Origin of the sequence: Streptomyces sp. NPDC087420, assembly GCF_044744165.1 — a bacterium.
Classification (GTDB): domain Bacteria; phylum Actinomycetota; class Actinomycetes; order Streptomycetales; family Streptomycetaceae; genus Streptomyces.
Window position 1 is genome coordinate 1 of the sequence record NZ_JBIUXU010000002.1, and the last position, 56057, is coordinate 56057.

Below are 56057 nucleotides of genomic sequence, written 5' to 3' on the forward strand. Positions count from 1 at the left end.
TATCTGGCGTTGACTTTTGGCACGCTGTTGAGTTCTCAAGGAACGGACGCTTCCTTCGGTCCCGTCTCCGGGGCCCTCCGGGCGCTTCCCTTCGGTACTTCATTTTGTGTTGCTGTTGTTCTGTTCTTGCGTTTCCGACTCTATCAGATGCTTTCGTATCCGATTTCCCCGGCCGGCGGGGCCGCCTTCCAGGTTTCCGCTTTCGCGTTTCCCTTTCCAGCGATTCCGACTCTACCAGAACCTTTCGGGCCTGATTCCCAGTCAGAGGGGGTGTGCCGTCCCGGCCCTTCGGCCGTTCCGACGTCCCGAACACTAGCGGATTCCCCAGGCGACTCATAATCGAGAGATCGGGAGTTCGAAATGTATTTCGGCATGCGAAAATACATCCCGGCTGGGAGATCGTGCTGAGTTTGGGTGCCGCATCCGCGGCGGGAGTGGCTGCCGCCGGGCCGTACCGGCCCCGTGACAACTCGAAGAACCTTACGGATCCGGCAGGGGGCTGTCAAGCCCCCGTTCAGTCGAGATCCGTCAGCCGTCCGCCCGCGTCCGGCTGGGCGTGTTCCACCCTGCGCAGCAGGCGGATCAGCATCTCGCCCAGCACTCCGCGCTCGTCGCCCGAGAGGTCCTGGAGCAGCTCCTCCTCGAAGTCCGACGCCATGCGCATGGCCGCGAGCCACTTCGTACGGCCCACGTCGGTCAGCTCCACGATCACCCGTACGCGGTTGTTCTCGTCGCGGTCGCGGGTGACCAGGCCGTCGCCCGCCATGCGGTCGATGCGGTGGGTCATGGCGGCCGGGGTGAGGCCGAGGCGCTTGGCGAGTTCGCCGGGGCCCAGGCGGTAGGGGGCTCCGGAGACCACGAGGGTCTTGAGGACCTCCCACTCGGCATTGCTGATGCCGAGGTCGGCGACCTGCCGGCCGTACGCGACGTTCATGCGGCGGTTCAGGCGGCCCAGCGCCGAGACGATCTTCTCGACCTGGGGGTCGAGGTCGCGGAATTCGCGCTGGTAGGCGGCGATCTGCTCGTCGAGGCTCGGCTCCTGGAGGCCCTGCGGGGCGGGCTTGGCCGGGGTGTCGGACATCGGGGAAGTATCGCACGCATATGCGTAGGCTTCTAAGTCCTTCGATGTGTATTGTTAAGGTCTTAACTTTAGCTTCTAAGTCTTCGGACGTCAGTTCTTAGGTGGGTGAGTGTGACCAGGGAGTTGGGCGCGGCCATGCGCAGGATCCAGGCGGGCAACGCGCTGGGCGCGTTCGGGCTGGGGTTCACGGTCCCGTACCTCTATGTGTACGTGGCTCAGGTGCGGGATCTGGGCGCCAGTACCGCCGGTGTGGTGCTGGCGGTCTTCGCCATGGCCGCTCTTGTTGTCCTCCCCTTCACCGGCCGGATCATCGACCGGCGCGGTCCGCTGCCCGTCCTGGTGAGCGGGGCGGTGCTGGCCTCGGCGGGGGCCCTCGCCATGGGGTTCTCGGGGAGCGTGCCGACGGCGGTGATGTCGGCGGCGCTGCTCGGTGCCGGTACGGCCGTCATGCAGCCGGCGCTGGCCACGATGATCGTGTGGTGCTCGACGGCGGCGACGCGGACGCGGGCCTTCGCGACCCAGTTCTTCCTGGCGAACCTCGGGCTCGGGGTCGGCGGGCTGGTCGGCGGGCAGATCGTCGACCAGGACCGGCCGGGCAGCTTCACGCTGCTCTTCGCCATTGAGGCCGTGATGTTCCTCGTCCTGGCGGGCATGGCCGCCTCGGTCAGACTGCCCCGTCCGGCCGCCTTCGCCGTGAGCGCGCTGTCCAAAGACTCCAAGGACACCGACGCCGCCGGGCGCGCCGGGGGCGGGGTGCGGGCGCTGCTCCGCCACCGGGCGATGGTGCAGTTGCTCGGACTGGGCTTCGTGGTGTTCTTCGCCTGTTACGGGCAGTTCGAGTCGGGGCTCGCCGCGTACGGCACCGAGGCCGCGGGGATCGATCCCTCGACGCTCGGGGTCGCGCTGGCCGCCAACACGGCGGTGATCGTGATCGCGCAGTTCGTGGTGTTGCGGCTGGTCGAGCGGCGGAGCCGTACGCGCGTGATCGCGGCTGTCGGGCTGATCTGGACCGTGGCCTGGATCGTCGCGGGGTACGCGGGGCTCGGGCACGGGAGTACGACGATGGCGACGGCCGCGTTCATCTCCACGTACGCGCTCTTCGGGCTCGGTGAGGCGATGCTCGCGCCGACCGTCGCGCCGCTGGTGGCCGATCTGGCGCCGACGTCGATGGTCGGGCAGTACAACTCCGCCTTCGCGCTGGTCAAGCAGCTGGCGCTGGCGGTCGGTCCGGCGGTGGGCGGTCCGATGGGGGCGTCGCTGCACGGGCCGTACATCGTGACGTTCGTGCTGTTCTCGCTGGGGATCACCGTGCTGGCGCTGCGGCTCGGCCGGCGGCTCACGCCCGCGCAGGACCGGCCTTCGCCGGTGTCTGCCTCGCGGGTGGTCGCGCGGCGGCTGCCGGAGGGCGCGGAGAAGGCGGAGCCCGTAAGGACGCGGCCCGTACCGGAGCGGGTGGGCTGACCGCTCACGGCGGTCGCGCGTCAGCGCGGCAGGGCGAACTCGCACCAGACGGCCTTGCCGCCGCCCGGGGTGCGGCGGGATCCCCAGGACGAGGCGATCGTCGCGACGATGGAGATGCCGCGGCCCGCCTCGTCCGCCGGTTCGGCGCGGCGGCGGCGTGGCAGGTGGTCGTCGCCGTCCGTCACCTCGATGATCAGCCGGCGGTCGGTGCGGCGGAGTCTGAGGCGCATGGGCGGGGTGCCGTGCTGGAGGGAGTTCGCGACCAGTTCGCTGGTGGCGAGCACGCCCAGGTCGCACAGTTCGACCGGGAACCGCCAGGAGGAGAGCACCCCGGAGGCGAAGGCGCGGGCGCGCGGGGCGGCCTCGACGCCGCCGAGCAGGTCGAGTGCCGCGTTGTGGAACAGCTCCGCGTCGGGGCCCGTACGCGCCGGGTACTGGAGGACGAGCACGGCCACGTCGTCGTCGTGGTCGGCCGTCACGCCCAGGGAGCGGATCAGGCGGTCGCAGACGACCTGGGGCGAGCCGTTGGCGCCGGCGAGGGCGCGTTCCAGGGACTCGATGCCTTCGTCGATGTCCTCGCCCCGGCGCTCGACCAGGCCGTCCGTGTAGAGGACGGCCGTGGAGCCGGGCGGGAGCGCGATGCTGCCCGAGGTGTGCTGCCAGCCGCCGGTGCCGAGCGGGGGGCCCGTGGGGTCCGCCGCCCGTTCGACCGCGCCGTCCTCGTCGCGTACCAGGATCGGCAGGTGGCCGGCGGAGGCGTAGACGAGGCGGCCCTCGTCGGGGTCGTGGACCGCGTAGACGCAGGTGGCGATCTGGCTGGCGTCGATCTCGGCGGCGAGTCCGTCGAGGAGTTGCAGCACTTCGTGCGGGGGCAGGTCGAGGCGGGCGTAGGCCCGTACGGCGGTGCGGAGTTGGCCCATGACGGCGGCGGCGCGGACGCCCCGGCCCATCACGTCGCCGATGACCAGGGCCGTACGGCCGGCACCGAGGGTGATGACGTCGTACCAGTCGCCGCCGACCGCCGCGTCCTTGCCGCCCGGCTGGTACGTGGCGGCGACGCGCAGGTCGTCGGGCTGCTCCAACTCCTGCGGGAGGAGGGAGCGCTGGAGGGTGACGGCGGTCTGCCGGTGCCTGCGCTCGCTGGTGCGGAGCCGTTCGGCGGCCTCGGCGTGGTCGGTGACGTCCGCGGCGAAGATGAGGACACCGCCGGAGTCCGCGCAGCCGACGGGGGTGCAGGTGACCGTGTAGGAGCCTTCGCCGCTGTCGGGCCTGTCCTGGCGGTCGTGGCCGTCCTGGGCGTCCTGGCCGTCCTGGTGCCGGTCGGACCGGGCGCGGACGTGGACCTTGCGGGACTTGACCGTACGGGGCTTGCCGCTGCGCAGCACCTGGTCGAGGAGCGGCAGCAGGCCCAGCTCGGCGAGTTCGGGGCAGCTGTCCGCCACGAGCGTGCCGACGGTACGGGGGCCGAAGGCGGCCGCGTAGGCGCCGTTGACGTACGCGAGGCGATGCTCGGGGCCGTACACCAGGGCCACCAGGGCGGGTAGTTCGCCCAGGACCTCCCGTACGGAGAGGTCCTCCAAGGAGGGGACGCCGTCCGGCGCGGGGTCGGGCTGCCGCTCGTACTCACCACGGGCCGCGGGCACGGAGCCGCGGTCGGTCCGCGCGGCGGCGCGGCGCTGCGTACCGGGGAGCCGGGCGCTCCAACGCGTGAAATTCACGTCTGTTCAGGCCTCATGGGGTCGTGTTGCTGTTCGTCTTGGCCGAGCGGAGCCGAACGTGCCGGATCAGTCGGTGCACCGGATCACTCTGTGCAGAGGTGAGCCCACCTATGGTCACACGCGGGTCACGGCTCCAGTGTCGCCGACCGGACGGGCGGCGGGCACCGGCGGAGCGCCGGTCGTCGGGATCACCGGTGATGCCGCCGGTGACGCGTCCCGTCCACCGGCGTGGGCGTCAGCGGTCCTTGGACGGGTCGTCCGGCGTGTCCTTGGGCGTGTCCTCGGTGTTCCAGCCTTCCGCTGCGCCGGTCTTCCAACCGCCCGCGGCGTCGGTCTTCCGGCCTCCCGCGGCGAGTTCGAATTCGGCGCGCGGGTGTTCCAGTGAGCCGAGGGAGACGATCTCCCGCTTGAAGAGTCCCGAGAGGGTCCATTCCGCGAGCACCCGGGCCTTGCGGTTGAACGTGGGGACGCGGCTGAGGTGGTACGCGCGGTGCATCACCCAGGCCGGATAGCCCTTGAGCTTGCGGCCGTAGACGTGCGCCACGCCCTTGTGGAGCCCGAGGGACGCCACGGAGCCCGCGTACTTGTGACGGTAGTCCTGGAGGGGTTCGCCACGTAGGGAGGCGAGGATGTTCCCGGCGAGGAGCTTGGCCTGGCGGACGGCGTGCTGGGCGTTGGGCGCGCACTCCGTGCCCGGTTCGGCGGCGGTCAGGTCGGGTACGGCGGCGGCGTCGCCGGCGGCCCAGGCGTGGTCGGCGCCCTCGACGCCGAGCTGGGGGGTGCAGGTGAGGCGGCCGCGTTTGTTGAGGGGGAGGTCGGTGGCGGCGAGGACCGGGTGGGGTTTGACGCCGGCCGTCCAGACGAGGGTGCGGGTGGGGAAGCGGGTGCCGTCGCTGAGGACGGCGACGCGGTCCTCGCAGGAGTCGAGGCGGGTGTCGAGCCGTACGTCGATGTTGCGGGCGCGCAGCTCACGGACGGCGTAGCGGCCCATTTCCTCGCCGACCTCGGGGAGGATCCGGCCGGTCGCCTCGACGAGGATCCATTTCAGGTCCTCGGCCTTGAGGTTGTGGTAGTACCGCGTGGCGTAGCGGGCCATGTCCTCCAGCTCGGCGAGGGCCTCGACGCCCGCGTAGCCGCCGCCGACGAAGACGAAGGTGAGGGCGGCGTCGCGGAGGGCGGGGTCGCGGGTGGAGGAGGCGATGTCCATCTGCTCGATGACGTGGTTGCGCAGGCCGATGGCCTCCTCGACGGTCTTGAAGCCGATGCCGTGTTCGGCGAGGCCGGGGACGGGGAGGGTGCGCGAGACGGAGCCGGGGGCGAGGACGAGTTCGTCGTAGGTGACGTCGACGGTGCCGTCGCCCTCGTCCTCGGCACCGAGGGTCCTGAGGGTGGCGGTGCGCCGGGCGTGGTCGATGGAGACGGCCTCGCCGAGGACGATTTTGCACCCGGACAGCACGCGCCGGAGCGGGACGACGACGTGGCGGGGCGAGATGTTCCCGGCCGCCGCTTCCGGGAGGAATGGCTGATACGTCATATACGGCTCCGGGGTGACGACGGTGACCTCGGCCTCGCCGCTCCTGAGATGGTGCTGGAGGCGCAGCGCGGTGTACATGCCGACGTAGCCGCCACCGACGACAAGAATGCGCGCGGGAGGCGCGGCGGGCGGGGGTGCGGGGGTCGTCCCCCGGGAGATCTCAGCCATCACTCCCCCATGACGCAACGCCCTCAAGGCTTTGTCCACAGCCCCGACAAATTGTGTGACCGGAGGCGGTCGGCGAACCGGGGTACGCAAATGCGCCGGTAATGCTGGAGGAAGCCAGGTCAGAAGGGGTGGAGAGGGGTGAGGGAGATGGTTGAATCACCCATCTTCCGGTCCTTGCTCCGATCGGGGCATGCTCCGTGCGGAACTACCCCCTTCTGAATTGACCCGGGCTCAACTATGTTCGTACCTCGTCGGGGTGTACGGCCTGTGACGGGACAGGCTCACATCGTCGACTGTCAAGCGGGGAGTCTCCGGGGGGAGACATCATTACCGGGGGAACGCTTATGCACATTCAGGATTCGCATTGGCAGGCTGCCGTCGTCTCGGACGGGGAAGGCCGGTTGGGTGCGGGCGGGCGATCAGCTCCGCTCCGCGTGGACGCACAGCGCAATCTGGAGCATGTACTGCGAGCGGCTCGCGAGGTGTTCGGCGAGTTGGGGTACGGGGCGCCGATGGAGGACGTGGCGCGCCGGGCCCGGGTGGGTGTCGGCACGGTCTACCGGCGGTTCCCGAGCAAGGACGTGCTGGTGCGCCGGATAGCCGAGGAGGAGACCTCCCGGCTGACGGACCAGGCGCGTACGGCGCTGGGGCAGGAGGAGGAGCCGTGGTCGGCCCTCTCCCGCTTCCTCCGTACGTCGGTGGCGTCCGGCGCCGGGCGGCTGCTGCCTCCCCAGGTGTTACGGGTGGGCGTGGACGGCGACGACCCCGCGGGGGCGCGCGGTCAGGCGCCCGAGGCGGGGATGCGCGGTCAGGCGCCCGAGGCGCGGGTGCCTCAGCAGCGGCAGGCGGGCCAGCCGGACCTGCGGGTGGTCGAACCGCGCCTGTCGGTGGACGACCTGGACGATCCGGGGGCCGTGGAGCTGCTGGAGGTCGTGGGGCAGCTGGTGGAACGGGCCCGTGAGGCGGGTGAGCTGCGCGTCGACGTGACGGTGGCGGATGTCCTGCTGGTGATCGCCACGGCGGCGCCGTCGCTGCCGGACGCGGCGCACCAGGCGGCGGCTTCGGCACGGCTGCTGGACATCCTGCTGGAGGGGCTGCGGTCACGCCCGGCATGAGGAGCGGCGGGGCCGGGCGGGGGGCGTGCGCCCGGGCTCGTGCACGGGTCGGTGCGGGGTGCCTTTGGCGGTCGGCGGGGTGCCCTTTGGCGTTCGGCGCGAAGTGCGCGCGGCGGGCGGCGGGGGTGCCTGCGGCGCGGGGTGCCTGAGGCGGTTGGCGCGGAGTGCGCGCGGCGGGCGGCGCGAGGCGCCTGCGGCTGTCGGCGCGGGGTGGACTTACCGGTCCGCACCGGGTGCCCCCACCAGCCCGCGCCGGGCGGCCTTCGTCGCGCGACTTTCCTCGAACTGGCGTACTTTCAGGCGCTGTTGAGGCTTCCCCGAACGGGTGAAGTGTGGGGCTCGGGCCCGGGAAACGACCCCGGACGAGTGGTTGCGGAGCTTGAGAGGGCTTGGGCGCGGCGCGCTGTGGCACGCTGACCGGGTGTGTGGGTCGGACAGTGCGTGCGGGGGCTTCCGCGATGAGCGGTGATGGACGGGACGAGCCACTTGGTGGCGGTGCGGAGCCGCCTGGTGGCGGCGCCGAGGGGGGTACGGAGGGTACGGAGTCTGACGGCCCGGCGTCCTGGCAGGTGCCCAACCAGGGCGGCCCCAGGGAGCCGTCCGCGCCGGGAGGCGCGGGTGGGGCCGGTGGGCCGGGGGGCCGCTTGGGTGGTCTGGGTGTTCCGGGAGGCCCCGGTCGGCATTGGGGTCCCGATGGGTCCGGCCGTTCCAGTGGGCCGGAAGGCCCCGGTCGGCTCGATGGCCCGGGAGGTCCGGAAGGTCCTGATCGGCAAGGGGGTCCCAGTGGGCCGGGAGGCCTTGGTGGGCCTGGTCGGTCCGATGGTTCCGGTGGCCCTGGGGTCCCTGGCCGTCTCGGTGAGCCGGGGGCCTCTGGTGCGCCGGGAGGCGCGGGTGAGCCTGGTGGGCCGGGCGATCCGGAAGGTCCCGGCCGGCATTGGGGTCCCGGTGGGGCCAGCCGTTCCAGTGGGCCGGAAGGCCCCGGTCGGCTCGATGGCCCGGGAGGTCCGGAAGGTCCTGGTCGGCAGGGGGGTCCCAGTGGGCCGGGAGGCCTTGGTGGGCCCGGTTGGCCGGGGGGTCCCCATGGCTCTGCTGGCCCCTACGGTCCTGGTGGCCCTGGCGTGTCGGGCGTGTCGGGTGCCCCGAGCGCGCCGGGTAGTCCGCGTATGCCGGGCGTACCGGAGCAGGGAGGTCCGAGCGAGGCGGCTGTGCCGCAGCGCGGTGGGCCAAGCGACGCGGCCGTGCCGGAGCAAGGCGGACTCAGCGAGGCCGGTGTGCCGGGGCAGGGAGGGCCCAGTGAAGCCGGTGTGCCCGAGCAGGGCGGACCCAGTCAGGCCGGTGTGCCCGAGCAGGGTGGGCCCAGCGAAGGCGGTGGGGGTGCGGGGGTGCCCGGGCCTGTGGTGGTGCCTGGGCCCGCTACCGGGCCCGGTAGTGCCGGTCTTGGGGGCGGCGGTCTTCTGCCCCTGCCCGGCGGGGACGGCAGCGTGCCGACGCAGCGGGAGCGTGGGAGCGAGGACGATCCCCGGTTCGGCGAGGACGTCGACGTGCCGACGCTGGAGCTGCCGGCCGCCGGCCTGCCCAGGTCGGACGCGGACCTGGTCCAGCGGATGCGGGACGGCGACGACAGCGCGTACGAGGAGCTGTTCCGCCGGCACTCGGACGCGGTGCGCCGCTATGCCCGTACCTGCTGCCGTGACGCACACACCGCCGACGACCTGACGGCCGAGGTGTTCGCCCGTACGCTCCAGGCGGTGCGCGGCGGGGCCGGGCCCGAGCAGGCGGTCCGTGCCTACCTGCTGACGACCGTACGGCGCGTCGCCGCGTCCTGGACGAAGTCCGCGAAGCGCGAGCAGTTGGTCGACGACTTCGCGGCGTTCGCGACGCAGGCCGCGCGCGTCGCGGAGGTCTCGGACGTGGACACGCTCGACCTGGGCGCGGACGTACGGGCCATGCACGACGCCGAGCAGTCCCTCGCCATGCAGGCGTTCCGCAGCCTCCCCGAGCGCTGGCAGGCGGTGCTCTGGCACACCACGGTCGAGGAGGAGTCGCCCAGCGAGGTCGCGCCGCTCTTCGGACTGAGCGCCAACGCGACGGCCGTGCTGGCCGGGCGGGCGCGCGAGGGTCTCAAGCAGGCGTACCTCCAGGCCCATGTGAGCACCGCGCTCACCTCGGGCGGCGACTGCGCGCGTTATGCCGACCGGCTCGGCGCGTACGCGCGCGGCGGGCTGCGGATGCGGGCCGAGCGGGGGCTGCGCAAGCACCTGGAGTCGTGCGCGAAGTGCCGCGTGGCGGCGGGGGAGTTGGCGTACGTCAACTCCGGGATCCCGGCGCTGGTGCCGATCGCGGTCATCGGCTGGTTCGCGGCGGGCTATTCGCTCAAGGCGGCGGGGATCATCGCGGGCGGCGGGGCCGCGGGGGCCGCCGCTGCGGCCGGGGGTGCTGCGGGTGGCGCGTCCGGTGGCGCGGCTGCCGGTTCCGCTTCCGGGGCCGCGGCCGCCGAGGGGCTCGGGGCACCGGTCAAGGTCGGTATCGCGGGGCTGGTCGTCGTCGCGACGGCCGGTCTGGTGTGGGCCCTGTCGGGCAGCCCGGAGGACGCGGGCCGGCCGGACGCGAAGCCGCCGGCGGCGCAGCCGGTGCTTCCTGGGGTTCCGGTGCCTTCTCCGGCGAAGCCGGCTGCGCCTGGGCCTGCGCCCCGGTTGTCGACGCCCTCGCCTCCGTCCACTCCTTCGCGTACGTCTGCGCCTACGCCTGCGCGTCGTGCCACGCCGTCCCGGACGCCCTCTCCGGCGCCTGCGACGCGGCGGTCTTCGGCGAAGCCGGTGAAGCCGGTCGTGAAGCCCACGCCCAAGCCGGCGAAGCCGGCGCCTCTGCCCGTGCCCGCGCCCGCCGTGTACCAGGTGAACCAGTTGGAGTACGGCGTCCTCGGGGACGGCACCGCGCCCGAGGTGCGGCTCGGCGGGAGCGGCTGGCTCTGGCAGCGGTCGAGCGTCTCGATCGGCGGCACCCGGTACGCGTACGGCGTGACGATGCACGCGCCGTCCTCGGTGACGATCGACCTCAACCGGAGCTGTACCTCGTACGAGGCGATGGTGGGGGTGGACGACATGACCCTCGGGCTCGGTTCCGTCCGGTTCTCCGTCTACGGGGACGGGGGGCGGTTGTGGCGGTCCCCGGTGCTGCGCGGGGGTGGGGCGGCGGTGCGGGTGTCTGTGGGGATCGCGGGGCAGCGGTCGATCCGGCTGGTGGTGGACCCCGAGACCCCGTTCGACACGGTGGCGCTGGCGGACTGGGCGAGGTCTCGTATCGCGTGTCGGTGATCGGCCGCGCCTTTGCCCGGTGGGCGGCGCGGGTTACTGATTGTCCTCAATCGCCGGACGGGCTTGGTTGTGCCCGCTGCGGCCCGGTGGCCTGGTGCGGGTTGTTGCCGGGGGCCGGTCAGGGGCCGTGTCCTGCACTGCATGTTTTACGTCGCGTTCAGCCAGTCGTATTGGGTAACGATCGCCATGCGACACAAAACACGCTCTACGTTCCGGACACGACCCCTGCCCGTCCCCCTCCCAGGCCCGCGCCAAAACAACCCGGCCCACCCCGGGGCGGGCGGGGTCGTTCAGTCTCCCGTCCGGCGTGAGGGGGGCGGGGTCGGAGGAGGCAGGGGTGTCCGGACGTAAAGCGTCGCAACTCGCGCGAAGCGCGGTGAGGATAGCAGTCCGGACACCCCTGCCTCCGGAGGCCCCGCCCCCCGCCACCACGACAAACCAAGCCCGTCCGGCGATTGAGGACATCAGTAAGCGCAACGGACAACGGGCAGACGCACGGTCAAGAGCGCAACGTCGGCCGCGCCACCACCCCCACCGCACGACGACGTGGCGCCGCCGTCCCCGTCCAGCACGTGCCTCGCCGCGAAAGCAACCGCCGTAGCCACAGCTCCGTGGAGACCAGGTCCGCCAGCCCGTCCAGCGGCACCGGCACCCCCTCCGCCGCCGCCCGCAGCGCCTTGCGGACCACGCGGGCCTCGATCAGGCCCGCGTCGGCCAGGAGCGGCGCGTCGAAGAGGGCCAGCAGGTCGCCGATGGCCAGGCGCAGGCCCGCCCGGGTGGCCGCCGCCGTGCCGGCCCGGGACGTCGCGCCCCAGCCCGGCGGCAGGTCGTGGATGCCGGCGCCCGCGAGGACCGTACGCAGGACGTCCGCGCGGGCGCCCGGCTGGACGCGCAGCGCCTCCGGCAGCAGGCGGCAGGCCCGGACGACCTGGTTGTCGAGGAACGGGGCGTGCAGGCGCTGGCTGCGGATCTCCGCGGCCTGTTCCAGTACGCGGTGGTCCGCGGCGTACCGCGCGAGCGCCGCGCGCGCCCGCGCCTCGCCGGGGCGGGGGACGGACGTGGGCCGGGTCGCCGCGGTCGACAGGCGAACCGATACTTCGGCCAGCGCCTCGCCCGTGAGCCAGCGGGCGGCCGGACCGGGCCGGGACCAGGTGAGCGCCGCGAGCGAGGCGCCCAGCGGACCGTCCGCGGCGGGCGCGAGCGGCGAGCGGTTGGCCTCGGGCAGGCGGGCGGCGGCGGCTTCGAGGCCGGTGCGGTACGGCGTACGGGCCAGGCGGCGGGCGGCCCGGTAGACGGTGAGCGGGACGAACAGCGAGGCGGGCGAGGCGCCTTCGGCCTTGGCGACGGCCGCGACGGGGGACAGGAGGTGGCGTCGGCGCCGGTCGAGCAGCAGGTCGGCGAGGCGGGCGGGGTGCGCGTCCAGGACCTCGCGCGCGCCGGCCCCGGTGAAGTGGTCCGCGCTGCCCGCCGCGAGTCTGCGCCGGTTGCGTTCGGCCAGGACGAGGGAGGGGCCCGGCTCGTCGGTGAGCGGGCCCTCCAGCTCGGCGTACGGCAGGGCCTCCTCGCCCGCCGCGACGACGACGTGGTGCAGCCGGGGGTTCGCGGCGATGGACCGCGCCCGCTCCAGCTCCGCCTCGTCGCGCCCGCCGGTGGCCAGGTCGTTGAAGGTGACGGCGAGCAGCCGCTCCCCCGCGCCGGTGCCGTGCCCGAGGATCGTGCCGGGCGCGCCGGGCAGCCCGGCGGCGAGCAGCGCGAGCGTCCCGGACGCGCTGCCGCCCGACAGGTCGGCGCCGATGCCGGGCACCGGCGCCCCGCGGGCGGCGCGCCGTTCGGCGGGCCCCATGCCGGGGACGGGCCCGGGGTCCGGCGGCAGGGTCTCGGGGGCGTGGCGCGGGGCCGTCAGCCGGGCCCGTACGGCTTCCACCAGGGCGTCCCGGACGCCTTCGACGGCCCGGTCGGGGTCGAGTTGCGGCGCGGCGACGGCGAGCGAGGCGACCTGTTCGTACCCGGTGATCTCGCGGGACCCCTCGCGCAGGATCAGGGCGTGCCCCGGCGGGATGCGTTTGACCCCGTCGTACGGGGTGGCGTCGCGCAGCGCCTCCGGGCTCTCCGGGCAGGCGAGGAGCGCCGCCAGGTAGCCGATGTCGAGCTGCGCCTCGATGAGGTCGGCGAGCGGCAGGGCGGCGGTGGCGTACGCGGTGCCGGCCGCCCAGGGCGTGTAGAAGACGGGCCTGGCGCCGGCCAGGTCGCCGACGACGGTGATCCGGCGGCCGATCTGCGCGACGGCGGTGTAACTCCCGGGCCAGGCCGTGAGATGGCGCAGCGCCCCGCCGCGCGCCGCGAAGAGCCCGACGCGGAGTTGTTCGTCGGTGGCGCCGCAACAGCCCAGGATGGCGAGGCGGTTGACGGCGTCGATGGTGACGACCCGTACCTCGTCGGGACGCCAGTCGCCCACGGCCCAGAGCGGATCGGGGTCGCCCCATAGGAGTTGGGAGCCGACCGGGTGGACCGTACCGCCGCCCGATCCCTCACCGTCGGCGAACCCGACGGATCCCGCCGTGCCGTTGCCGCCCGCGTGCCCGCCCACCGCGCCGGCCACGGACCCGCCGACGCTCCCTGCCGTGCCCGCCGTTCCGAAACGCGCGGCGATACTGCTCCACCCCACCAACCAGCGCATCGCCGCCTCCACAGCCTGTGGACAAGTCACATCGAGGCCCGTCCCGGGAGCTCGGTCCGAAGCGTGGACAGTAGCTCGATCCGAGCCGTTCGGGGACATGCTGCCACGACAACAGCACACAGGAGTGGCCGCCGGTAGCCCCCGGGCGGCGGACGCGCGACAGGCGCGAACATGCGAATGCGCCATTGGCATGGGCCGGATGGCCAGGAAACAGCCCTCGGCAGACAGGCAGCATTCAGCCAATCTCCGGGCTCGACACGGCTCCGAAACGCCGTCATACGTTCAGTCCGGGAGGCGGAAAACGCCTCCCGGACTGATCCACCGCCCGCGGGGATTGGGGCGGCGGTGTCCCCCAGCCCACTGGTTCCAGTACGCAGTGGGCCGACCCACGCAGGACTCATGGAAGCGCTCCCGCTCCTCCGGGGCCAAGAGCGCACGGCCGGGCGCACGGCCACACACCCGGAGCACGAACATCACGACAGGGGCTTACGCGCGGACTCCCGCACGGACAACAATCCCGCCATAGGGAAGTCCGCCCCTTAACGGTCGGGATGTGGCGAACTACGCTGGGTTTACGAATGCCGCGCGCCTATGCCGCGACGTGGCGGCCGTCTGTGTGTCGAGGGGTGGCGCATGTCCAGGGAGCTACGCGGGCCGAACGAAAAGCTCGGAACCGTTCTCGCCCTCGCGGGAATCAGCAACGCCGGCCTCGCCCGGCGGGTCAACGACCTGGGGGCGCAGCGCGGGCTGACCCTTCGCTACGACAAGACCTCCGTGGCGCGGTGGGTGTCGAAGGGGATGGTGCCGCAGGGTGCCGCGCCCCATCTCATCGCCGCCGCCATCGGGGCGAAACTGGGACGGCCTGTCCCACTCCACGAGATCGGCCTGGCCGACGCGGATCCGGCCCCCGAGGTCGGTCTCGCCTTCCCGCGCGACGTGGGCGAGGCGGTGCGCTCCGCCACGGAGTTGTACCGGCTGGACCTGGCGGGCCGCAGGGCGGGCAGCGGGGGCATCTGGCAGTCGCTGGCCGGATCTTTCGCAGTGAGCGCTTACGCGACCCCCGCCTCACGGTGGCTGATAACACCCGCGGACTCGTCCGTGGCGCGGGATCCGACGGTCGCACGGGCCGCGCAAGGAGCGCACAACGGCCCTGGCGCGCACGGCGTGTCGGGCGGTCAGGGCGGGCCCGGCGGCGACTCCGCGGGGGAGATCTCACCCTTGCGGGTGGGCCACAGCGACGTGGCCAAGCTCCGGGAGGCGGCGTCCGACGCCCGGCGCTGGGACTCCAAGTACGGCGGCGGGGACTGGCGTTCCTCCATGGTGCCCGAGTGCCTGCGGGTGGACGCGGCGCCACTGCTCCTCGGCGCGTACAGCGACGAGGTGGGCCGCGGGCTCTTCGGGGCGACGGCCGAACTGACCAGGCTGGCCGGCTGGATGGCCTTCGACACCGGGCAGCAGGAGGCGGCGCAGCGCTACTACATCCAGGCGCTGCGGCTGGCGCGCGCGGCGGCCGATGTGCCGCTCGGGGGGTACGTACTGGTGTCGATGTCGCTCCAGGCGACCTACCGGGGCTTCGCCGACGAGGGCGTGGACCTGGCGCAGGCGGCGCTGGAGCGCAACCGGGGGCTCGCGACGGCGCGCACGATGAGCTTCTTCCGGCTGGTGGAGGCGCGGGCGCACGCGAAGGCGGGCGACGCCGTGGCGGCCGGGGCGGCGCTCAAGGCGGCGGAGGGGTGGCTGGAGCGTTCGCGCGACGGCGACGCGGATCCGGCGTGGCTGGGCTTCTACTCGTACGACCGGTTCGCGGCCGACGCCGCCGAGTGCTACCGCGATCTCAAGGCGCCGCGCCAGGTGCGGCGGTTCACGGAGCAGGCGCTGTCCCGGCCGACCGAGGAGTTCGTACGCTCGCACGGTTTACGCCTCGTGGTGAGCGCGGTGGCGGAGCTGGAGTCGGGGAATCTCGACGCGGCGTGCGCGGCGGGCACCCGGGCGGTGGAGGTGGCGGGCCGTATCTCGTCGGCGAGGACGACGGAGTACGTACGCGATCTCCTGCACCGCCTGGAGCCGTACGGCGACGAGCCGCGCGTGGTCGAGCTGCGGGAGCGCGCCAGGCCGCTGCTGGTCGCCCCGGCGTAGCGCCGGTGCCCGCCTTGGCGCTGGTGTACGCCTTGGCGCCGGCGCACGCCCGCTGTGTCCGCCCGCCGCCGTCCCGGACCCGCCCGCCGCCGTCCCGGACCCGCCCGCCGCCGTCCCGGACCCGTCCGGGCCGGTCCGGAGGCGGGCACGACCGTACGCCCCCGGATCACCTCCGGTGCACCTGGCCGCCCGCTCGTGGTTTGGCGGCGTTGTCAGCGGGCCAGTGCACTATCGGGGTGGGAGGTGGCACACGATGGACGGACGCGCGGACTTCGACTGCGACGTGCTGGTGATCGGCGGCGGGATCGTCGGCCTGTCGACGGCGTACGCGATCACGCGCGCCGCTCCGGGCACCCGCGTGGTCGTGCTGGAGAAGGAAGCGGGGCCCGCGCGGCACCAGACGGGCCACAACAGCGGGGTGATCCACAGCGGGGTCTACTACCGCCCGGGGTCCCTCAAGGCGCGGTACGCGGTGCGCGGCGCGGCCGAGATGGTCAAGTTCTGCGCGGAGTACGGCATCGCGCACAAGGTCACCGGCAAGCTGATCGTCGCGACGCGGCGCGACGAGCTGCCGCGGCTGCACGCCCTGGTCCAGCGGGGCAGGGAGAACGGGATTCCGGTGCGGGAGCTGGGCCCGGCGCAGATCATGGAGTACGAACCGCAGGTACGGGGCCTGGCGGCGATCCACGTCGGGACGACGGGGGTGTGCGACTTCACAGCGGTCGCGGAGCAGCTCGCGGAGTCGGTGCGGGCGGCGGGCGCGGAGGTGCGGTACGGCGCGGAGGTGACGGTCGTCGACCGCCGCGCGTGGGGGGTCGCGGTCCGTACGGGCGCCGGGGACGCGGGGGACGTCGTGCGGGCGCGCGCCCTGGTGAACTGCGCGGGGCTCCAGTGCGACCGGGTGGCGCGGCTCACGGGCGACGACCCGGGGATGCGGATCGTGCCGTTCCGGGGCGAGTACTTCGAGCTGGCACGGCCCGGCCTCGTCCGGGGGCTGGTCTATCCGGTGCCGGACCCGGCGTTCCCGTTCCTCGGCGTGCACCTGACGCGGTCCGTCGACGGCGGGGTGCACGTGGGGCCGAACGCGGTGCCCGCGCTGGCCCGGGAGGGCTACCGGTGGTCGGACGTACGCCCCGGGGAGCTGGCGGGCACGCTCGGCTGGCCCGGCTCCTGGCGGACCGCCCGCAAACACTGGCGGTACGGAGCGGCCGAGCTGCACCGCTCGCTGTCGAAGCGGGCGTTCGCCACGGCGGTACGGCGGCTGCTCCCCGCGGTGACGGACGCGGACCTGCGGCCCGCGGCGGCCGGGGTCCGGGCGCAGGCGGTGCTGCGGGACGGCACCCTGGCGGACGACTTCCTGATCCGGCGAGGGGCCCGCACGGTCCATGTGCTGAACGCCCCGTCCCCGGCGGCGACGGCGGCGCTGCCGATCGGGCGCGAGGTGGCGGCGAGGGTGCTGGAGGTGCTGGCGGAGGGGTGAGCCGGGGGCCGCGGTGCCCGGTGGGGCTCGGCAGGTCGGGGCCGCCCGGGGACTCCGTAGAATCGGAGGCATTGTGGCCGAGCCCGAGAAGACCGAGATGACCCAGATCGCCGAGACACCCGAGACGTCCGAGACGTCCGAGACACCCGAGGCCTCCGAGACGTCCGAGGGCGGCGCCCCCGACCGCGTCGCTTCCAAGGACAACACCGCCAAGCGGCTCGCCGCCCACCACGGCACGGTCATGAGCCGGATGTTCCCCAACGGCACCGGACCCGCCGCCGACCCGGCCGGGTCGCACTTCGAGCGCCGTATCCGCAGCTTCCAGCCGCGCCGCAGCCGGGTGACCGCCGGGCAGGCCGACGCGCTGCGCCGCAAGTGGCCCACCTGGGGGCTGGACGTCGACGGGCAGCGCGCCGTCGACCCGGCCACGCTGTTCGGCGGGCTGCCCGTCGTCCTGGAGATCGGATTCGGGATGGGCGAGGCCACCGCGCAGATGGCGGCCGCCGACCCGGCCACCGGGATTCTCGCCGTGGACGTGCACACCCCGGGGCAGGGCAACCTGATCCGTCTCGCGGAGCGGAACGGGCTGTCCAACATCCGGGTGGCCAACGGGGACGCGATCATCCTCCTCAGGGAGATGCTGCCGGCCGCCTCCCTCGACGGGCTGCGCGTCTACTTCCCCGACCCCTGGCCCAAGACCCGGCACCACAAACGGCGGCTGATCCAGCCGGAGTTCCTCGACCTCGCCGCGGACCGGCTGCGGCCCGGGGCCGTACTGCACTGCGCGACCGACTGGGAGCCGTACGCGGAACAGATGCTGGAGCTCCTCACGGCGCATCCGGGCTTCGAGAACACCCAGGAGGACGGCGGTTACGCGCCGCGCCCCGCGTACCGGCCACTGACCCGGTTCGAGGGCCAGGGGCTCGACAAGGGCCACGCGGTGCACGACGTGCTGTTCCGCCGGGCGGCCGACCTCGCTCCGGCACCCCAACTCCCCTCGGGTGACGCGGAGTAGTCGATCAGGCACCGTCGCCAGGTGCCGGTGCCGCTGGTTAGGGTCGACGGGTGTCAGCACCGCCCCCGCAGTTCCCCGCGCCCGGCCTCGGGCCCGCCCTGCCGCGCCGCGTGTTCTGGCGCCGCCGTACGTTCTGGGCCCACCGGGCGGTCAGGGCGACGGCGGTCATCACCACGCTCGCCCTGTGCGGTCTGGTGATCCTCGCGCTCGTCCGGGACCAGACCGGCACCGAGGGCTTCCTCGTCGGCCTCGGCCTCGCCGTCCTGCCCGTACCGCTGCTCATGACGGTGTTCCGCTGGCTGGACCGGGTCGAGCCGGGCCCGTGGCGCAACCTGCTGTTCTCGTTCGCCTGGGGCGCCTGCGCCGCCGCCCTGGTGGCAATCCTCGCGAACTCCCTGGCCACCCGCTGGATCGCCACCGCGACCGCCGACCCGCGGGGCGCGGAGTCCCTCGGCGCCACCGTGATAGCGCCGGTCGTCGAGGAGAGCGCGAAGGCCGGCGCGATCCTGCTGATCTTCCTGTTCCGCAGAAGGGAGTTCACCGGGCTGGTGGACGGCGTGGTGGTCGCGGGCTTCTCGGCCACCGGTTTCGCGTTCACCGAGAACATCCTCTATCTCGGGAACGCCTTCGGCGAGGACCAGTACACCGGCGGCTCCGGGCTCACCTCCATGACCGTCGCCACCTTCGTCGTACGGATCGTGCTGTCGCCGTTCGCCCACCCGCTCTTCACCGTGCTGACGGGCATCGGCTTCGGGCTGGCGGCGGCGGCACCCCGTCACCGCAGGCTGCGCAGAGGGGTGTTGCCGCTGCTGGGCCTGGTCGTGGCGATGGGCCTGCACGCGCTGTGGAACGGCTCGGCGGCGCTCTTCGGCCCGTACGGCTTCTACGTGGTCTACGGCGCGTTCATGGTGCCCGTCCTCGGGCTGGTCACCTGGCTGGCGATCTGGAGCAGGCAGCGCGAACTGCGCACGATCTCCGCCGAGTTGCCCGCGTACTCCGCCGCCGGCTGGCTGGTCCCCGCCGCGCCGCTCGCGCTCTCCTCGATGCGGGCGCGCACGATGGCACGCGACTTCGCGGGCCGTGCGTACGGGGCGCGGGCGGCGCGGGCCGTCGGGGAGTACGAGGCGTTCGCGACGTCCTTGGCCTTCCTGCGCCACCGGGCGGAGCGTGAGGCCGGCGCGCCCGACTTCGCCGAGCGGGAGCGGGAGTTGCTGCACCACCTGTGGCAGCGCAGGGGGATCGCCGGGCCCGCGCTCACGTACGCGGCGCGGGCCACGGGCCGGGTACGGGTGCCGCCGCCGTACATCGACTACGACGGCTACAACCCGTACCGCGACTGACAACTCCCCCACGTGCTACGCGGATGCGGCGGTCAGGTCCGCCAACTCCTCCGCCGTCAGCTCCAGTCCGGTCGACGCCAGCAGCACCGGCAGCTGCTCGACGGTCCGCGCGGACGCCAGGGGGGCCACCACGGTCGGCTGCGCCGCCAGCCACGCCAGCGCGACCGTGCCGACCTCGACGCCACGGGCCCCGGCGACCCGGTCCAGCGCGGCGAGCACGGCCTGGCCGCGCTCGGTCTCCAGGTGGGCGCCCGCCCCCGCCGCCCGCGGGCTGTCGACCGTGGTCCCGGGGCGGTACTTGCCGGTGAGGAAGCCCGCCGCGAGCGACGAGTACGGCACGGTGGACAGCCCGTGCTCGGCCACGAGGTCCTGGAGCGGGCCCTCGTAGGTGTCGCGGGAGACCAGGTTGTAGCGGGGCTGGAGGACCTCGTAGCGGGCCAGCCCCTCACTCTCGGAGAAGGCGAGCGAGGCGGCGAGCCGCTCGGTGCTGAGGTTGGACGCGGCTATCGCCCGGACCTTGCCGTCCTTCACCAGCTGGTCCAGCGCGGTGATGATCTCCTCGACCGGCACCTCGGGGTCGTCGAAGTGCGTGTAGTAGAGGTCGATGTAGTCCGTACGGAGCCGGCGCAGCGACTCCTCGACCCCGCCCTTGATGGTGGCCGCCCGCAGGCCCTTGTACTGGGGGTGGGCGCCGACCTTGGTCGCGACGACCACCTCGGAGCGGTTGCCGCGCGCGGCGATCCAGTTCCCGAGGACGGTCTCCGACTCACCGCCCTGGTGTCCCGGCGCCCAGGAGGAGTACGTGTCGGCGGTGTCCACGAAGTTGCCGCCCACGGCCGCGTACGCGTCCAGGACGGCGAAGGATTCGGCCTCGTCGGACGTCCAGCCGAAGACGTTGCCGCCGAGGGAGAGGGGGAAGACCCGGAGGTCGGAGGAGCCGAGGGTGCGGAGATCTGTCATGAACTGCCCCAACGACGCGGGGGCCGGGGGCTATTCCGGCCCGGGCTCGACAACGCCGGGGCCGGTGCTGTTCCGCCGCCCCCGGCGCGCGATCGATCCGCTACGGGTTGAGGCCCTTGCTCTGGAGCCAGCCCATCGGGTCGATGCCCGTGCCGCCCGGGGCGTGGACCTCCAGGTGCAGGTGCGGGCCCGTCACGTTGCCGGTCGCGCCGACGCGGCCGATGACCTCGCCCGTGGAGACCTTCTGGCCGGCGGTGACGGTCATCGAGGACTGGTGGCAGAACCACAGTTCCGTACCGTCGTCGAGCTCCAGCACCGTGCGGTAGCCGTACGAGCCGGACCAGCCGGCCGACTGGACCGTGCCGCTGTGGACCGCCTTGATCGGCGTGCCGGTCGGGGCCGCGAAGTCCAGCCCGGTGTGGTAGCCGGAGGACCACATGGAGCCGGCCTGGCCGAAGGTGGAGGTGATCGTGTACGAGACCACGGGGAGGGTGTAGCTCTCCGCGAGCTTGGCCAGGCGCTCCTTCTCGGCCTTGGCGGCCGCCTTGGCCTTGGCCTCGGCCTCCGCCTTGTCCTTCGCCGCCTGGATCTTCTTCTCGGCCTCGGTCTGGCGCTTCTCCGCGTCCGCCGCGGCCTTCTCGGCCGCCGCCGTCTGCTCGGCCGCCTTGGTCGTGGCGTCGGCCTCGGCCTGCTGCGCCTCGGCCTGCTGGAGGATGCGGGCGCGCAGCGCCTCGCCGGCGTCGGTGGCGCCCTGCTGGAAGTCCGCGGTGGTCATGCCCGCCGTGGTCAGCGGGTCGGTGGCGAGCGCGCTCGGCTTGGCCTCTTCCGTACCCAGCGAACCCACGCCCGGCAGCGACTTGGCGGCCGGAAGATTGTCCGTGATGGCATCGGGCAGGGATATGGAGACGGCGGGCTTGTCCTGCGCGGTGGCGATGCCGCCCGCACCGACGGCGGCGAGGACGCCGACGCCGAGGACCGTGGAACTGCGGGCCAGTCCGCGCTGCTTGGCGACGCGGTGCCTGCCTCGTACGGGGGGAAGCAGGGAGTCCTCGGTGGGATTCCACTCCCCCCAGGTCCGGTCCGCTTCGGTGCCGAACGTCGGCGGTTCGAAGGTTTCCGTTTCGAAGGGGGCTTCGAGGGCAGGCTTGTTGGACGCCACTGGGGCGCGCTCCTTTCCTTCCTTCTCGCCTACCGGGTTAGCTGACGGGTTCGGAGCAGGAAGGTCTCCTACGGGTGCTCTCGCGGCACAAGGCAGCAAGAAGCCCCCGATTCACCCCAATTGGTGGTTCCCCGGTTCCCTTGCGGGATTCGGCGCGTGCGGCACGGCGCCGTCCTTACGACGGCTGGGACGACCGCGCTGCGTTATCGAACGTTAATAGAGACATGGGCTTTATTCCAAGCTGTTCCGGATGATCGTTAACGAATTCGCAACGGACGTAACGGGACACATCGAGGCGCAAGCGGGCGAGTTGATCGTCTTCGGTGGCCACTCGGGGGGTCAGAGGTTTCTGACGGGTGGTCAGGCGTTGTGCGGAGCGGTACGCGGCGATCACGGAGCGTGCGGAACGGGTGGTGGGGCGTCGGACGGTGGGCATCGGGCATCGGGCATCGGGCGCCCTAGGGCACGACCGGCATCGTCCTGCGCCGTTCCGGCTGCCCCTGGACGGGCCGGCTGACCGCCAGCAGCGCCATGTCGTCCGTGTTGCCGCCGCCCGTGTGCACGCGTACGTCCCCGATGAGCGCGTCCAGCATCTCGTCGGGCCCCGGGAAGATCCGCCCGGACAGCCGTTCACGCGCGTCGTAGAAGACGCCCTTCGCGTTGCGCGCCTCGGACAGGCCGTCCGTGTAGAAGAGCAGGGTCGCCCCCGGCGGGAACGGCTCCGCGTCCGCGCGGTCCGGCCACGCGCCCAGCTCGCTCATCCCGAGCGGCAGCGCGTGGTCACCGGGTGCCAGCATCACCACCACGCCGTCCGCGTGGGTCAGCAGCGGCTCGGGGTGGCCGCGGTTGACCAGCCGTACCACCGCCTCGTCGTTCGGGATCTCGGCGAGCACGGCCGTGGTAAAGCCCTCGAAGACGTCGATCCCGTCCCGCCGCGTGCCCTCGCGCGTGAGGGCACGCTCCAGCCGCTGCGCGACCCCCTCCAGCGAACTCTCCTGCTCGGCGGCCTCCCGGAACGCCCCGATGACCACCGCCACCGCCTCGACCGCCTCCAGGCCCTTCCCCCGTACGTCCCCGACCACCAGACGCACCCCGTACGGCGTGTCCTGTACGGCGAACAGGTCCCCGCCGATGAACGCCCCCTCCTGCGCCGCCTCGTACCGCGCGGCGATGTGCAGTCCGCCGATCCGGTCGGCGGGTCTGGGCAGCACGGCGCGCTGGGCCGTCTCGGCGATGATCCGGGCGGACGCGAGGCGCTCGCCGCTCAGGCGCACGACCCGGTTGATGCCGAGCGCGAGGACGGAGACGGTGAGGACCGTCAGCAGTTCGGTGATGGCGTCGGCGCTCCCGACCGTGCCGTCGAGGAGGCGCAGGACCAGTTCGGTGCAGAGGGCGGCGACGCCGGTGAGCAGGGTGCCCAGGGGGGTGAAGAACGGAGCGGCGACCAGGGGGGCGGAGCAGAAGAAGGGCGAGGCGGTGAAGCGGGTGGGGGTCGCGGAGTCGAAGATCACTCCGACGACGATCACCAGCGCGGGCAGGTAGCGGACGACCCTGCGTCCGATACGGCCGGGCTCCGCGCCCACGCCCCGGTCGATGAAGCCGCCGTCCGGGATCCGGCCGCCACCGACCGCGACCGGGGTGCTGCCGGTACCGCCGGAGGGGTCGAAGCCGCCTTCGAAGCGGGTACCGAAGCCGGTGGCGGGGCCGGGCGGCCGGGGCGTACCGGCGGCGGGGCGCGTACCACCCGAGCCGGAGCCCGCTTCACCGGCGCCCTTCCCCGGCCTTCTCAGCCCCGGCTTCCTCAGCTTCCCCACCTGTGGTCTCCTGCCCGGTCCGGCTTCGGCTGCGGACGGTACCGCGCTCACCTCAGGCTGGTCGCCGCCGCGCCGGGCGGCGAGTCGCCATCGACCGAGTGGGCTACGGACCGATCGCTCCACCACTGCCCCTTCACCGTACGCGGCGGCCCGCGCGAAGGCGCCACCGCACGGGCGGAGGCCGGGAGCGACACCTGCCCGGGAACGCCGAAGGCCCGGATCCACTGGGGATCCGGGCCTTCGGTCCTACTGAGTAGCGGGGGCAGGATTTGAACCTACGACCTCTGGGTTATGAGCCCAGCGAGCTACCGAGCTGCTCCACCCCGCGTCGGTAAACCTGACTCTACGCCATCCGGACCAAGATCATTCCCATTTACGGCCGCCCCGCTCACCGCCCCCCTCGGTACCGCTCGCGCCCCGCGCCGGAGAAGCCGTACGGAGCTGCCCTACGCCGCTTCCACCACGTCGGCCCGCACCGCGGCGGCCCACTCCACGAGAAGCCGCTGGTAGCGCTCCTGCTCAGCGGCCGACAGCGCGCCACCGGCGCGCGTCCACAGGGCGCGGATCTCCCCATTGACCACGGCGGCGGACCGCGCGGGAGTGCCGACAGGGGTGCCGGCGAGATTGCCGACACCGGAGGAGGCAGACGAGTCGAACGATGAAGCGGACATGGAGGTAAGGCTACGGGGGGCCACTGACAATCGGCAGAGCGTGTCCCCCCAACCGCCACTCACCAGCGCCTAGGGTGGCACCGGTGATTGAAACCATCGTGTTCGACGTCGGCGAGACCCTCGTACGCGACGACCGGCAGTGGGCCTCCTGGGCCGACTGGCTGGGCGTCCCCCGACACACGATCTCCGCCCTGGTCGGTGTCGTGACGGCGCAGAACAGGGACGGCAACGACGCCCTGCGGCTGATCAAACCCGGCATGGACATCGGCGAGGCGTACCGCGCCAGGGAGACCGCGGGACGCGGCGAACACCTCGACGAGTCGGACCTCTACCCGGACGTACGGCCCGCCCTGGCCGCGTTACGGGCGCTCGGCGTCCGGGTCGTCCTCGCCGGGAACCAGACCGTACGGGCCCTGGAGCTGCTGCGCCGCCTCGATCTCCCGGCCGACCTGGTCACCGGCTCGGGCGAGTGGGAGGTCGCCAAACCGACCCGGGAGTTCTTCGCCCGGGTCGTGGAGGCGGCCCAGGCCCCGCCGGAGCGGACGCTGTACGTGGGCGACCATCCCGCGTACGACCTGTTCCCCGCCCAGCTGGAGGGCCTGCGCACGGCGCATCTGCGGCGCGGCCCGTGGGGCTACCGGTGGGCGGACGACCCGGAGGTGGTCGCGGCGGCGGACTGGCGGATCGACAACCTGACGCAGCTCACCCCGATCGTGCGGGCGGCGCGCGAGAAGGGGTGAGGGAGAAGGGGGCGCCTCACCCGACAAGGCGGCGGGGACGCCTCCTCACCCAGCGGCGCCCTCGTCATCCCCGACGCACTCGTCATCCCCCCGCCGCGTATTCGTGCGCCTGGCCGCCCTGCCACTCCACCCAGGTGGGATCGTCGAGGAGATCCCACGCGTCGGGCAGGCCGGCCAGGCGCAGGAACTCGACCAGATGGTCGTCCGAGTGGGCGAGCCCCATGATGCGCCCGCGGACGGTGACCCGACGGCCGCCTGTCCCGGACGCCCGGTGTACGACGATCGGTACGTCATTCATACGGCCAAGAGTGCGACGATCTCGCCCCGACCGCAGCATCTGGCGGCCACTTCTTTGCCGGCCCCGGACCCCGCCCCCGGACAAACCCGCCCCGACCGCCCACCGGGCCCGGACGCGGGCGGTGGGGGGCCGGGCGACAGGTGGTGGGCCGTGTGGGACTTGAACCCACAACCAACGGATTAAAAGTCCGCTGCTCTGCCAATTGAGCTAACGGCCCCGGCGCGACATCCCCGAACCCCCCGAGCATAGCCAGCGGCGGGGCTGGTGCGTGGCCGGGGAACCACGAGGCGGATCATGACCTCTGTAGTGTCACAGCATTTTCGGCCACGATGCTCGGTCGTCTCGGTCGTCCGGGGTTACGGGGAAGCTCGATGAGACTCTGCTTTCTGGTGGAGGAGCAGTACCGCTACGACGGCATGCCCGTCGAGGTGATCTCCCAACTCGTCGCGTGGGGGCACCGGGTGGACGTCCTGCGCCCCGGCAGTGCGCTGCTGCCGCTGTCCGACGTCGTACGGGCGGGCAGTCACGACGCCTGGGTGCTGAAGACGGTCTCGGGCGGTCCCGGCCTGTCGCTCCTGGAGGCCGCCGCCGGGGTGGGGCTCACAACGGTCAACGACGCGCGGGCGATACGGAGAGTCAGGGACAAGGCGGTGGCGGCGGCGATCGGCCACGACCGGGGCCTCCCACTGCCGATGACGTACGCGGCGTCGCACCCGGACGCACTCGCCGAGATCCCCTCCTCCGCCTACCCGTTGGTGGTCAAACCGGCCGACGGAAGCTCGGGCCGCGCGGTACGGCTGGTGGCGTCGCCGGAGCGAATGGCCGAGATACGCGGGGAGTTGGCCGGGGACGGCATGCTGATAGCGCAGCCGTACGTACCGAACTCGGGAACGGACCTCAAGGTGTACTGCGTCGGTGGCGAGCTGTACGCCACCGAGCGCAACTCCCCGCTCCACCCGGACCGCGCGACCCAGGAGCGGCGCGTGCCGCTCTCCGCGGAAGTGGCCGGAATCGTCACCGAGGTCGGGGCGGTCTACGGACTGGACCTGTACGGCGTGGACGTCCTCCTGGGCCCGGACGGCCCGGTGGTGGTCGACGTGAACGACTTCCCCAGCTTCCGCCAGGTACCGGACGCGGCGGCAAGGGTGGCCAGGGCGATCCTGAACTTGGCGCGCGGGGGGAGCCCGTCCGTACCCCCAGCCCTGCCGCCCCACCAGACCCCGGTCTCCGCCGTGGCGGGGGACGGCAGATGAGCGACCGCCGATGAAAATCTGCTTCCTGACCCCGAACCCGGACCACCCACTCCTCGCGGCAACGGAAAGACTCCTCAAACCGACCCACGAGGTAACCCACGTACATCCCAACCACCCCCTGCACCCCACCGCAGCCCCCCTGGCGGACGTCTACCTACTGAAGTCCAGAACACCCCGGGCACTGACCCTGGCCCGCTCGTTCGAGGAACGCGGCGCGAGGGTGCTCAACTCGGCGGCGGCCACGGAACTGTGCCAGGACCGCACGGCGATGGCAGACCTGGCCCTACAGGCAGCCCTCCCCTTCGCCCAAACCCACACCCCAGGCACCCTGGCCAACCTGACATCCCTGCCAATTCCCCGCCTCCCCCTCCCCCTCCCCCTGGTGGTGAAGAGCCGCCACAGCCGCCGAGAGGACCTGGTGGCCCGAGCCGACACCCCCGCACAGCTACAAGCCCTGGCAGCGAGCTGGCCCGAAGAGCCAGTAGTGATTCAGGAGTTCACCCCGAACAGCGGCTGGGACCACAAACTCTGGGTGATAGCCGACAAGGTCTTCGCCACCCACCGCCGCTCAGAACTCGCCACCACCCCCACGCCACCACCCCCACCCCCACTCACCCCCACCGACCTCCCCCCGACCTGGCTCACCCTGGTCCGAAAGGTCGGCAAGGTCTTCGCCCTGGACGTCTACGGAGTGGACATCATCACGACCCCCACAGGCGCCCCCCTGATCGTGGACATCAACGCGTTCCCCGGCATAAGAAACCAACCAGGCGCCCCAGAAGCCCTCGCGGCCCTGGCGCTCCGCGCGGCGGAAAGGTAACCACCATGGCCCCCTCGGCGAAGTGGGCTCGTTCGGTTGCCGAGGCTGAGCTGCGCCGACCGCTTCCCCGTCGGTACGCACACTCTGAAGGCGTCGCTCGGCGTGCGACCGAATTGGCCGGGATCGTGGAGGACGACGCCGAGCTGCTCGTCTCCGCGGCTGTCCTGCACGACGTGGGCTACGCTCCGCAGCTGGCCGTGACTGGATTTCATCCGCTGGACGGCGCTCGGTTCCTGCGGGACACCCACGGTGCCGATGCACGACTCGTACGGCTTGTCGCGAATCACACCTTCGCGCTGTTGGAGGCCGAGGAGCGCGGGCTGCGTGAGGTGCTGAAGGTGGAATTCCCGTCGCCGGAGAAGCGGTCGCTGGTGGATGCGCTGGTCTACTGCGACATGACGACCACGCCTGACGGAGATCGGACGACTGCCGAGGCGCGAGTGTCAGAAATCCTCAGCCGCTACGAAGCTGACAGTGTGGTGGGGCGGTTCATCCGTCGGGCAGCCCCGGAGATCTTTGCCGCCGTGGAGCGGGTGGAGGCGGCGTTGGCGAGTCAGCCCAGGTAGGGGTAGGTGCCGGCGAGGTAGTCGCCGATCTGTTGGCGCATGCTGGGGTGGATGTCGTACTGGTCGAGGTCTGTGGGCTGGATGAAGCGGACGCCGTCGGCCTCGTCGTTGATGGTGGGTTCGCCTCCGACGGGGCGGCCGATGTAGGTGTTCTCGTACTGCTGGCGGATCTCGCCGTCGGTGTACGCGACGATGTGGTTCGGGTTGGTGTAGATGCCCAGGAAGCCGGTGATCTCGGCGATGATGCCGGTCTCTTCCAGGCATTCGCGTACCGCGCACTGGGCCGCTGTCTCGCCGATGTCCTGCGCTCCGCCGGGCAGCGCCCACTGCCCGGTGTCGCGGCGGCGCTGGAGCAGGATGGCGCCGCTGTCGTCGACGACGAGCAGGTTGTTGGCCGGGATGAGGGTGTTCGCCTTGGGGGCCTCGGGGTCGTTGTAGTACTCAGTCCTGCCCATGTGCGGCGGTCCCCTCCTGGCCGGGTGCCCAGGGCCGCGCACCGGCCCAGACGGCTTCGAAGCTCTGAGCGTAGTTGTCGAACCACCCGGCGGCATCAACCCTTTTGAGATGGAGCACGGGATTGGCACTGGCCGGCTGGCCCCAGATGTGGGGGTTGGCCAGCAGGTTGTCGTCGTAGCGGAACAGGGAGGTGTAGAGCGTGGTGTCATGCAGCCGGACTTCACAGCCCGCCTCGGACAGCAGAGGGCGGTAGTAGGTCAGGGAAGCACGGATCTTGGCGGCGAGGGTGTCGCCGCCGATGCCTTCCTCGCGGCCCCGGACGGCGACCGCCCGGCCGTTCGAGTCGCCGAAGCACAGGCGTACCCGAACGCCGGCGGCGGCCCGCTCGGCGAGCATCTTGGCCACGCGTGGGTTGGACTGGGCGAAGAAGGTGCCGGAGAAGACGAGTAAGCCGATCTGGTCCCGCGCCCCTTGGAGGAGCGAGAGCCACGTGTCGCGGGGAACACTGGCGCGATTGGGGTAGGTGCCCACGAGTTCGGTGTCCGACCCGGAGCCCGGCTTGCCCACGCCCCGGGGCGGGGTGGGCCAGAGGAAGGTCTCTTCCACCCGCAGGTGTTGGGCGACCCGGAAGCGGTGCCGCGGGTGGGGCACACGCCCGCCGAGCCAGCGGCCGACGGTTTTGGGGTCCACCTCGCAGACCTCGGCAAGCGACTCGGGCGGCACGCCCCGCTGGGCGAGTACGGAGTGGAGTCGCTCGTTCACGGAAACCATACAAGCCCGGCCGAAGGTCGAAGGCAAGGACGTTATGGGACGTTTCCTCGACAGCTGACGCTACGCCAGGCTATCTACGCTGGTCTTATGGAGCTCATCGTCCTGTGGGACATCGACCACACCCTCATCGACAACTCGGAGGTGAGCAAGGAGATATACGCAGCCGCCTTCGCGTCGCTGACGGGGGCCGCTCCCACGCGGCCGGCGCGGACGGGGGGCCGTACGGATCGCCTGATCATGCGGGACATGTTCGTCCTGGACGGTCTGCCCGAGCCGGAGTGGGCGGTTGTCGAGGCCGCTCTTGCCCGTGCCGGTGAGGAACGCTTCGAAGATCTCCGGCGGCGTGGGACAGCTCTGCCGGGAGTACGGGCGATTCTCAAGGCGGTCTCGGTCCGGAGCGGTTGGGTGTCGTCGGTGCTGACCGGCAATATCGCGGCCAACGCCCACGTGAAGGTGTCGGCCTTCGGCCTCGACGCCCTGCTGGATCTGGCCGTCGGTGCTTACGGCGCTGACGCCCTCCAGCGGCCGGACCTGGTGACCGTCGCCCGAGAACGAGCCCAGCGCCTCCAGGGCGTGCGCGAGGGCGTTCCTGTCGTGCTTGTAGGGGATACGCCGCGGGATGTCGAGGCGGCACTCGCCACAGGCTCCGGGATCATCGCGGTCGCTTCGGGCATCCACACAGCCGAAGAACTGGCCGCCGCCGGCGCATCCGAGGTACTGCCGGATCTGTCGGACACCGCGCGCCTTCTCCAGCTCCTGGAGACCTACGCGGCACGCTGAAAACGTCCCAGGACGTCCCGGGCACGTCCGCATACGCGGTGACGCGGTCCTCGTACTCTCCGCCACCATCAGGTCTTCCACCAGGCAACTGGCCGAAGGAGGACCACGTGATCGGGGTAATCACCGGGATCCGCAGGATCCGGATGCTGTACTTACAGCTGCTGTATCGCTGCAACTTCGCGTGCCTGCACTGCTTCCACGGCGAGCGACTTCAGCACGCGGACGCCTTCACCGCCGAAGAGGCGATCAACCTCATCACGCTCATGCGCGACCACTACGGTGCGGAAGCCGTCACCCTGCTCGGCGGCGAACCGTTCGTCTACAAGGATCTTGCCCGGGTCGTCCAGCACACCAAGCAGGAACTGGGACTCCAGGTGGAGATCTGCACCAACGGCTACCGGGTCGAGCGCCGGCTGACCGAGATCGCTCCGCATCTGGACCTGCTCCGGGTCTCGCTGGAGGGCATCGGCGCTACCAACGACCACATCCGCAAGGCAGGGAGCTACCAGAGCGCGCTGAGCGCACTCGACCTCGCCAGGCAACTCGGTGTCCGTACGGGCGCGACCATGACGGTCACATCCCGCAACATCGACGAGGTTCTGCCGCTGGCACGCACCCTGGAGCACTTCGACGTACGGCAGTTGAAGCTCCACTGCCTCCGGCCTGTCGGCAACGCCGCCGCCCATCCGGAACTCCTGGTCACCAACACCAGCGCCTACGCCCGCCTGCGCGAGGAACTCCGGGCGGCCAAGCTGGTGGTCGAGGTGATCATCGACGAGGATCTGTCCGAGAACGGTGCTCCCGGAATCTGTACCCCTGCTGGTGGGCCGGTCGAGATCGAGCGGATCGAGGCGGACCCACGAGGCGCGCTCACCATGTCCTGCAAGGCGGTCGGCAAGGACTCCCACGCCTTCTGGTACGACAAGATCGCCGACCACATCGTCCACCGGCCCTCCGCCACCGACGAACTCACCCTCGCGGTGCCGGACGTGGTCTACGGCCGTGCCTGAGCACCCGCGGTTCGAGAGCCTCGAAGGACTTCGCGGCACCGGAAAGTCAACCGTCGCACCGATGCTGGCAGCATCCCGCGGCGCCATCCTGGTCCCGACCATGCCCTCCATCTATGAGCCCCTGAGACGGGAGGTGGACGCGCGAGGGAACGTCGACGCGCGGATGTGCTTCTACCTCTCCGCGCTGCTGACCGCGGCCGATCAGATCCGAAGCCACCTCATCGCCGGTGATCCGGTTGTCGTGGAGAGCTACTTCGCCCGCTGCCTGGCCAACCACCACGCCCTGGGCGCCGGCATCGACATCGCACTGCCCTCCGATCTGCCGCAACCCACCACCTATTACTTGATCTGCGCGGAGGACGAGCGCAGGCGCCGCCTCGTTCACCGTGACAAGCCGGTCTCCCGTTGGGACGTCCTCGCAGAGGACGCCGCCGACCGGATCAACCGCGCATACGCCCAGTTCCCGATGTACCGCATCAACACCACAGGGCTCGGACCCGAGGACGTCTGTCGCGCGATCTTGGCCACCGACAAGCGAGGAGCTCACCGCAGTGCGAACCCGGAGCCTGTGGGACCACACCCTTACGTTCTTCCCCCAGTTCCTTGCCGCAGTTGAGGAGCAAGCCGCTCCCGGAGCCACCGTCGCGATCATCGGGGCGAGCGACGGCAAATTTGTCCTGCCGCTGGCAGCCGCCGGCTATCGCGTCATCGCCGTAGAGCGCGACCCACTTGCCCTGCACGGCGGCGAGGTGCACCTTCCGGGTGACAAACGCGCCCACACGACAGGTCTTGTCGACCGTCTCAAACTCGAAGCCGTCTACGACCGGGTGCAGGTGGTGGAGGAGGACTTCCTCCAGGCCGAGCCCCTGGGGATGCTCTGCGACGCCGTCTGGACGAGTTGCTCGTGGCATTACAGTGCCAACCACCGGAGCCCGCTGGCGGAGTTCGTCACCCGTATGCAGGCCATGGTGCGGCCCGGTGGCCTGTTCGGCGCAGAGTTCATGATGCCCGTGGAACAGCGCCACCACGGGATCGAGCACTACACGTCGCCGGAGAAACTGAGGCGCCACTTCATCGGCGACTGGGATGTTCTGCTGACCCTGCGCACGAATGAATTCACCGAGCGAGCCCACGTCGGCCGGCTCCAGGACCACACCCACCGGATGGGCCTGCTCCTCGCGGCTCACACCCCCCACTCCTCCTGCCACCAGGAGAAGAAGGACTCATGAAGCACGAGTACGAAGCCAAGTTCCTGGCCATTGACGTCGCCGACCTCAGGGCACGGCTGACCGCTCTCGGCGCCGTCCAGGCGTTCCCGCGCATCCTGCTCACCCGCAAGATCTTCGAGAACGACGCCCTCGACGGCGGTGCCTGGGTACGCCTGCGCGACGAGGGCACACGTTCGACACTCACGCTCAAGCAGGTGACCGACGCCACCACGATCGACGGCACGACCGAGATCGAGACCGAAGTCACCGACCTGCAGGCCATGGCCGAGATTCTCCGGAACATCGGCATGAGCGAGGTCCGCTATCAGGAGAACTATCGCGAAGAGTGGCGCCTGGGCGAAGTCGCGTTCGACTTCGACACGTGGCCCGGCCTCCCGACGTTCATCGAGATCGAGGGGCCCGACGAGGCGTCCGTTCGGCAAGCCGCAGCGCTGCTGGAACTCGACTACTCCGAAGCCCGGTTCGGCAGCATCGACGAGATCTACAAGAGCGAGGCCGGGCGAGACATCCTTGCCGAGCCCACACTCCTCTTCGCCGATGAGGACCGGAGCGGAAAGAACCGAGCGCCAGGACTTCTGGAACGAGGGTAGGCGGCCCCGCCGCCGGGTGGTCCACACACGGCGGCCCCTTCCACGAGAAAGCGCCCCACCCGGCCGGGTGGGGCGCTTCTTGTGGGTCGGGGGCGTGGCCCTCTTCCCGTGCCAGTAGGCCGTGTGGGACTTGAACCCACAACCAACGGATTAAAAGTCCGCTGCTCTGCCAATTGAGCTAACGGCCCTCGGCGCGACACCCACGAGCATAGCCCGCCCGGCGGCGGGAGCCGATCGGGTATCGGGTGTGGGGGCGTCGCGTCCTCGTGCGGATGTAGGGCAGGGCCGGCCGGGCGCCCCTGGGGGTGTCCGGCCGGCCCTGCTCACTCAGCGGGGTGCCGCGGGTCAGTTGCCGCGCTTCCAGCGGGGCTTGTCGTCGCGGCGGCCGAAGGAGCCGGTGCCGGTGCCGGTCGAACCGCCGCGGTGGTCGTCACGGCGGCCCGTCGGGCGGTCGTGGGACGCGGCGGCGCGGAAGCCGGTCGTCGGGCGGTCGTCGCGGCGGTCGCGGTTGACCGGGCGGTCACCTACGGGGCGGTGCTCGCGGCGCTCGAAGGGGCGGCCGCCACGGTCGTCGCGGCGGTCCGCGCTCGGACGGTCGCCGCTGGGGCGGTCGTTCGTACGGTCGCGGTCGCGGTCGCCGCCGGGGCGGTCGTTCGTACGGTCCCGGTTGAAGCCACCACCCGCCGGGCGGTCGTCCCGGCGCTGGAAGCCACCGCTCGGACGGTCGTTCGTACGGTCGCGGTTGAAGCCACCGCCCGCCGGGCGGTCGTCGCGGCGCTGGAAGCCACCACGGTCACCGCTCGGACGGTCGTTCGTACGGTCACGGTTGAAGCCACCGCCCGCCGGGCGGTCGTCCCGGCGCTGGAAGCCACCGCTCGGACGGTCGTTCGTACGGTCGCGGTTGAAGCCGCCATCCTTGCCGCCGCCGTCACGCGGGGTGTAGCCCCGCGCGCCGCCCCGGCCGCTGCGCTCGCCGCGGTCGTCCCTGCGGTCGCCGCCACGGTCGCCCCGGTCGTCACGACGCCCGAAGTTGCCCCGGTCGTCGCGGCTCTCCCGGCGCTCCTCGCGCTGCGCCGGTACGGCCGCGGCCGCGGCCGCGGCTGCGGCCTCCGCCACCGCGCGCTCGGCCTCGGCGGCCACCTCGGCCACCGCCGCCTCCGGGTCGTCGCCCCGCTCGCGCGCCGCGCGGGCGACCAGGCGGTCGGCCTCCTCGCGGAGTTCGACGGCACGGCGCTGGACGCGCTCCAGCTGCTTGGTCAGGTCGACGGCCTCGCGCTCGGCCTGCTTGGCCGCGTTGTTCGCGGAGTCCGCCTGGACCTCGGTGAGCGAACGGGCGCCGGTGATCTCGGCGACCTCCGGCTCGAACACCCCGGCTCCCGCGACGATGTGGCGCGAGGCGTCGACGCCCGCGTCCTCCATCATCCGGAAGATCTGGCGGCGCTGGTGCGGCAGCGCCAGCGAAACGACCACACCGGACTTGCCGGCGCGTGCCGTACGGCCCGAGCGGTGGAGGTAGTCCTTGTGGTCCCCGGCCGGGTCCACGTTCAGCACCAGGTCGATGCCGTCCACGTGGATACCGCGCGCGGCGACGTCAGTCGCGACGAGCGCGTTGACGTACCCCTTCTTGAAGTCCTCAAGCACGCGCGTACGGGCACCCTGCGTCATCCCGCCGTGCAGCGCGTCGGCCTTCACGCCCGAGTCGCTGAGCTGCTCGGCGATACGGTCGGCGCCGAGCTGCGTCCGTACGAAGATGATCGTGCGGCCCTTGCGGGCGGCGATCGCGGCCGTGACCGGCGCCTTGTCCTTCGGCTTCACCACGAGCACGTGGTGGGTCATGGTCGTGACGTTGCCCTGCGCGCTGTCGACCTCGTGGTGCACGGGGTTGGTCAGGTAGCGCTTGACCAGCGTGCTGATCTCGTTCTCCATGGTGGCGGAGAAGAGCATCCGCTGGCCGCCGCTCGGCACCAGGTCGAGCAGCTCGGTGACCTCGGGCAGGAAGCCCAGGTCCGACATCTGGTCGGCCTCGTCGAGGATCGCGATCTGGACCTGGTCCAGCGAGCACGCGCCGCGGTTGATGATGTCGCGCAGCCGGCCCGGGGTGGCGACGAGGACGTCGACACCGCGCTCCAGCGCGTAGATCTGGTTCTGCATGGACGTACCGCCGCAGACGACCTTCATCTTCAGGCCGAGCACGTCGCCGTACGGCTGGAGCGCGTCCGCGACCTGCATCGCGAGCTCACGGGTCGGGGTGAGGATGATGCCGCGCGGCTTGCGCTTCTCGGTGTGGCCGCCGGCGAGCGTGGCCAGCAGCGGCAGACCGAAGGAGAGGGTCTTGCCGGAGCCGGTACGGCCGCGGCCCAGGATGTCCTTGCCGGCCAGGGCGTCCGGGATGGTCGCTTCCTGGATCGGGAAGGGCGCGGTGACACCGTTCTGTCCGAGCTTGCGGACGATGCCCTCGGGGAGACCGAGGTCGCCGAAGGTGACGCCGGGCGGGCCGGCGGGGACCTCGGGAAGCTCAAGGGCGTCGTCGGAGAGTTCGTCGAGCTCGGTGGTGTCCGAGGCCTCGGTGAGGGACTCGGTGGTGTCCGAGGCCTCGGTGAGGGTCTCGGTGGAGTCCGAAGCCTCGGTGACGGTCTCGGTGGAGTCCGAAGCCTCGCTCGGCTCCGAAGCCTCGCTGGAGTCGGCTGCCTTTTCGGCCACTACCGTCTCCGCGTCCTCGACGTCCTCGACGATCTCCACGATCGCGGTGGTCTCGGCGGTGATTTCCGCGACGGTCTCGGTGGTGCTTCCCGCGACGGTCTCGGTGGACTCGTTCTCGGGCATGACGGTGTGGTCAGTACTGGAAATGGACATGCGAAATGCGAAACCTTCCGGAGTCTCGGCACGCGCCCAAACTCCGTGATTCGCAAATCGACCGCCTCAATGCGGTCAGCCACGGCAAGGGAGAGTACGCGCCACGCGGCGCTCTTCTGTGTCGGCGCCAGGCAATGATCAAACGATCTACTACCATACGCACCCTCCCCCCACTTAGGCAAACCAGCAGGCCAGCCAGCTGCTCCGCGCCTCGGGTCACACCGGCCCCACCTGTGGAGACGCCGTCGGCATCTTCCGCATTCCCGTCCCGTCGCCCGGAAACATCTCGCCCGTCCGCAGGTTGGCCGCGGGCGACGCCGACGGCAGTACGGTCGGCTCCGGATCGGGCTCCGGCTGGGGCTCGGGAGTCGGCGGCGGCGGGGGCGGGTCGGACGGCTGCGGGGCCGGGCGGGTGGGCTCCTTCGTCGGCAGCGGCTCGTTCCACGGCGGCGGGGACGGCTTCCCGGGCTGCGGCGGCACGCCCTTCGACGGCGCGGGGGAGGCCGCCCGGTGCGACGAACTGGGGGTCGGCGAGACCTCCTTGGCCGTGCCCTCCCGGTCCGCGTGGACGCGGTCGCCGCCGCCGTGTTCCGTACGCTCCGGTCCTCCGCCGGAGCCGCCGGGCGCCTCGCCCGTACCGCCGTCCGGCGCCACCGCGGCGCCGTGCCGCCCCGCCGAGCGCGAAGGGGCCGGCTTCCCCGCGTCGTCGCCGACGCTCATGCATCCCGTGGAGGACGCGACCGCCAGGGAGGTGACGAGGCCGACGACAAGACGGCCTGGGGCGGACAACTGGCGCACGAGAGGCACCTCCGGGACACGGGACGGAGCCCCCCGCCGACGGCGGAGGGAAGGGTTCACTGCTTTTCCCGTCCAACTCCCTTTTCCCCGCGAGGGACACGGCCCCGCGAGGGACACGGCCGTGTCCCTCGCGGGGACACGGCCGCAAGGGCGCGACCGGCGCGCCTATCCCACCCAGCTACGCGCCAGCTCGACCCCGAGCAGCACCGCGCCGAGTCCTACCAGGACGGACAGGGCCACGTTCACCGCCGCCAGGAACCCCCGGCCGAGTTCGGCCAGCCGCAGCGTCTCGTACGAGAAGGTCGAGTACGTCGTCAGCGCGCCGCAGAAGCCCGTACCGATCAGCGCGAACGTCCCGGAGGAGACCGCCGCGCCGGACACGAAGCCGAGGACCAGGCTCCCGCCGGCGTTCACGGTGAACGTGCCCCAGGGGAAGTCCTCGCGGCCGGTCCACCGCGCCTGGACCGTACGGTCCGTCAGATACCGCAGGGGCGCGCCCACCATGGCGCCCACGATCACCAGCAGCCAGGTCACCGGACCGCCCCGCCCCCGGGCCGGCCACCCGGACCGCCGCCCCCGCGCCGTACCGTCCACCGGGTCGCCAGCGCCGCCGCCCACACCGCCGTCATCGCCCCCGCGACGGTCCCGGCCCCGTACGCCAGGGCCGTGGCGTCCTCATGACGCCTCAGCAGGTCGTGGAAGTCCAGCGCGTACGTCGAGAAGGTCGTGAACCCGCCCAGCACCCCCACCCCGAAGAACGGCCGTACGAGCGGATGCGCCGACCGCCCGTCCTCGGTGATCAGGACCATCAGGACGCCGATCAGCGCGCAGCCGAGCACGTTGATCCCGAAGGTGGTCCAGGGGAAGGCGTCGGGGGCGGTGGGCCAGAGCACGTCGGCGCCGTACCGCGCGGAGGCCCCGGCGGCGCCGCCCACCGAGATGACGGCGAGCACCGGCCCCCGCCGCCCGCCGCCGGTCTCGGCCCGGTGCGCGGGCAGGTGCAGATCGACGTCCGGATCCATCGGCCCCGGACGCGGCGGCTCACCCCGCGGCTCGGGACCGACCGGCTCGGGACCGACCGGCTCCCGGTCGACCGGCTCCGGATCCGGCGCGGGCGGACTCATACGGGCCTCACAGCGGGCGAGGTCGGGGGACGTGCAGCCATGAAGCTCATTCTGCTCGCCCTCATCCCGCTCGTCCCGGCCCCCCACAACACGCGATCTTCACGGACAATGGCCGGGTGCTGGAGATGACGCGCGACGCGTTCGAAGAACTGGTGAGCCAGGCCCTGGACCGGATCCCGCCCGAGCTGACCCGGGTCATGGACAACGTGGCCGTGTTCGTCGAGGACGAACCCGCCGCCGACGACCCCGAACTGCTCGGCCTCTACGAGGGCACCCCCCTGACCGACCGCGGCGAGTGGTACGCGGGGGTCCTGCCCGACCGCATCTCCATCTACATGGGCCCGACCCTCCGTTACTGCGAGACGACGGAGGACGTGGTGCACGAGGTGGCCGTGACCGTGGTCCACGAGATCGCCCACCACTTCGGCATCGACGACGAACGCCTCCACGAGCTCGGCTGGGGGTAGGGCCCGTCCGGCGGATCTTCGTGGGCCTGACAGGCCCTGGCGGCACCACGGGCCCCACCCGCCGCGCATGGCGCGACCCGGCCTTGGGCATATGCGCCCAATGCGCCGTGATGCAGACCGTTCCCCCGTCCGCACCACGCCCACCGGCATCCGGGGCCGGCTCGCACGCCTCCTCCCACCCCGTCTCAAGCCATTCCGCCCCGCCCCCACCCGCACCCTCCTCCCGACCCCCCACCCCTTCACCCGCTCCGTCGCCCTCCTCGCCGTCGTCCTCCTCGGCGCCTGGCTCGGTCTGCTGGTGGTGGGGAGCGTCAGGACGCCCGTCGGCCCGATGGACACCAAGATGACCCTCCGGCCGTCCCTGACCGGCGGCACCAAGATCAACGTCTCGCCCCTCGGCTCCCTGGAACTCGCCTCGCACCACGCGCCCCTGCGCCTGGACGTCGATGTCGACCGCCTCGACCCGGTCCGCTCCCAGGCCCTCGTCGACCACCCCGAGCGCCTCTCGGGCCTCCAGGAGGAGGTCGCGCACGACGTCGGGGCGGGCGCCACGGAGCTGGCCGTACGGTCCTGTGTCGCCGTCGTCTCCGGCGCCACCGCCCTCGGGCTCGCCGTCTACCGCCGCCCCCGCCGCGCGCTGGCCGCCGGCGGCCTCGCCCTCACGCTGCTCGCCGCGTCCGCCGCGGGCGCGTACGCCACCTGGAACCCGAAGTCCGTCCTGGAGCCCAAGTTCTCCGGCCTGCTCTCCTCGGCCCCGCAGGTCGTCGGCAGCGCCCGCTCGATCGTCTCCGACTTCGACGTCTACCAGAAGGAGCTGGCGCGGCTGGTCACCAATGTGACCAAGCTGTACGACGCGACCGCGACGCTCCCCGCGTACGCGCCGGACCCCACCACCCTGCGGGTCCTGCACGTCTCCGACATCCATCTCAACCCGGCCGCCTGGCACATCATCGGCTCGCTGGTGGAGCAGTACGGGATCGACGTCGTCATCGACTCCGGCGACACGATGGACCACGGTTCCGCCGCCGAGAACGGCTTCCTCGACCCGATCGCCGACCTCGGTGTCCCCTATGTCTGGGTCCGCGGGAACCACGACTCCCTGACCACCCAGCGCTACCTCCAACGGATGAAGAACGTCCGGGTGCTGGACGAGGGCCGGGCCGTGACCGTCGGCGGGGTCCGTATCGCGGGCATCGGAGACCCGCAGTTCACCCCCGACCGCTCGGTGAAGGCGCAGGGCGACCCGGCCGAGCGCATGGCGGGCATCCGCTTCGCCTCCGCCCTCCGCGACCAGCAGCAGGCAGGCACCCCCGTGGACATCGCGGTGGCGCACGAGCCGGTGGCCGCGCGGGAGACGGACGGCCTGGTCCCGCTGGTCCTGGCGGGCCACGTCCACCACCGCGAGACCGAGATCATGCCGCTGGGCACGCGCCTCAAGATCGAGGGGTCGACGGGCGGCGGCGGGCTGCGCGCCGTGCAGAACGACAAGCCGGAGAAGGTACGGGCCTCGATCCTCTACCTGGACCGGACGACGAAGCGGCTCCAGGCCTGGGACGAGGTGACGCTGGGCGGGCTCGGGCTGACGACGGCGGAGGTGAGCCGCCACCTCCCGAAGGAAGCGGGCACCCCGGGCGAGGGCCCGTCGCCGAGCACGTCGTCCAGCCCGTCACCGAGCACCACGTCCACCACCTCACCGACCCCCGCCGCCCGCACCCCCACCACCCCCTCAAGGCCCCCCACCCCCTCCCCCTAATACGTTTTGGCGATATCTCCGCCATCCCATATGCTTCTCACGTCCCCGACGCGCTGCCGAAGCGCCCAGGCGGGCCCATTAGCCCCCATCGTCTAGTGGCCCAGGACGCCGCCCTTTCACGGCGGTAGCACGGGTTCGAATCCCGTTGGGGGTACGCGTCACCGTGTGCGAGACTCGCTCTCGCACATTGCTTGGTCCTGTGGAGCAGTTTGGAGTGCTCGCCACCCTGTCAAGGTGGAGGCCGCGGGTTCAAATCCCGTCAGGACCGCTGCGGCCGTGAGGCCGCGTGGCTGGGTAGCTCAGTTGGTACGAGCGATCGCCTGAAAAGCGATAGGTCGCCGGTTCGATCCCGGCCCCAGCCACCACCGGAAAGCCCCGATCACCGATCGGGGCTTTTCTCGTCGAGTCCCGTCGGACCGCCGACAGGACTCCCGCCGGACCCCCCGCGGAAAACACGTTCGCCGACTTCCGGCGCGGGGTGAGATCCTGGGCTCGGTATGTCTACTTCCTTCGCCGACCTGTCGACCCTGCTGGACGAGGTCTCGCTGCGCGACGCGCAGCGGCTCGGCCGCCGGCTCGAAGGCTCCCGGCGCATCCGTAAGCCCGAGGCGCGGCAAGCCGTGCTCGACGAGATCGCCCGCGAGGCCGAGAAGGCCGCCGGGCGGACGCGGGCACGCGGTGCGCGTGTGCCCGCGGTCTCGTACCCCGAGCAGCTGCCCGTCAGCCAGAAGAAGGACACGATCCTGGAGGCGATACGCGACCATCAGGTCGTGATCGTCGCGGGCGAGACCGGGTCGGGGAAGACGACGCAGATCCCCAAGATCTGTCTGGAGCTGGGGCGTGGCGTCCGGGGGATGATCGGCCACACCCAGCCCCGCCGGATCGCGGCCCGTACGGTCGCCGAGCGGGTGGCCGAGGAGCTGGACACCCCGCTGGGCGAGGCCGTCGGCTGGAAGGTGCGCTTCACCGACCAGGTGAACCAGGACGCGACCTTCGTGAAGCTGATGACGGACGGCATCCTGCTCGCGGAGATCCAGACGGACCGCGACCTGCTGGCGTACGACACGATCATCATCGACGAGGCCCACGAGCGGAGCCTCAACATCGACTTCCTGCTGGGGTATCTGGCCCAGCTGCTGCCCCGGCGCCCCGACCTCAAGGTCGTCATCACGTCGGCGACGATCGACCCCGAGCGGTTCTCGCGGCACTTCGGCGACGCGCCCATCGTGGAGGTCTCGGGCCGTACGTACCCCGTGGAGGTCCGCTACCGCCCGCTCCTGGAGGAGGAGGGCGACGACGGCGACCGCGACCAGATCACCGCGATCTCCGAGGCCGTCGACGAACTCCAGTCGGCGGGACCCGGCGACATCCTCGTCTTCCTCTCCGGCGAGCGTGAGATCCGCGACACCGCCGACGCCCTGGAGAAACGCAAGCTGCGCGGTACGGAGGTGCTCCCCCTCTACGCCCGGCTCTCGCACGCCGAGCAGCACCGCGTCTTCCAGCGCCACAGCGGCCGCAGGATCGTGCTGGCGACCAACGTCGCCGAGACCTCGCTGACCGTCCCGGGCATCAAGTACGTCATCGACCCGGGCAACGCCCGTATCTCCCGCTACAGCCACCGCACGAAGGTCCAGCGGCTGCCCATCGAGCGGATCTCGCAGGCCAGCGCCAACCAGCGCAAGGGCCGCTGCGGCCGTACGTCGGACGGCATCTGCATCCGGCTGTACTCGGAGGACGACTTCGACGCGCGCGCCGAGTTCACGGACGCCGAGATCCTCCGTACGAACCTGGCCTCCGTCATCCTCCAGATGACCGCCGCCGGGCTGGGCGAGATCGAGAAGTTCCCCTTCCTGGACCCGCCGGACCACCGCAACATCCGGGACGGCGTGCAGCTGTTGCAGGAGCTGGGCGCGTTCGACCCGGAGCAGAAGGACGCCGCAAAGAAGCTGACGCCCCTCGGGCGCAAGCTCTCGCAGCTTCCCGTCGACCCGCGCCTGGCGCGGATGGTCATCGAGGCGGACCGCAACGGCTGCGTACGGGAAGTCATGGTGATCGCCGCCGCGCTCTCCATCCAGGATCCGCGCGAGCGCCCCGCCGAGAAGCAGACCCAGGCCGACCAGCACCACGCCCGCTTCCGCGACGAGACGTCCGACTTCCTGGGCTTCCTCAACCTGTGGCGGTACGTACGCGAGCAGCAGAAGGCCCTGTCCTCCTCCGCCTTCCGCCGGATGTGCAAGTCGGAGTTCCTGAACTTCCTGCGGATCAGGGAGTGGCAGGACATCTACTCCCAACTGCGTACGGTCGCCAAGCAGATGGGTCTCCAGCTCGGCGACGACGAGACGAACGCGCCCGACCAGGCCGTCCACGTCTCGCTGCTGGCGGGCCTGTTGTCGCACATCGGCATGAAGGACGTGAAGGAGGCCGGGCGCGAGACCGGGCGCGAGACGGGCAAGGGCGCTTCGGCGAAGAACGAGTATCTGGGCGCCCGCAGCGCGAAGTTCGCGATCTTCCCCGGCTCGGCGCTCTTCAAGAAGCCGCCGCGGTTCATCATGTCCGCCGAGCTGGTGGAGACCTCGCGCCTGTGGGCCCGGGTCAACGCCAAGGTCGAGCCGGAGTGGATCGAGCCGCTCGCCGGGCACCTCCTCAAGCGGACGTACAGCGAGCCGCACTGGGAGAAGGACATGGCGGCCGTGATGGCGTACGAGAAGGTCACGCTGTACGGCGTGCCGATCGTCGCCCAGCGGAAGGTCAACTTCGGCCGGATCGACGCGGAGGTCTCGCGCGAGCTGTTCATCCGCAACGCGCTCGTGGAGGGCGACTGGCGGACGCACCACCAGTTCTTCCATGACAATCGCAAACTCCTCGGCGAGGTCGAGGAGTTGGAGCACCGCGCGCGGCGCCGCGACATCCTCGTGGACGACGAGACGCTGTACGACTTCTACGACGAGCGGGTGCCGGACGACATCGTCTCGGGGGCGCACTTCGACGCGTGGTGGAAGGCGAAGCGGCGGGACGAGCCGGAGCTGCTCGACTTCGAGCGGTCGATGCTCATCCGGGAGAAGGCGGCCGGGTCCGTCACCAAGGACGACTATCCGGACTCGTGGGCGCAGGGCGGCCTCAAGTTCCGGGTGACGTACCAGTTCGAGCCCGGCGCGGACGCGGACGGCGTCACCGTCCACGTACCGCTCCAGGTCCTCAACCAGGTCACCTCGGAGGGCTTCGACTGGCAGATCCCGGGCCTGCGCGAGGAGGTCGTGGTGGAGTTGATCCGCTCGCTGCCCAAGCCGGTCCGCCGGCACTACGTACCGGCGCCGAACTACGCGAAGGCCTTTCTGGAGCGCGCGGTGCCCCTCCAGGAGCCGCTGCCGGTCACGCTGGCCCGGGAGCTCCAGCGGATGGTGGGGGTGCCCGTCCGGGGCGAGGACTTCGACCTCTCACGGATCCCGGACCACCTCAAGATCACGTTCCGGATCGTGGACGAGCGGCGCAAGCGGATCGCCGAGGACAAGGATCTGGACGCGCTCAAGGTCCAGCTGCGGCCCAAGGCCCGCCAGGCCCTCTCGAAGGCCGCCGCGGCCACCGCGGAGCGGGACGGCGGGGAGGCCATCGAGCGGTCGGGGCTGACGGACTGGACGATCGGCTCGCTGGTACGGATCTTCGAGACGCGGCGGGCCGGCCAGCCGGTCAAGGCGTATCCCGCGCTGGTCGACCAGGGCGCGACCGTGTCCGTACGGCTCTTCGACACGGAGGCCGAGCAGCAGCAGGCGATGTGGGCGGGGACCCGGCGGCTGATCCTCCTCAACATCCCGGTGAACCCCGCCAAGTTCGCCTCGGACAAGCTGACCAACCAGCACAAGCTCGCGCTGTCCCGCAATCCGCACGGCTCCGTCCAGGCGCTGTTCGAGGACTGCGCCACGGCGGCGGCGGACAAGCTGATCGCCGATCACGGCGGCCCGGCCTGGGACGAGGAATCGTTCCGGAAGCTGTACGACAAGGTCCGCGCCGACCTCGTCGACGCGACGGTACGGACGGTCGGCCAGGTGCAGCAGATCCTCGCGGCCTGGCAGGCCTGTGAGCGCCGCCTGAAGGCCACGAACAGCCTGGTCCTGATCAACAACGTGCGGGACGTCAGGGACCAGCTCGCGGCCCTCGTGCCGGCCGGCTTCGTCACGCGTACGGGACTGCGCCGGCTGCCCGACCTGATGCGCTACCTGGTCGCGGTGGACCGGCGGTTGCAGCAGATGCCGACCAACGTCCAGCGCGACACGACGCGCATGGAGAAGGTCCACGAGATGCAGGACGAGTACGCGTGGCTGCTCGAACAGCTGCCGCGCGGGAGACCGGTGCCCCGGGAGGTCCTGGACATCCGCTGGATGATCGAGGAGCTGCGGGTGAGTTACTTCGCGCATGCCCTGGGGACGTCGCAGCCCGTCTCGGACAAGCGCATCGTGAAGGCGATCGACGCGGCCGCCCCGTGACCGGGGCCCGGCCGCCGGTCAGTTCGACCGCACCCTCCGAGCTGCTGTAGAGTCTCGTTTCGCAGCCGGGTGAACCGGCCGCGAATCTGGTCCTGTGGAGCAGTTTGGAGTGCTCGCCACCCTGTCAAGGTGGAGGCCGCGGGTTCAAATCCCGTCAGGACCGCAGTATCGAGAAGGCCCCGCGTCGTGGACGCGGGGCCTTCTTCATGTCCGCGGGCCGGCCGCGGGGCCGACCGCCGGGCCGGTCCTTACGGGGTGGGCAAGCGGTCCTCTCGTACGGGAAAAGGCCCGTCAACGCCGCAGTCACGGAAGGTCCAAATCCGCCGCCGGGGCTCCGAGCCGCCTTGACGACGTCTTCCGGCGGGGGTACCTACAGATGAGGGCCCCCTTTCCGCAGCCGGGGACCCGCACCGGGGGTGGTGGGCATGGCGGCACCGACGACAAGACAGCCGAGACATGAGACAGGCGCACTGCTGCGCGCCCATCTGGCGGCCGCGTCGGGCCACCGGCACCTCACACGGCGCTGTGCGATCTGCCATCGCCTCCAACGGCTCGCCATGGGACCGGACACCGGCCCGGGCATCGGCCCGGGCATCGGCCCGGCCTTGGGCCCACTCATGGGCCCGGACACCGCCACGGACACCGCCACGGACACCGCCACGGACACCGCCACGGACACCGATACAGACACGGAAGAGTGACCCCAGGACTGAATCATGGTGATCGGGGCAGGCGCCGAACCGTCGTTGGCAAGGTGCAAGAAGTGTGACGGGAGTCACCGAACCATTTTCTACCAGAGGGTCACTTACGCCCGCCCTACAATCCGGCAATTTAATATGTGCAATTGCACCCTCCCCCGAACCCCTCCAGAAGCATCTGTCCCACCCTCCACACAGCGCGCCAACAGGGGCGGGACAGCCCCTTTCCGGGGCACAAAAAAGACCGCGCTGAACTCGGCGGAGTCCAGCGCGGTCGACGACTCGCCCAAATGGTGAGGGCATGGAGCCTGTTGGGGCAGGCGCCCGTCGTGTGGAGCTATGGGGGCGGGAGACCGAGTTGGGGGCCCGGCTGTTCCCTGGTTGGTCGTTCCCTGACGGTGAGGTCAGGTGGTTGAGCCCTGATCGGTCGGTCAGGCCTCGCTGCGCTGCTGCGGAATACCCGCAAGCAGTGCGCGAACCTCTGCCTCGCGATACCGGCGATGCCCACCGAGCGTGCGGATGGACGTGAGCTTGCCGGCCTTTGCCCAGCGTGTGACCGTCTTCGGGTCCACACGGAACATCGTGGCAACCTCAGCCGGGGTCAGCAGCGGCTCGGCGTCAGGGGTGCGAGCGGTCATGAGCGGCCTCCTCGGGAGAACCGAACCATCTCGGTTCTTTCCTCTAAATTCTGCACCTTGACCCACGTTGCCCGAAATGGCAGACGCGGGCCGAGTCGGTTATAGGACGAACGGCTTGTCCTCGGCACTACAACTACACCATCCGTCCAGCCACGTCGGCCAAACCGATGGAATTGCCCTCTGAGGTGTTCATCAGCGGCGGAAGCCGATGGACCATGCCATAGCGGACAGTCATGCCCCAGTGACGATCAGTCACAGAGTCACCGGGAGCCACCAACACCCCCCGCATAGCGTGCAATGCTGAGTATTCCGCCCCTACTTGGACGGAAGGAGCCCTCCCCGGACTCCTTGTCCTATTTTGACACGAGGAGGGGTGATGGGCGCAAGAGCCCCGTTAGTGCGGTCCGTCACGCTTGAGGGGTATAGGCCCGTATCGGGACCTCCGGCCTGGACAGGTGCGGACATGTTCAGTCCTGTCTGAAGCCCGGCCGAACCAAGGGGCGCGCCCCGTTCTGGGCGGCCCGTGAGGTCCGCCGGGCGCCTCAGTTCGCGAACTGCATGTCCCGGATCGCCTTCCAGCGCTCGGTGAGCCGCCCGTACGCCTCCCCCGCGCCCGCGCCGTCCCCGTCCCGCAGCGCCGCGATGCCGGCCGCCACGTCGGCCGCCGAGCGGTCCCCCGCCAGATGCGCCTCCGACAGGACGTACACGAGGCCGCCGTAGTCCAGCTCGACCAGCGAGCGCGGGTGGAACTCCTCCAGCCACCGCCCGACGTCCACCAGACCGTCGATCAGCGGCCCGTCGTCGACCGACTCCCGCAGCGTCCTGAGCGCGCGCGCCAGCCGCCGCCGCGCCTGCACCATCTCGGTCCGGTAGCGCATCACGGGCGCGCCGCCGCCGGCCGGCTCGTACAGCCGCTCGGCGTCGGAGAACAGCGTGAACCAGCGCACCGGCACCTGCCAGACCGCCGTCCTGATCCACGGCCGCGCGTCGGGGTTCCGGTCCCGCCAGCGCTCATAGTCCGCCGCCGCCTGCCCGCGCACCACCGGCGGCAGCACGGCGTCCAGGAGCGGCAGCGGCAGGACGTCCCCCAGCTCCTCCAGCGCCAGCCAGCCGCGCAGCCGGGTCCGCCACGGGCAGACGCACACCACGCCGTCCACTTCCGTCACGAAGGCGTCGCCGCTCTCGTGGACCGGTACGGGGACCGGCGGCGTGGGCAGCAAGTCGGCCAGGGAACGCCGTAGTTCGTCCTGTGCGGTCGGCGTACGGTCCCGCCGGGCATAACGCGCCCAGTGGCTCCGTTCGGGCTCGGGAAAGGCGGCCAGCGGCTCGTACACCCGCAGGTAGGACGCGTAAGGGACAAGTACAGAAGACACCGCCGGCATGACGGGATCGTCCCATGCCCGCACCCCCCGGGAGGGTGATCCTCGGCACTGCGGCTGAACCACGCCGCCCAGGAGACTTACCCTCGTGCCCAACTGGTCCCTCCCCACCCGCCGGAGGGGCTTTCCCGCCGCTTCGTACCTTGGGAGTCACCACCGTGACCGATGTGACCGACGGCGTCCTGCACACCCTGTTCCGATCGGAGCAGGGTGGCCACGAGCAGGTCGTGCTCTGCCAGGACCGCCGCAGCGGCCTCAAGGCCGTCATCGCCCTCCACTCGACCGCCCTGGGCCCCGGCCTGGGCGGTACCCGCTTCTACCCGTACGCCTCCGAGGAGGCGGCCGTGGCCGACGCGCTGAACCTGTCCCGGGGCATGTCGTACAAGAACGCCCTGGCAGGTCTTGACCACGGCGGCGGCAAGGCCGTGATCATCGGTGACCCCGAGCAGATCAAGACGGAGGAACTGCTCCTCGCGTACGGGCGTTTCGTGGCCTCGCTCGGCGGCCGGTACGTGACGGCCTGCGACGTCGGCACGTACGTGGCGGACATGGACGTGGTGGCCCGCGAGTGCCGCTGGACCACCGGCCGCTCCCCCGAGAACGGCGGCGCGGGCGACTCGTCCGTGCTGACGGCCTTCGGGGTCTTCCAGGGCATGCGCGCGAGCGCCGAGCACCAGTGGGGCGACCCGTCGCTGCGCGGCAGGACCGTGGGGGTCGCGGGGGTCGGCAAGGTGGGGCACCACCTGGTCGGGCACCTGCTCCAGGACGGGGCGCGGGTGGTGGTCACGGACGTACGGGACGAGTCCGTACGGCGTGTCACGGAGCTGTACCCGGAAGTCGGCGTGGTCGCGGACACCGAGACGCTGATCCGTACCGAAGGCCTGGACGTCTACGCGCCCTGCGCGCTCGGCGGCGTGCTGGACGACGTGACCGTGCCCGCCCTCACCGCGACCGTGGTGTGCGGGGCGGCCAACAACCAGCTCGCCCACCCGGGGGTCGAGAAGGACCTCGCCGACCGCGGGATCCTCTACGCGCCCGACTACGTGGTGAACGCGGGCGGCGTCATCCAGGTCGCCGACGAGCTGAACGGATTCGACTTCGAGCGGTGCCGCGCGAAGGCCGCGAAGATCTTCGACACCACTCTTTCCATCTTCGCACGTGCGAAGGAGGACGGGATTCCGCCGGCCGCGGCGGCCGACAGGATCGCCGAGCACCGGATGGCCGAAGCCCGCCCCCGGTGAGCGTGGAGGGGCGGCCGTACCCCCGTGGGGAGACGAGACTCACCCCCGGTCGGCGGGTCGCCCCTCAATAAGAGGTTAAAATCGCAGCTGACCAGCGAGGACGGCGCGCTTCGCAGGTCCGGAGCCGAGGCGCGTCCTGCGGGCGGCGTACCGTATGGCCGCGGAAGCAGGTACCGTTGAAGCCTACGGACGGGTCTCTCCGCGGAGAGCTCGTTCTGAATTATGAACGCGTGTCAAGACTCTGGGGCCGTCGAGCCCCGTCACCGAGGGGGTCGAGCCATGGGGCGCGGCCGGGCCAAGGCCAAGCAGACGAAGGTCGCCCGCCAGCTGAAGTACAACAGCGGCGGGACAGATCTGTCGCGTCTGGCCAATGAGCTGGGCGCATCACCTACGAGTCAGCCACCGAACGCGGAGCCGTTCGAGGATGACGAAGAGGAAGATGACCCGTACGCACAGTATGCGGATCGGTACAACGACGACGAGGACGAGGACGACGAGTCCGGACCCTCGGCGCAGCGCCGCGGCGCTTGACGTCCGCTGACCTCCGCATATCTCCGGATCTCTCCGGCGGTTCTCACCGACCCGGTCCAGGACTTCGGTCCCGGACCGGGTTCTGTGCTGCCCGGGCCCCGGAATCGGCCGGCGCGGGCAGCTCGCGCGATCAGCTCACCTAGTCAGCCCGCGTAGTCAGCTCGCGTAGTCACCGGACAGTGCCGCGCCGGTCGCGTGGCCGCCGCGCTCGGTGATCTCGCCCGCGACCCAGGCGCGCACGCCCCGGTCGGCGAGGGTGGTCAGGGCCGTGTCGACGGAGTCCGCGGGGACGACGGCGATCATGCCGACCCCCATGTTGAGCGTCTTCTCCAGTTCCAGCCGCTCCACGTTCCCCGCACGGCCGACGACGTCGAAGACCGCGCCGGGCGTCCAGGTCGAGCGGTCCACCCTGGCGTGCAGCGCGTCCGGGACGACCCGGGCGAGGTTCGCCGCGAGACCGCCGCCGGTGACGTGGCTGAACGCGTGCACCTCGGTGGTCCTGGTGAGCGCCAGACAGTCGAGAGAGTAGATCTTCGTGGGCTCCAGCAGCTCCTCGCCGAGCGTGCGGCCGAACTCCTGGACCTCGCGGTCCAGCGACCAGCCGGCCCGGTCGAAGACCACGTGCCGGACCAGCGAGTACCCGTTGGAGTGAAGACCGGAGGACGCCATCGCGATCACCGCGTCACCCGTACGGATGCGATCGGCGCCCAGCAGCTGGTCCGCCTCGACCACGCCCGTACCGGCACCGGCGACGTCGAAGTCGTCCTCGCCGAGCAGCCCGGGGTGTTCGGCGGTCTCGCCGCCGACCAGCGCGCAGCCCGCGAGGACGCAGCCTTCCGCGATGCCCTTGACGATGGCGGCGACCCGCTCGGGATGGACCTTGCCGACACAGATGTAGTCGGTCATGAAGAGCGGCTCGGCGCCGCAGACGACCAGGTCGTCCACGACCATGCCGACGAGGTCGTGGCCGATCGTGTCGTACACGCCCATCTTGCGGGCCAGGTCGACCTTCGTACCGACACCGTCGGTGGCGGAGGCGAGGAGCGGCCGCTCGTAGCGCTTGAGAGCGGAGGCGTCGAAGAGGCCGGCGAAACCGCCGAGGCCGCCGAGGACCTCGGGGCGCTTCGTCTTCTTCACCCACTCCTTCATCAGCTCGACCGCGCGGTCACCGGCTTCGATGTCGACGCCCGCGGCCGCGTAGCTGGCACCAGTGGTCGTATCGGACATGGCTGAGTACTTTCCTGTCGTCATGCGGTCGTCACGCTGTCGTCGTACGGATGCGGAACCGGTCGTCCTACGGATACGGAGCTACGGGCGGCGGAGCGCCTCGGCGGCCGCGTTGGCCGGTCCCGCCGCCAGCTCGGTCTCCAGCAGCTGCTTGCCGAGCAGCTCGGGATCGGGGAGATCCATCGGGTACTCGCCGTCGAAGCAGGCACGGCAGAGGTTCGGCTTGGCGATGGTGGTCGCCTCGACCATCGCGTCGAGCGAGATGTACGAGAGGGAGTCGGCGCCCAGCGAGACACCGATCTCGTCGATCGACATGCCGTTGGCGATCAGCTCGGCGCGGGTCGCGAAGTCGATGCCGAAGAAGCACGGCCACTTGACCGGCGGGGACGAGATCCGGATGTGGACCTCGGCGGCGCCCGCCTCGCGGAGCATCTTGACCAGCGCCCGCTGGGTGTTGCCGCGCACGATCGAGTCGTCCACGACCACCAGGCGCTTGCCCCGGATGACTTCCTTGAGGGGGTTGAGCTTCAGCCGGATGCCCAGCTGGCGAATGGTCTGGGACGGCTGGATGAAGGTCCGGCCGACATAGGCGTTCTTGACGAGGCCCGAGCCGTACGGGATCCCGCTCGCCTCGGCGTAACCGATGGCGGCCGGGGTGCCGGATTCCGGGGTCGCTATGACCAGATCGGCCTCGACGGGCGCTTCTTTCGCGAGTTTCCGGCCCATTTCCACGCGGGACAGATACACGTTCCGACCGGCGATGTCCGTGTCGGGACGCGCCAGGTAGACGTACTCGAAGACACAGCCCTTGGGCTTCGCTTCCGCGAATCGCTGGGTCCGCAGACCGTTCTCGTCGATGGCGATCAGCTCGCCGGGCTCGATCTCGCGGACGAAGGAGGCGCCGCAGATGTCGAGGGCGGCGCCCTCGGAGGCGACGACCCAGCCGCGTTCCAGCCTGCCGAGGACCAGCGGGCGGATGCCCTGCGGGTCACGGGCGGCGTAGAGGGTGTGCTCGTCCATGAAGACGAGCGAGAAGGCGCCCTGTACGTCGGGCAGGATCTTGGCGGCGGCTTCCTCGACCGTGAGGGGCTTGCCGTCGTCGTCCGTCTGGCCGGCGAGGAGCGCCGTGACCAGGTCGGTGTCGTTGGTGGCGGCCACGCGCGTGGGCCGGCCGTTCTCCTTGGGGAGGTCGGCGACCATCTCGGCGAGCTGGGCGGTGTTGACCAGGTTCCCGTTGTGACCGAGCGCTATCGAGCCGTGGGCCGTGGCCCGGAAGGTCGGCTGCGCGTTCTCCCATACCGAGGCTCCGGTGGTGGAGTACCGGGCGTGGCCCACCGCGATGTGACCGAGGAGGGAGCCGAGGGAGGTTTCGTCGAAGACCTGTGAGACAAGGCCCATGTCCTTGAAAACCAGGATTTGGGACCCGTTGCTCACTGCGATGCCCGCGGACTCCTGTCCACGGTGCTGTAGGGCATACAGTCCGAAATAGGTGAGCTTGGCGACCTCTTCGCCCGGGGCCCAGACTCCGAAGACGCCACACGCGTCCTGGGGGCCTTTCTCGCCGGGGAGCAGGTCGTGGTTGAGTCGTCCATCACCACGAGGCACACCACCGAGTGTAGGCGAGATCGACCACTGGTCCGAATTGGGGATGGGACGTGGCCGGATAACGCCCCTCCGGGCCGTACGCTCCGTGACGGGGTCGATTCGGCGCGTAGCCGGGCGGAGGTGTCGGCGGACGTGCGCGGGTGAGCGATACGGGCCGGTGCGGAAGCCGTGGCAGGCGGTGTCTACGCCTTCGGGGCGGGCAGCGCGGCGAGTCCGCCGTCCGCTGCCGTCAGCCACAGCCCTCCGTGGTTGACGTCATACGTGACCTTGCCGCGCAGGACCTTCAGCATGTGCTTCTCGACCGCCGACCGGGGTCCGGTACAGGCCATTTTTGTCGAGATCACCCGACTGAACGTAATCGTGTCGCCGGAGACCTTCGCACGGGCGCTGAATCCGTTGCAGCCCAGATTGCCCCGTACGGAACCGTCGTCACCCAGCGTGAAGAACGCCGAGCCGTCCGTCCCCGCCGGCAGACGGGCGGCGCTACCGTCCGAGGCGAGCGCGTTCACGGTCCACTTGGTGCCGGTGAGGGGCGCGGGAGATCCGCTGGTCAGGGTCAGGATGTCACCGTCCGACGAGGTCAGCGTCAGCCGGTCGCCCGCCACCTTCGACGTGAGCTTCCCCGTGAAGGCCGCGTCCAGCGCCTTGTCCAGCGCGTCGAGGTTCAGGACACAGTCGGCGGTCGCCGTCATCCGCTTCTTGCCCACGGTCACCATGTCGTCCGCGACGGACACGTCCACCTCGTACTCGTCACAGCCGGTGGCCAGCGTCGCCCGGGTCGTGTCACCGAACTCCAGGGAGGTGCCCGCCACCCCGGCGGTCCTTCTCCCGTCGACCGTCACGCTCTCGACGTTCCAGCGGACGCCGGTGAGCGCCGACTCCCGTACGGAGGCGTCGTCGCCCGACGCTCCCGTCGTCGTGGTCGAACTGGTCTCTGTCCCGCACGCCGCCAGGGTGAGCAGCGCGAGTGCGGTGATCGCGGTGACTGCGGTGCTCTGCTGTTTCTGCATGGGGGTGGGACGGATCCCCTACGCGGACGGTTCCGTACGGGCGGGCGCCCCTGCGCGAGAACCTCTCCGTGACTACAGAATCACCATCCGTATGAAATGGGGTGGCGCCCCTGCCTACGATCCTGAGTGACCGACGTCTCGCGAACTGACCCCCGACCGATCGGTCCGGCACCTGTTCGGATCCGAGATGCGCAGGTTGCGCGAACAGGCTGGGATGTCTCTGGAGGACCTGGCGGCCGTCATCAGGTACTCGCGGAGTTCGCTGCACCGCTACGAGACGGCGCAAGCGATGATCGCGCCGGACCTGGCGGCCAAGCTGGACGCGGCGTTCGGGACGGACGGGCTCTTCGCGAAGCTGTACGCGCTGGCGCGCAACGAGGTCCATCCGGACAAGTACCGGCGGCGCATGGAGCTGGAGGCGCGGGCGCGGACCATTGACGAGTACGCCGGGCATCTGGTGCCGGGCCTCGTCCAGACGGAGGACTACGCCCGCGCGGTGTTCCGACTCGGGGACCCGGAACTGACCCCGGAGCAGGTCGAGGAGAGGGTTGCGGCCCGCATGGGAAGGCAGGCACTGCTTGGGGCCGTTCCGGCGCCCTACCTGTCCGTGATCCTGGACGAAGCTGTCCTACGACGGACCATCGGCGCACCTGAAGTGATGCGGGCACAGCTGGAAGCGCTGCTCCGGCTCGCGGACAACCCCAGAGGCATCGTCCAGGTGCTCCCGTTCGCACATGGCGGTCACCCCCTGATGGGCGGATCGCTGACCTTGCTGACTTTCGACAACGGAACAGTTGTCGCCTACGAAGAAAGCATCGATACGGGCGAATTGGTGGAGGATTCACATGGTGTCAGCCGACGCCGCCGGTCCTACGATGTGATCAGGGCCAGCGCCTTGTCTCCGCGAGAGACAGCTGACCTCATCCGAGCCACCATGGAGGAACTGTCCACATGACCACGACACCGGATCTCTCCTGCGCGACGTGGGTCAAGTCGAGTTACAGCAATGCGGGCGGCGGCAACTGCGTCGAGTTCGCCCCTGCCGCCCTCACCACCACCGGACTGATCCCCGTCCGGGACAGCAAGATGCCGACGGGCCCGGTCCTCACGCTGACCCCCTCCGCGTGGACCGCCCTCGTCACCCTCGCGGCGGAAACGGACCTGCACTAAGAGCCTGTCGGATCGGAAAGCGCGGGACGGCCGCCGCGATGTCCGCCGATCAGCCGATCAACTCATCAACGGCAGCAGGCCGGACAGGTCCGCGCGCTCGCATGGGCCGACGAAGCCTGCTGCAAGGAGCGGCTCGGCCCTATCTGTCCGTGATCCTGGACGAGGGGGTCCTGCGGCGGACCATCGGTGCGCCGGAGGTGATGCGGGCGCAGCTGGAAGTGCTGTTGCCCCTCGTGGACAGTCCGGACGGAATCATCCAGGTCCTGCCGTTCCGGCATGGGGCACACGCGCTGCTCGGCGGCTCGCTGACGCTACGAAGAGAGCATCACCACGGGCCAGTTGCTGGAAGACGCGGCCAATGTGGCCCGGCACCGCCGGGCCAACGCGCTGTCTCCCCGCGAGACCGGCGCCCTCATCGCATCCGCCATGGAGGCACTTCCCACATGAGCATTTCGCAGGAGACGTCCCACGTCGAGTGGATCAAGTCGAGCTACAGCAACACCGATGGCGGCAACTGCGTCGAGTACGCCCCCGCCGCCCTCACCTCCACCGGACGGATCCCCGTCCGGGACAGCAAGATGCCGACGGGCCCGGTCCTCATGCTGAACCCCGCCGCCTGGACCGGCCTCGTCACCCTCGCGGCGGAAACGGACCTGCCCTAAGGGCCTGTCGGACCGGGACGATGTCTGCCGATCAACTCATCAACGGGAGCAGACCGGACAGGTCCGCGCGCTCCCCGCTCGCGCTCACGCGCGCCGCGTCCAGCGCCGCCGCCCACGTCGTACGGCCCGTGGCCAGCCGGATCCAGGTGAGCGGGTCGGTCTCCACCACGTTGGGCGGGGTGCCGCGCGTGTGGCGAGGGCCCGCCACGCACTGGACCACCGCGTACGGCGGGATCCGTACCTCGGTAGACGCCCCGGGAGCCTTCACCGCGAGGCCGTCCGCGAGCAGCCGCGTGCAGGCGGCGAGGGCCTGGCGGTCGTACGGGACGGTCAGCCCGGTCGCGCGGTTCAGGTCGTCGGTGTGGACGACCAGCTCGACGGTCCGGGTGACCAGGAAGTCCGCCAGCCGCATCGTCCCGACCCGTACCGGCACCAGCCGGTCGTCCGCCGCCCCCGGCAGCGCCGCCGCGACCCGGTCCGCGGCCCGCGCGAACACCTCCTCGACCGGCGCGGACGCGGCGAGCGCCCGTACGTCCTCGCTGATGCTGTCCGCGTACTCCGCCGTCGCGAACGGCCACTCGTCCAGTCCCACCACCGGTCCGCCCGGCGCGACCTCGGGCCCTTCGGCCGCGCGGGTGACCGATTCGACGACCATCGCCAGGTGCGCGGCCAGGTCCCGTACCGTCCAGCCGCCGAGCCCGGTGGCCGGCAGCGCCAGCTGCGCGTCGGTGAGCCCGGCGACGGCTTCCCGTACGGCGGCGAACTGCGCCAGCACGGCGGCTCGGGTCTTCTCGGGGTCGTACTTGCGCATGCGCTTCTTGGCCGGTGGCATGACGGCGAGGCTAACGGAGGGCGGGCGAGGGGGCGGAAAGGCCCTGAGCCTCCGGCCGGTGGATCCGGGCGGAGGCTCAGGGCCTTCAATTCACAACATCGACTTCACGCCTGGCGCGGGCGCTCCAGCGTCAGCAGCAGACCCTCGACGGCGCCGGGGCCCAGGCGGCCCTTGACGTCCGCCGCGGTGATGGCCTTGAGGGCCCACCCGTCCTCGGCGTGCTTGTTGAGCGTCTTCTCCAGCTTGTCGCTGTCCAGGGCGTCGCCGATGAGCGATTCCCGGAACGTCACGACCTTGTACTCGAACGCCATGCGGTCCATCCCTCGGTCATGCGTGTCCTGTGCGCACGGCGGGACGCGTACGCACGTCCGAACACGTGCGCGCCCAGCCAACCACGGCCGGAATCAGCCGAAGAGCGCGGGGATCGTGCTCCGGTGCGCGTCGGAGACCTCGCTCAGCGGGATGCTGAACTCGCCCTGGATCTCGATCTCCTCGCCGTCCACCACACCGATGCGCGTCGCGGGCAGACCGCGCGCCCCGCACATGTCGGTGAAGCGGAGTTCCTCGCTGCGCGGGACGGACACGACCGCGCGGCCGGCCGACTCGCTGAACAGGAAGGTGAAGGCGTCGAGGCCGTCGGGCACGACCAGCCGGGCGCCGGTCCCGCCGCGCAGGCAGGACTCGGTGACCGACTGGATCAGGCCACCGTCGCTCAGGTCGTGCGCCGCGTCGATCATGCCGTCGCGGGACGCCGAGATCAGGATGTCCCCGAGCAGCCGCTCGCGCTCCAGGTCCACCTTGGGCGGCAGGCCGCCGAGGTGGTCGTGGACGACCTGCGACCAGGCCGAGCCGCCGAACTCCTCGTGGGTGTCACCCAGCAGGTAGAGGAGCTGGCCCTCTTCCTTGAAGGCGATCGGCGTACGGCGGGCCACGTCGTCGATCACGCCGAGGACGGCGACAACCGGCGTCGGGTGGATGGCCGCGTCGCCCGTCTGGTTGTAGAGCGAGACGTTGCCGCCGGTGACGGGCGTGCCCAGCTGGAGGCAGCCGTCCGCGAGCCCCCGGATCGCCTCGGCGAACTGCCACATGACGTCCGGGTCCTCGGGGGAGCCGAAGTTCAGGCAGTCGGAGATCGCGAGGGGCTTGGCGCCGGAGGCGGCGACATTGCGGTACGACTCCGCCAGCGCGAGCTGCGCGCCGGTGTACGGGTCGAGCTTGGTGAAGCGGCCGTTGCCGTCCGTGGCGATGGCGACGCCCAGGCCCGTCTCCTCGTTGACGCGGATCATGCCCGCGTCCTCGGGCTGGGCGAGCACGGTGTTGCCCTGCACGAAGCGGTCGTACTGGTCGGTGACCCACGCCTTGGAGGCCTGGTTCGGCGAGGACAGCAGCGCCAGGACCTGCTCGCGCAGCTCCGCCGGGGTGGCGGGGCGCGGAA

48 protein-coding genes, 7 tRNA genes, 2 pseudogenes and 1 riboswitch (1 of these 58 running past the window's edge) are annotated in these 56057 nt (G+C 71.2%); of the genes and pseudogenes, 31 read left to right on the plus strand and 26 right to left on the minus strand.

Features of this window, described 5'->3' with window-relative positions:
- Positions 1-514: 514 nt before the first annotated feature.
- Entirely contained in the window at positions 515-1081 is a 567-nt protein-coding gene (locus ACIO1C_RS03420; protein WP_161312212.1) for a MarR family winged helix-turn-helix transcriptional regulator, read from the minus strand.
- A gap of 111 nt (positions 1082-1192) precedes the next feature.
- Here ACIO1C_RS03420 and ACIO1C_RS03425 point away from each other — a divergent pair, with 111 nt between their 5' ends.
- Positions 1193-2542: an MFS transporter gene (locus ACIO1C_RS03425; protein ID WP_401858066.1), complete on the plus strand. Its 1350-nt coding sequence runs from the start codon at positions 1193-1195 to the stop codon at positions 2540-2542.
- A gap of 20 nt (positions 2543-2562) precedes the next feature.
- Here ACIO1C_RS03425 and ACIO1C_RS03430 read toward each other — a convergent pair whose 3' ends face one another.
- Together ACIO1C_RS03430 and ACIO1C_RS03435 are read right to left on the minus strand one after the other, a co-directional pair.
- Positions 2563-4260 carry a SpoIIE family protein phosphatase gene (locus ACIO1C_RS03430; protein WP_401858069.1) on the minus strand — a complete coding sequence of 566 codons (1698 nt, stop codon included), beginning with the start codon at positions 4258-4260 and terminating at the stop codon, positions 2563-2565.
- Positions 4261-4495: 235 nt separating this feature from the next.
- Positions 4496-5962 carry an NAD(P)/FAD-dependent oxidoreductase gene (locus ACIO1C_RS03435; protein WP_401858072.1) on the minus strand — a complete coding sequence of 489 codons (1467 nt, stop codon included), beginning with the start codon at positions 5960-5962 and terminating at the stop codon, positions 4496-4498.
- A 344-nt stretch (positions 5963-6306) separates the two neighbouring features.
- Here ACIO1C_RS03435 and ACIO1C_RS03440 point away from each other — a divergent pair, with 344 nt between their 5' ends.
- A complete protein-coding gene (locus ACIO1C_RS03440; protein WP_401858075.1) occupies positions 6307-7077 on the plus strand; it encodes a TetR/AcrR family transcriptional regulator in 771 nt (256 codons plus the stop codon).
- A 1163-nt stretch (positions 7078-8240) separates the two neighbouring features.
- Complete coding sequence (locus tag ACIO1C_RS03445) at positions 8241-10391, plus strand: sigma-70 family RNA polymerase sigma factor (protein WP_401858077.1); 2151 nt, start codon at positions 8241-8243, stop codon at positions 10389-10391.
- A 499-nt stretch (positions 10392-10890) separates the two neighbouring features.
- Here ACIO1C_RS03445 and ACIO1C_RS03450 read toward each other — a convergent pair whose 3' ends face one another.
- Entirely contained in the window at positions 10891-13068 is a 2178-nt protein-coding gene (locus ACIO1C_RS03450; protein ID WP_401858080.1) for an asparagine synthase-related protein, read from the minus strand.
- A 633-nt stretch (positions 13069-13701) separates the two neighbouring features.
- On the opposite strand from ACIO1C_RS03450, the gene ACIO1C_RS03455 reads away from it, so the two are divergent.
- The 4 genes from ACIO1C_RS03455 (at position 13702) to ACIO1C_RS03470 (ending at position 19039) form a co-directional block, all read left to right on the plus strand.
- Positions 13702-15204: a sporulation protein gene (locus ACIO1C_RS03455; protein WP_401858083.1), complete on the plus strand. Its 1503-nt coding sequence runs from the start codon at positions 13702-13704 to the stop codon at positions 15202-15204.
- 253 nt (positions 15205-15457) lie between these two features.
- Positions 15458-16684, plus strand: coding sequence for an L-2-hydroxyglutarate oxidase (gene lhgO / locus ACIO1C_RS03460; protein WP_401858086.1), 1227 nt, complete (start codon positions 15458-15460; stop codon positions 16682-16684).
- Positions 16685-16925: 241 nt separating this feature from the next.
- On the plus strand, positions 16926-17699 hold the full coding sequence (gene trmB, locus ACIO1C_RS03465; protein ID WP_401859080.1) for a tRNA (guanosine(46)-N7)-methyltransferase TrmB: 774 nt from the start codon (positions 16926-16928) through the stop codon (positions 17697-17699).
- Between the two features lie 50 nt (positions 17700-17749).
- On the plus strand, positions 17750-19039 hold the full coding sequence (locus ACIO1C_RS03470; RefSeq protein ID WP_401858089.1) for a PrsW family intramembrane metalloprotease: 1290 nt from the start codon (positions 17750-17752) through the stop codon (positions 19037-19039).
- A gap of 15 nt (positions 19040-19054) precedes the next feature.
- On the opposite strand, the gene ACIO1C_RS03475 is transcribed toward ACIO1C_RS03470, so the two are convergent.
- The 5 genes from ACIO1C_RS03475 to ACIO1C_RS03495 all read right to left on the minus strand — a co-directional run bounded on the left by ACIO1C_RS03475 (position 19055) and on the right by ACIO1C_RS03495 (position 23643).
- Positions 19055-19999, minus strand: coding sequence for an aldo/keto reductase (locus tag ACIO1C_RS03475; protein ID WP_401858092.1), 945 nt, complete (start codon positions 19997-19999; stop codon positions 19055-19057).
- A 100-nt stretch (positions 20000-20099) separates the two neighbouring features.
- Positions 20100-21158 (minus strand): M23 family metallopeptidase, encoded by a 1059-nt coding sequence (locus tag ACIO1C_RS03480; RefSeq protein ID WP_401858094.1) that lies wholly within the window; start codon positions 21156-21158, stop codon positions 20100-20102.
- Positions 21159-21169: 11 nt separating this feature from the next.
- A riboswitch (cyclic di-AMP (ydaO/yuaA leader) is annotated at positions 21170-21323 on the minus strand.
- Between the two features lie 293 nt (positions 21324-21616).
- Complete coding sequence (locus tag ACIO1C_RS03485; RefSeq protein ID WP_401859082.1) at positions 21617-22753, minus strand: PP2C family protein-serine/threonine phosphatase; 1137 nt, start codon at positions 22751-22753, stop codon at positions 21617-21619.
- Between the two features lie 473 nt (positions 22754-23226).
- Positions 23227-23300 (minus strand) — tRNA-Met (locus ACIO1C_RS03490).
- A 118-nt stretch (positions 23301-23418) separates the two neighbouring features.
- Positions 23419-23643: a hypothetical protein gene (locus ACIO1C_RS03495; RefSeq protein ID WP_401858096.1), complete on the minus strand. Its 225-nt coding sequence runs from the start codon at positions 23641-23643 to the stop codon at positions 23419-23421.
- An 86-nt stretch (positions 23644-23729) separates the two neighbouring features.
- On the opposite strand from ACIO1C_RS03495, the gene ACIO1C_RS03500 reads away from it, so the two are divergent.
- On the plus strand, positions 23730-24383 hold the full coding sequence (locus ACIO1C_RS03500; RefSeq protein ID WP_401859084.1) for an HAD family hydrolase: 654 nt from the start codon (positions 23730-23732) through the stop codon (positions 24381-24383).
- Between the two features lie 82 nt (positions 24384-24465).
- On the opposite strand, the gene ACIO1C_RS03505 is transcribed toward ACIO1C_RS03500, so the two are convergent.
- Positions 24466-24681 carry a hypothetical protein gene (locus tag ACIO1C_RS03505; protein WP_401858097.1) on the minus strand — a complete coding sequence of 72 codons (216 nt, stop codon included), beginning with the start codon at positions 24679-24681 and terminating at the stop codon, positions 24466-24468.
- Between the two features lie 141 nt (positions 24682-24822).
- Positions 24823-24898 (minus strand) — tRNA-Lys (locus ACIO1C_RS03510).
- 154 nt (positions 24899-25052) lie between these two features.
- Here ACIO1C_RS03510 and ACIO1C_RS03515 point away from each other — a divergent pair.
- Genes ACIO1C_RS03515 through ACIO1C_RS03525 form a run of 3 tightly spaced genes read left to right on the plus strand, consistent with a single transcriptional unit; the run spans position 25053 to position 27320 of the window.
- A complete protein-coding gene (locus ACIO1C_RS03515) occupies positions 25053-25934 on the plus strand; it encodes a RimK family alpha-L-glutamate ligase (RefSeq protein ID WP_401858100.1) in 882 nt (293 codons plus the stop codon).
- A gap of 10 nt (positions 25935-25944) precedes the next feature.
- Positions 25945-26754 (plus strand): RimK family alpha-L-glutamate ligase, encoded by an 810-nt coding sequence (locus ACIO1C_RS03520; RefSeq protein ID WP_401858103.1) that lies wholly within the window; start codon positions 25945-25947, stop codon positions 26752-26754.
- A 5-nt stretch (positions 26755-26759) separates the two neighbouring features.
- Positions 26760-27320, plus strand: a complete 561-nt coding sequence (locus tag ACIO1C_RS03525; RefSeq protein WP_401858105.1) for an HD domain-containing protein — start codon at positions 26760-26762, stop codon at positions 27318-27320.
- Here the strand turns inward: ACIO1C_RS03525 and ACIO1C_RS03530 are convergent.
- Together ACIO1C_RS03530 and ACIO1C_RS03535 are read right to left on the minus strand one after the other, a co-directional pair.
- On the minus strand, positions 27308-27775 hold the full coding sequence (locus ACIO1C_RS03530) for an NUDIX hydrolase (RefSeq protein WP_401858107.1): 468 nt from the start codon (positions 27773-27775) through the stop codon (positions 27308-27310). The two genes, ACIO1C_RS03525 and ACIO1C_RS03530, sit on opposite strands and share 13 nt — an antisense overlap.
- Complete coding sequence (locus ACIO1C_RS03535) at positions 27762-28538, minus strand: XRE family transcriptional regulator (RefSeq protein ID WP_401858109.1); 777 nt, start codon at positions 28536-28538, stop codon at positions 27762-27764. The genes ACIO1C_RS03530 and ACIO1C_RS03535 overlap by 14 nt, the downstream gene beginning before the upstream one ends.
- Positions 28539-28634: 96 nt before the next feature.
- On the opposite strand from ACIO1C_RS03535, the gene ACIO1C_RS03540 reads away from it, so the two are divergent.
- The 5 genes from ACIO1C_RS03540 to ACIO1C_RS03560 all read left to right on the plus strand — a co-directional run bounded on the left by ACIO1C_RS03540 (position 28635) and on the right by ACIO1C_RS03560 (position 32156).
- On the plus strand, positions 28635-29327 hold the full coding sequence (locus tag ACIO1C_RS03540; RefSeq protein WP_401858111.1) for an HAD family hydrolase: 693 nt from the start codon (positions 28635-28637) through the stop codon (positions 29325-29327).
- Positions 29328-29434: 107 nt separating this feature from the next.
- Positions 29435-30337, plus strand: a complete 903-nt coding sequence (locus ACIO1C_RS03545) for a radical SAM protein (protein ID WP_401858114.1) — start codon at positions 29435-29437, stop codon at positions 30335-30337.
- Between the two features lie 61 nt (positions 30338-30398).
- The gene (locus tag ACIO1C_RS03550; protein WP_401858116.1) at positions 30399-30953 is read left to right on the plus strand and encodes a hypothetical protein; all 555 of its coding nucleotides are present in this window, start codon (positions 30399-30401) and stop codon (positions 30951-30953) included.
- Positions 30889-31566 (plus strand): class I SAM-dependent methyltransferase, encoded by a 678-nt coding sequence (locus tag ACIO1C_RS03555; RefSeq protein ID WP_401858118.1) that lies wholly within the window; start codon positions 30889-30891, stop codon positions 31564-31566. The genes ACIO1C_RS03550 and ACIO1C_RS03555 overlap by 65 nt, the downstream gene beginning before the upstream one ends.
- Positions 31563-32156, plus strand: a complete 594-nt coding sequence (locus ACIO1C_RS03560; protein WP_401858120.1) for a class IV adenylate cyclase — start codon at positions 31563-31565, stop codon at positions 32154-32156. The genes ACIO1C_RS03555 and ACIO1C_RS03560 overlap by 4 nt, the downstream gene beginning before the upstream one ends.
- 115 nt (positions 32157-32271) lie before the next feature.
- Here ACIO1C_RS03560 and ACIO1C_RS03565 read toward each other — a convergent pair.
- The 5 genes from ACIO1C_RS03565 to ACIO1C_RS03585 all read right to left on the minus strand — a co-directional run bounded on the left by ACIO1C_RS03565 (position 32272) and on the right by ACIO1C_RS03585 (position 36829).
- Positions 32272-32344: transfer RNA gene (locus ACIO1C_RS03565), tRNA-Lys, on the minus strand.
- A 157-nt stretch (positions 32345-32501) separates the two neighbouring features.
- Positions 32502-35009: a DEAD/DEAH box helicase gene (locus ACIO1C_RS03570; protein WP_401858123.1), complete on the minus strand. Its 2508-nt coding sequence runs from the start codon at positions 35007-35009 to the stop codon at positions 32502-32504.
- Between the two features lie 216 nt (positions 35010-35225).
- Positions 35226-35807, minus strand: coding sequence for a hypothetical protein (locus ACIO1C_RS03575; protein WP_401858126.1), 582 nt, complete (start codon positions 35805-35807; stop codon positions 35226-35228).
- 165 nt (positions 35808-35972) lie between these two features.
- On the minus strand, positions 35973-36341 hold the full coding sequence (crcB, locus tag ACIO1C_RS03580) for a fluoride efflux transporter CrcB (protein WP_401858128.1): 369 nt from the start codon (positions 36339-36341) through the stop codon (positions 35973-35975).
- Positions 36338-36829 (minus strand): fluoride efflux transporter FluC, encoded by a 492-nt coding sequence (locus tag ACIO1C_RS03585; protein WP_401859085.1) that lies wholly within the window; start codon positions 36827-36829, stop codon positions 36338-36340. Before ACIO1C_RS03585 ends, crcB begins: the two co-directional genes overlap by 4 nt.
- A gap of 218 nt (positions 36830-37047) precedes the next feature.
- Here ACIO1C_RS03585 and ACIO1C_RS03590 point away from each other — a divergent pair, with 218 nt between their 5' ends.
- The 9 genes and pseudogenes from ACIO1C_RS03590 (at position 37048) to ACIO1C_RS03630 (ending at position 44330) form a co-directional block, all read left to right on the plus strand.
- Positions 37048-37398, plus strand: a complete 351-nt coding sequence (locus ACIO1C_RS03590) for a metallopeptidase family protein (protein WP_356431175.1) — start codon at positions 37048-37050, stop codon at positions 37396-37398.
- A 100-nt stretch (positions 37399-37498) separates the two neighbouring features.
- Positions 37499-39151 carry a metallophosphoesterase gene (locus ACIO1C_RS03595; RefSeq protein ID WP_401858130.1) on the plus strand — a complete coding sequence of 551 codons (1653 nt, stop codon included), beginning with the start codon at positions 37499-37501 and terminating at the stop codon, positions 39149-39151.
- 81 nt (positions 39152-39232) lie between these two features.
- Positions 39233-39305, plus strand: a tRNA-Glu gene (locus ACIO1C_RS03600).
- 39 nt (positions 39306-39344) lie between these two features.
- Positions 39345-39419: transfer RNA gene (locus ACIO1C_RS03605), tRNA-Asp, on the plus strand.
- Positions 39420-39439: 20 nt separating this feature from the next.
- Positions 39440-39516 (plus strand) — tRNA-Phe (locus tag ACIO1C_RS03610).
- Between the two features lie 132 nt (positions 39517-39648).
- Complete coding sequence (gene hrpA, locus ACIO1C_RS03615) at positions 39649-43629, plus strand: ATP-dependent RNA helicase HrpA (RefSeq protein WP_401858133.1); 3981 nt, start codon at positions 39649-39651, stop codon at positions 43627-43629.
- Positions 43630-43717: 88 nt separating this feature from the next.
- Positions 43718-43792 (plus strand) — tRNA-Asp (locus tag ACIO1C_RS03620).
- 262 nt (positions 43793-44054) lie between these two features.
- Positions 44055-44141, plus strand: a pseudogene (locus ACIO1C_RS03625) (DUF6274 family protein); the annotation flags it as partial.
- Between the two features lie 45 nt (positions 44142-44186).
- Positions 44187-44330, plus strand: coding sequence for a hypothetical protein (locus ACIO1C_RS03630; protein ID WP_401859136.1), 144 nt, complete (start codon positions 44187-44189; stop codon positions 44328-44330).
- A gap of 428 nt (positions 44331-44758) precedes the next feature.
- Here ACIO1C_RS03630 and bldC read toward each other — a convergent pair whose 3' ends face one another.
- Positions 44759-44965 (minus strand): developmental transcriptional regulator BldC, encoded by a 207-nt coding sequence (bldC, locus tag ACIO1C_RS03635; protein ID WP_003949541.1) that lies wholly within the window; start codon positions 44963-44965, stop codon positions 44759-44761.
- A gap of 542 nt (positions 44966-45507) precedes the next feature.
- Positions 45508-46347: a hypothetical protein gene (locus ACIO1C_RS03640; protein ID WP_401858136.1), complete on the minus strand. Its 840-nt coding sequence runs from the start codon at positions 46345-46347 to the stop codon at positions 45508-45510.
- Positions 46348-46502: 155 nt separating this feature from the next.
- On the opposite strand from ACIO1C_RS03640, the gene ACIO1C_RS03645 reads away from it, so the two are divergent.
- Both ACIO1C_RS03645 and ACIO1C_RS03650 read left to right on the plus strand, forming a co-directional pair.
- Positions 46503-47585 (plus strand): Leu/Phe/Val dehydrogenase, encoded by a 1083-nt coding sequence (locus ACIO1C_RS03645; protein WP_401858139.1) that lies wholly within the window; start codon positions 46503-46505, stop codon positions 47583-47585.
- Between the two features lie 279 nt (positions 47586-47864).
- Entirely contained in the window at positions 47865-48116 is a 252-nt protein-coding gene (locus tag ACIO1C_RS03650; RefSeq protein ID WP_167030883.1) for a DUF3073 domain-containing protein, read from the plus strand.
- Between the two features lie 156 nt (positions 48117-48272).
- On the opposite strand, the gene purM is transcribed toward ACIO1C_RS03650, so the two are convergent.
- The 3 genes from purM to ACIO1C_RS03665 all read right to left on the minus strand — a co-directional run bounded on the left by purM (position 48273) and on the right by ACIO1C_RS03665 (position 51958).
- Positions 48273-49343 (minus strand): phosphoribosylformylglycinamidine cyclo-ligase, encoded by a 1071-nt coding sequence (gene purM / locus ACIO1C_RS03655; RefSeq protein WP_401858142.1) that lies wholly within the window; start codon positions 49341-49343, stop codon positions 48273-48275.
- Positions 49344-49424: 81 nt separating this feature from the next.
- A complete protein-coding gene (purF, locus tag ACIO1C_RS03660; RefSeq protein ID WP_401858145.1) occupies positions 49425-50948 on the minus strand; it encodes an amidophosphoribosyltransferase in 1524 nt (507 codons plus the stop codon).
- Positions 50949-51130: 182 nt separating this feature from the next.
- Positions 51131-51958 (minus strand): META domain-containing protein, encoded by an 828-nt coding sequence (locus tag ACIO1C_RS03665; RefSeq protein WP_401858146.1) that lies wholly within the window; start codon positions 51956-51958, stop codon positions 51131-51133.
- Between the two features lie 187 nt (positions 51959-52145).
- Here ACIO1C_RS03665 and ACIO1C_RS03670 point away from each other — a divergent pair, with 187 nt between their 5' ends.
- The 4 genes and pseudogenes from ACIO1C_RS03670 (at position 52146) to ACIO1C_RS03685 (ending at position 53790) form a co-directional block, all read left to right on the plus strand.
- Entirely contained in the window at positions 52146-52913 is a 768-nt protein-coding gene (locus ACIO1C_RS03670; protein WP_401858149.1) for a helix-turn-helix transcriptional regulator, read from the plus strand.
- Positions 52910-53128, plus strand: a complete 219-nt coding sequence (locus tag ACIO1C_RS03675) for a DUF397 domain-containing protein (protein WP_401858152.1) — start codon at positions 52910-52912, stop codon at positions 53126-53128. The genes ACIO1C_RS03670 and ACIO1C_RS03675 overlap by 4 nt, the downstream gene beginning before the upstream one ends.
- Positions 53129-53229: 101 nt before the next feature.
- Positions 53230-53412, plus strand: a pseudogene (locus ACIO1C_RS03680) (Scr1 family TA system antitoxin-like transcriptional regulator); the annotation flags it as partial.
- A 159-nt stretch (positions 53413-53571) separates the two neighbouring features.
- Positions 53572-53790 carry a DUF397 domain-containing protein gene (locus ACIO1C_RS03685; RefSeq protein ID WP_401859087.1) on the plus strand — a complete coding sequence of 73 codons (219 nt, stop codon included), beginning with the start codon at positions 53572-53574 and terminating at the stop codon, positions 53788-53790.
- A gap of 31 nt (positions 53791-53821) precedes the next feature.
- Here ACIO1C_RS03685 and ACIO1C_RS03690 read toward each other — a convergent pair whose 3' ends face one another.
- The 3 genes from ACIO1C_RS03690 to purL all read right to left on the minus strand — a co-directional run.
- A complete protein-coding gene (locus ACIO1C_RS03690) occupies positions 53822-54622 on the minus strand; it encodes a sterol carrier family protein (protein WP_401858154.1) in 801 nt (266 codons plus the stop codon).
- A gap of 104 nt (positions 54623-54726) precedes the next feature.
- Positions 54727-54933, minus strand: a complete 207-nt coding sequence (locus ACIO1C_RS03695; protein WP_327235810.1) for a DUF4177 domain-containing protein — start codon at positions 54931-54933, stop codon at positions 54727-54729.
- 93 nt (positions 54934-55026) lie between these two features.
- Positions 55027-56057: the 3' end of a phosphoribosylformylglycinamidine synthase subunit PurL gene (purL, locus tag ACIO1C_RS03700; protein WP_401858157.1), read on the minus strand. The gene runs 1219 nt beyond the window's last position; only the last 1031 of its 2250 coding nucleotides appear in the window; the start codon falls outside the window, past its right edge; its stop codon occupies positions 55027-55029.

What these genes read in the sequence shown, in the direction of transcription:
- ACIO1C_RS03420 (WP_161312212.1), bottom strand. Translation starts at nt 1,081, where the DNA reads ATGTCCGACACCCCGGCCAAGCCCGCCCCGCAGGGCCTCCAGGAGCCG.
- ACIO1C_RS03435 (WP_401858072.1), bottom strand. Translation starts at nt 5,962, where the DNA reads ATGGCTGAGATCTCCCGGGGGACGACCCCCGCACCCCCGCCCGCCGCG.
- ACIO1C_RS03440 (WP_401858075.1), top strand. Translation starts at nt 6,307, where the DNA reads ATGCACATTCAGGATTCGCATTGGCAGGCTGCCGTCGTCTCGGACGGG.
- ACIO1C_RS03445 (WP_401858077.1), top strand. Translation starts at nt 8,241, where the DNA reads ATGCCGGGCGTACCGGAGCAGGGAGGTCCGAGCGAGGCGGCTGTGCCG.
- ACIO1C_RS03450 (WP_401858080.1), bottom strand. Translation starts at nt 13,068, where the DNA reads ATGCGCTGGTTGGTGGGGTGGAGCAGTATCGCCGCGCGTTTCGGAACG.
- ACIO1C_RS03455 (WP_401858083.1), top strand. Translation starts at nt 13,702, where the DNA reads ATGTCCAGGGAGCTACGCGGGCCGAACGAAAAGCTCGGAACCGTTCTC.
- lhgO (WP_401858086.1), top strand. Translation starts at nt 15,458, where the DNA reads ATGGACGGACGCGCGGACTTCGACTGCGACGTGCTGGTGATCGGCGGC.
- trmB (WP_401859080.1), top strand. Translation starts at nt 16,926, where the DNA reads ATGAGCCGGATGTTCCCCAACGGCACCGGACCCGCCGCCGACCCGGCC.
- ACIO1C_RS03475 (WP_401858092.1), bottom strand. Translation starts at nt 19,999, where the DNA reads ATGACAGATCTCCGCACCCTCGGCTCCTCCGACCTCCGGGTCTTCCCC.
- ACIO1C_RS03495 (WP_401858096.1), bottom strand. Translation starts at nt 23,643, where the DNA reads ATGTCCGCTTCATCGTTCGACTCGTCTGCCTCCTCCGGTGTCGGCAAT.
- ACIO1C_RS03505 (WP_401858097.1), bottom strand. Translation starts at nt 24,681, where the DNA reads ATGAATGACGTACCGATCGTCGTACACCGGGCGTCCGGGACAGGCGGC.
- ACIO1C_RS03515 (WP_401858100.1), top strand. Translation starts at nt 25,053, where the DNA reads ATGAGACTCTGCTTTCTGGTGGAGGAGCAGTACCGCTACGACGGCATG.
- ACIO1C_RS03520 (WP_401858103.1), top strand. Translation starts at nt 25,945, where the DNA reads ATGAAAATCTGCTTCCTGACCCCGAACCCGGACCACCCACTCCTCGCG.
- ACIO1C_RS03525 (WP_401858105.1), top strand. Translation starts at nt 26,760, where the DNA reads ATGGCCCCCTCGGCGAAGTGGGCTCGTTCGGTTGCCGAGGCTGAGCTG.
- ACIO1C_RS03530 (WP_401858107.1), bottom strand. Translation starts at nt 27,775, where the DNA reads ATGGGCAGGACTGAGTACTACAACGACCCCGAGGCCCCCAAGGCGAAC.
- ACIO1C_RS03540 (WP_401858111.1), top strand. Translation starts at nt 28,635, where the DNA reads ATGGAGCTCATCGTCCTGTGGGACATCGACCACACCCTCATCGACAAC.
- ACIO1C_RS03550 (WP_401858116.1), top strand. Translation starts at nt 30,399, where the DNA reads ATGCTGGCAGCATCCCGCGGCGCCATCCTGGTCCCGACCATGCCCTCC.
- ACIO1C_RS03560 (WP_401858120.1), top strand. Translation starts at nt 31,563, where the DNA reads ATGAAGCACGAGTACGAAGCCAAGTTCCTGGCCATTGACGTCGCCGAC.
- ACIO1C_RS03570 (WP_401858123.1), bottom strand. Translation starts at nt 35,009, where the DNA reads ATGTCCATTTCCAGTACTGACCACACCGTCATGCCCGAGAACGAGTCC.
- ACIO1C_RS03585 (WP_401859085.1), bottom strand. Translation starts at nt 36,829, where the DNA reads ATGGATCCGGACGTCGATCTGCACCTGCCCGCGCACCGGGCCGAGACC.
- ACIO1C_RS03595 (WP_401858130.1), top strand. Translation starts at nt 37,499, where the DNA reads ATGCGCCGTGATGCAGACCGTTCCCCCGTCCGCACCACGCCCACCGGC.
- hrpA (WP_401858133.1), top strand. Translation starts at nt 39,649, where the DNA reads ATGTCTACTTCCTTCGCCGACCTGTCGACCCTGCTGGACGAGGTCTCG.
- ACIO1C_RS03630 (WP_401859136.1), top strand. Translation starts at nt 44,187, where the DNA reads ATGGGACCGGACACCGGCCCGGGCATCGGCCCGGGCATCGGCCCGGCC.
- bldC (WP_003949541.1), bottom strand. Translation starts at nt 44,965, where the DNA reads ATGACCGCTCGCACCCCTGACGCCGAGCCGCTGCTGACCCCGGCTGAG.
- ACIO1C_RS03640 (WP_401858136.1), bottom strand. Translation starts at nt 46,347, where the DNA reads ATGCCGGCGGTGTCTTCTGTACTTGTCCCTTACGCGTCCTACCTGCGG.
- ACIO1C_RS03650 (WP_167030883.1), top strand. Translation starts at nt 47,865, where the DNA reads ATGGGGCGCGGCCGGGCCAAGGCCAAGCAGACGAAGGTCGCCCGCCAG.
- purM (WP_401858142.1), bottom strand. Translation starts at nt 49,343, where the DNA reads ATGTCCGATACGACCACTGGTGCCAGCTACGCGGCCGCGGGCGTCGAC.
- ACIO1C_RS03665 (WP_401858146.1), bottom strand. Translation starts at nt 51,958, where the DNA reads ATGCAGAAACAGCAGAGCACCGCAGTCACCGCGATCACCGCACTCGCG.
- ACIO1C_RS03670 (WP_401858149.1), top strand. Translation starts at nt 52,146, where the DNA reads ATGCGCAGGTTGCGCGAACAGGCTGGGATGTCTCTGGAGGACCTGGCG.
- ACIO1C_RS03675 (WP_401858152.1), top strand. Translation starts at nt 52,910, where the DNA reads ATGACCACGACACCGGATCTCTCCTGCGCGACGTGGGTCAAGTCGAGT.
- ACIO1C_RS03685 (WP_401859087.1), top strand. Translation starts at nt 53,572, where the DNA reads ATGAGCATTTCGCAGGAGACGTCCCACGTCGAGTGGATCAAGTCGAGC.
- ACIO1C_RS03690 (WP_401858154.1), bottom strand. Translation starts at nt 54,622, where the DNA reads ATGCCACCGGCCAAGAAGCGCATGCGCAAGTACGACCCCGAGAAGACC.
- ACIO1C_RS03695 (WP_327235810.1), bottom strand. Translation starts at nt 54,933, where the DNA reads ATGGCGTTCGAGTACAAGGTCGTGACGTTCCGGGAATCGCTCATCGGC.